The 47626-nt window shown below is 64.7% G+C and carries 49 protein-coding genes and 1 pseudogene (1 of these 50 running past the window's edge); 27 read left to right on the forward strand and 23 right to left on the reverse strand.

Annotation, left to right across the window (positions count from 1 at the left end; genetic code table 11):
- On the reverse strand, window positions 1-385 hold the 5' portion of the coding sequence (locus IVA98_RS02170; RefSeq protein ID WP_247299356.1) for an ABC transporter ATP-binding protein/permease. It extends 1370 nt beyond the left edge of the window; the window shows 385 of its 1755 coding nt (coding positions 1-385); the start codon lies at window positions 383-385; its stop codon lies beyond the left edge, outside the window.
- A gap of 313 nt (window positions 386-698) precedes the next feature.
- Here IVA98_RS02170 and IVA98_RS02175 point away from each other — a divergent pair, with 313 nt between their 5' ends.
- Both IVA98_RS02175 and IVA98_RS02180 read left to right on the forward strand, forming a co-directional pair.
- Window positions 699-2363, forward strand: a complete 1665-nt coding sequence (locus tag IVA98_RS02175) for an L-lactate permease (protein WP_247299357.1) — start codon at window positions 699-701, stop codon at window positions 2361-2363.
- Window positions 2364-2503: 140 nt separating this feature from the next.
- On the forward strand, window positions 2504-2902 hold the full coding sequence (locus IVA98_RS02180) for an META domain-containing protein (RefSeq protein WP_247299358.1): 399 nt from the start codon (window positions 2504-2506) through the stop codon (window positions 2900-2902).
- 111 nt (window positions 2903-3013) lie between these two features.
- Here IVA98_RS02180 and IVA98_RS02185 read toward each other — a convergent pair whose 3' ends face one another.
- The 3 genes from IVA98_RS02185 to IVA98_RS02195 all read right to left on the reverse strand — a co-directional run bounded on the left by IVA98_RS02185 (window position 3014) and on the right by IVA98_RS02195 (window position 6456).
- On the reverse strand, window positions 3014-4225 hold the full coding sequence (locus tag IVA98_RS02185) for a hypothetical protein (RefSeq protein ID WP_247299359.1): 1212 nt from the start codon (window positions 4223-4225) through the stop codon (window positions 3014-3016).
- 143 nt (window positions 4226-4368) lie between these two features.
- On the reverse strand, window positions 4369-6000 hold the full coding sequence (gene groL / locus IVA98_RS02190) for a chaperonin GroEL (RefSeq protein WP_247299360.1): 1632 nt from the start codon (window positions 5998-6000) through the stop codon (window positions 4369-4371).
- Window positions 6001-6159: 159 nt separating this feature from the next.
- The gene (locus IVA98_RS02195; RefSeq protein WP_247299361.1) at window positions 6160-6456 is read right to left on the reverse strand and encodes a co-chaperone GroES; all 297 of its coding nucleotides are present in this window, start codon (window positions 6454-6456) and stop codon (window positions 6160-6162) included.
- Between the two features lie 316 nt (window positions 6457-6772).
- Between IVA98_RS02195 and IVA98_RS02200 the strand changes: the two genes are divergently transcribed.
- Complete coding sequence (locus IVA98_RS02200) at window positions 6773-7294, forward strand: hypothetical protein (RefSeq protein ID WP_247299362.1); 522 nt, start codon at window positions 6773-6775, stop codon at window positions 7292-7294.
- A gap of 243 nt (window positions 7295-7537) precedes the next feature.
- Here the strand turns inward: IVA98_RS02200 and IVA98_RS02205 are convergent, their stop codons facing one another.
- The gene (locus IVA98_RS02205) at window positions 7538-8317 is read right to left on the reverse strand and encodes a protein phosphatase CheZ (protein ID WP_247277606.1); all 780 of its coding nucleotides are present in this window, start codon (window positions 8315-8317) and stop codon (window positions 7538-7540) included.
- 311 nt (window positions 8318-8628) lie between these two features.
- On the opposite strand from IVA98_RS02205, the gene IVA98_RS02210 reads away from it, so the two are divergent.
- A complete protein-coding gene (locus tag IVA98_RS02210) occupies window positions 8629-9441 on the forward strand; it encodes a L,D-transpeptidase (RefSeq protein ID WP_247299364.1) in 813 nt (270 codons plus the stop codon).
- 650 nt (window positions 9442-10091) lie between these two features.
- Here the strand turns inward: IVA98_RS02210 and IVA98_RS02215 are convergent.
- From IVA98_RS02215 to IVA98_RS02240, 6 genes are all read right to left on the reverse strand, one after another.
- Complete coding sequence (locus tag IVA98_RS02215) at window positions 10092-10904, reverse strand: DUF2076 domain-containing protein (RefSeq protein WP_247299366.1); 813 nt, start codon at window positions 10902-10904, stop codon at window positions 10092-10094.
- A gap of 125 nt (window positions 10905-11029) precedes the next feature.
- Entirely contained in the window at window positions 11030-11875 is an 846-nt protein-coding gene (locus IVA98_RS02220) for a ChbG/HpnK family deacetylase (protein ID WP_247299367.1), read from the reverse strand.
- Entirely contained in the window at window positions 11872-12918 is a 1047-nt protein-coding gene (locus IVA98_RS02225) for a glycosyltransferase family 2 protein (protein ID WP_247354245.1), read from the reverse strand. Before IVA98_RS02225 ends, IVA98_RS02220 begins: the two co-directional genes overlap by 4 nt.
- A gap of 85 nt (window positions 12919-13003) precedes the next feature.
- Window positions 13004-13981 carry an ATP phosphoribosyltransferase gene (gene hisG, locus IVA98_RS02230; protein ID WP_247336851.1) on the reverse strand — a complete coding sequence of 326 codons (978 nt, stop codon included), beginning with the start codon at window positions 13979-13981 and terminating at the stop codon, window positions 13004-13006.
- A gap of 3 nt (window positions 13982-13984) precedes the next feature.
- Entirely contained in the window at window positions 13985-15136 is a 1152-nt protein-coding gene (locus IVA98_RS02235) for an ATP phosphoribosyltransferase regulatory subunit (RefSeq protein ID WP_247299370.1), read from the reverse strand.
- A 133-nt stretch (window positions 15137-15269) separates the two neighbouring features.
- Window positions 15270-16022, reverse strand: coding sequence for a 16S rRNA (uracil(1498)-N(3))-methyltransferase (locus IVA98_RS02240; RefSeq protein WP_247299372.1), 753 nt, complete (start codon window positions 16020-16022; stop codon window positions 15270-15272).
- A gap of 210 nt (window positions 16023-16232) precedes the next feature.
- Here IVA98_RS02240 and IVA98_RS02245 point away from each other — a divergent pair, with 210 nt between their 5' ends.
- The gene (locus IVA98_RS02245; protein WP_247299374.1) at window positions 16233-16895 is read left to right on the forward strand and encodes a hypothetical protein; all 663 of its coding nucleotides are present in this window, start codon (window positions 16233-16235) and stop codon (window positions 16893-16895) included.
- Window positions 16892-17824: a 4-hydroxybenzoate octaprenyltransferase gene (ubiA, locus tag IVA98_RS02250; protein WP_247299376.1), complete on the forward strand. Its 933-nt coding sequence runs from the start codon at window positions 16892-16894 to the stop codon at window positions 17822-17824. The genes IVA98_RS02245 and ubiA overlap by 4 nt, the downstream gene beginning before the upstream one ends.
- Before the next feature lie 7 nt (window positions 17825-17831).
- Here ubiA and IVA98_RS02255 read toward each other — a convergent pair whose 3' ends face one another.
- On the reverse strand, window positions 17832-18350 hold the full coding sequence (locus IVA98_RS02255; RefSeq protein WP_247299378.1) for a DUF6101 family protein: 519 nt from the start codon (window positions 18348-18350) through the stop codon (window positions 17832-17834).
- A 305-nt stretch (window positions 18351-18655) separates the two neighbouring features.
- Here IVA98_RS02255 and IVA98_RS02260 point away from each other — a divergent pair, with 305 nt between their 5' ends.
- Genes IVA98_RS02260 through lpxK form a run of 6 tightly spaced genes read left to right on the forward strand, consistent with a single transcriptional unit; the run spans window position 18656 to window position 24146 of the window.
- The gene (locus tag IVA98_RS02260) at window positions 18656-20023 is read left to right on the forward strand and encodes a TldD/PmbA family protein (RefSeq protein ID WP_247299510.1); all 1368 of its coding nucleotides are present in this window, start codon (window positions 18656-18658) and stop codon (window positions 20021-20023) included.
- The gene (locus IVA98_RS02265) at window positions 20010-20828 is read left to right on the forward strand and encodes a 3'(2'),5'-bisphosphate nucleotidase CysQ (protein ID WP_247299380.1); all 819 of its coding nucleotides are present in this window, start codon (window positions 20010-20012) and stop codon (window positions 20826-20828) included. Before IVA98_RS02260 ends, IVA98_RS02265 begins: the two co-directional genes overlap by 14 nt.
- Before the next feature lie 59 nt (window positions 20829-20887).
- Window positions 20888-21130: a DUF4170 domain-containing protein gene (locus IVA98_RS02270; protein WP_027575891.1), complete on the forward strand. Its 243-nt coding sequence runs from the start codon at window positions 20888-20890 to the stop codon at window positions 21128-21130.
- Window positions 21127-21840 (forward strand): lysophospholipid acyltransferase family protein, encoded by a 714-nt coding sequence (locus IVA98_RS02275; RefSeq protein WP_247277594.1) that lies wholly within the window; start codon window positions 21127-21129, stop codon window positions 21838-21840. The genes IVA98_RS02270 and IVA98_RS02275 overlap by 4 nt, the downstream gene beginning before the upstream one ends.
- Window positions 21803-23137: a 3-deoxy-D-manno-octulosonic acid transferase gene (locus tag IVA98_RS02280; RefSeq protein WP_524536340.1), complete on the forward strand. Its 1335-nt coding sequence runs from the start codon at window positions 21803-21805 to the stop codon at window positions 23135-23137. The genes IVA98_RS02275 and IVA98_RS02280 overlap by 38 nt, the downstream gene beginning before the upstream one ends.
- Entirely contained in the window at window positions 23130-24146 is a 1017-nt protein-coding gene (lpxK, locus tag IVA98_RS02285; RefSeq protein ID WP_247336854.1) for a tetraacyldisaccharide 4'-kinase, read from the forward strand. The genes IVA98_RS02280 and lpxK overlap by 8 nt, the downstream gene beginning before the upstream one ends.
- Window positions 24147-24366: 220 nt before the next feature.
- Here the strand turns inward: lpxK and IVA98_RS02290 are convergent, their stop codons facing one another.
- From IVA98_RS02290 to IVA98_RS02305, 4 genes are all read right to left on the reverse strand, one after another.
- A complete protein-coding gene (locus IVA98_RS02290; protein WP_247299386.1) occupies window positions 24367-24552 on the reverse strand; it encodes a hypothetical protein in 186 nt (61 codons plus the stop codon).
- Window positions 24553-24996: 444 nt separating this feature from the next.
- Window positions 24997-25374, reverse strand: coding sequence for a TadE/TadG family type IV pilus assembly protein (locus IVA98_RS02295; protein ID WP_247299388.1), 378 nt, complete (start codon window positions 25372-25374; stop codon window positions 24997-24999).
- The gene (locus IVA98_RS02300; RefSeq protein WP_247354246.1) at window positions 25371-25811 is read right to left on the reverse strand and encodes a TadE/TadG family type IV pilus assembly protein; all 441 of its coding nucleotides are present in this window, start codon (window positions 25809-25811) and stop codon (window positions 25371-25373) included. Before IVA98_RS02300 ends, IVA98_RS02295 begins: the two co-directional genes overlap by 4 nt.
- A 74-nt stretch (window positions 25812-25885) precedes the next feature.
- Entirely contained in the window at window positions 25886-27259 is a 1374-nt protein-coding gene (locus IVA98_RS02305) for a TadE/TadG family type IV pilus assembly protein (RefSeq protein ID WP_247354247.1), read from the reverse strand.
- A 121-nt stretch (window positions 27260-27380) separates the two neighbouring features.
- Between IVA98_RS02305 and IVA98_RS37445 the strand changes: the two are divergent.
- Window positions 27381-27704 (forward strand): annotated as a pseudogene (locus IVA98_RS37445) (hypothetical protein).
- A gap of 16 nt (window positions 27705-27720) precedes the next feature.
- On the opposite strand, the gene IVA98_RS02310 reads toward IVA98_RS37445, so the two are convergent.
- Complete coding sequence (locus IVA98_RS02310) at window positions 27721-27948, reverse strand: DUF2093 domain-containing protein (protein WP_247299395.1); 228 nt, start codon at window positions 27946-27948, stop codon at window positions 27721-27723.
- A gap of 176 nt (window positions 27949-28124) precedes the next feature.
- Between IVA98_RS02310 and IVA98_RS02315 the strand changes: the two genes are divergently transcribed.
- The 3 genes from IVA98_RS02315 to IVA98_RS02325 are packed head-to-tail and all read left to right on the forward strand — an operon-like array spanning window position 28125 to window position 29374.
- Window positions 28125-28949 carry a dienelactone hydrolase family protein gene (locus tag IVA98_RS02315; RefSeq protein WP_247336862.1) on the forward strand — a complete coding sequence of 275 codons (825 nt, stop codon included), beginning with the start codon at window positions 28125-28127 and terminating at the stop codon, window positions 28947-28949.
- A 44-nt stretch (window positions 28950-28993) separates the two neighbouring features.
- Window positions 28994-29212, forward strand: a complete 219-nt coding sequence (locus IVA98_RS02320; protein WP_247299399.1) for a hypothetical protein — start codon at window positions 28994-28996, stop codon at window positions 29210-29212.
- Window positions 29213-29224: 12 nt separating this feature from the next.
- Window positions 29225-29374 carry a hypothetical protein gene (locus IVA98_RS02325; RefSeq protein ID WP_247354248.1) on the forward strand — a complete coding sequence of 50 codons (150 nt, stop codon included), beginning with the start codon at window positions 29225-29227 and terminating at the stop codon, window positions 29372-29374.
- 226 nt (window positions 29375-29600) lie between these two features.
- Here IVA98_RS02325 and xseA read toward each other — a convergent pair whose 3' ends face one another.
- Window positions 29601-31223 (reverse strand): exodeoxyribonuclease VII large subunit, encoded by a 1623-nt coding sequence (gene xseA, locus IVA98_RS02330; protein ID WP_247299403.1) that lies wholly within the window; start codon window positions 31221-31223, stop codon window positions 29601-29603.
- A 138-nt stretch (window positions 31224-31361) separates the two neighbouring features.
- Between xseA and IVA98_RS02335 the strand changes: the two genes are divergently transcribed.
- From IVA98_RS02335 to IVA98_RS02370, 8 genes are all read left to right on the forward strand, one after another.
- A complete protein-coding gene (locus IVA98_RS02335) occupies window positions 31362-32372 on the forward strand; it encodes an alpha/beta hydrolase (RefSeq protein ID WP_247299405.1) in 1011 nt (336 codons plus the stop codon).
- Window positions 32369-32923 (forward strand): Asp23/Gls24 family envelope stress response protein, encoded by a 555-nt coding sequence (locus IVA98_RS02340; RefSeq protein ID WP_247299407.1) that lies wholly within the window; start codon window positions 32369-32371, stop codon window positions 32921-32923. The genes IVA98_RS02335 and IVA98_RS02340 overlap by 4 nt, the downstream gene beginning before the upstream one ends.
- A gap of 2 nt (window positions 32924-32925) precedes the next feature.
- Entirely contained in the window at window positions 32926-33225 is a 300-nt protein-coding gene (locus IVA98_RS02345) for a winged helix-turn-helix domain-containing protein (RefSeq protein WP_247299409.1), read from the forward strand.
- A 124-nt stretch (window positions 33226-33349) separates the two neighbouring features.
- A complete protein-coding gene (locus IVA98_RS02350; protein ID WP_247354249.1) occupies window positions 33350-35392 on the forward strand; it encodes an ATP-binding protein in 2043 nt (680 codons plus the stop codon).
- Window positions 35389-35895, forward strand: a complete 507-nt coding sequence (locus IVA98_RS02355; protein ID WP_247299415.1) for a hypothetical protein — start codon at window positions 35389-35391, stop codon at window positions 35893-35895. Before IVA98_RS02350 ends, IVA98_RS02355 begins: the two co-directional genes overlap by 4 nt.
- Window positions 35896-35942: 47 nt before the next feature.
- Complete coding sequence (locus tag IVA98_RS02360) at window positions 35943-36410, forward strand: hypothetical protein (protein ID WP_247354250.1); 468 nt, start codon at window positions 35943-35945, stop codon at window positions 36408-36410.
- A gap of 313 nt (window positions 36411-36723) precedes the next feature.
- Complete coding sequence (gene purD / locus IVA98_RS02365) at window positions 36724-38007, forward strand: phosphoribosylamine--glycine ligase (RefSeq protein WP_247299419.1); 1284 nt, start codon at window positions 36724-36726, stop codon at window positions 38005-38007.
- 222 nt (window positions 38008-38229) lie between these two features.
- The gene (locus IVA98_RS02370; protein ID WP_247336868.1) at window positions 38230-39135 is read left to right on the forward strand and encodes an alpha/beta fold hydrolase; all 906 of its coding nucleotides are present in this window, start codon (window positions 38230-38232) and stop codon (window positions 39133-39135) included.
- Here IVA98_RS02370 and IVA98_RS02375 read toward each other — a convergent pair.
- The gene (locus tag IVA98_RS02375) at window positions 39132-39590 is read right to left on the reverse strand and encodes a nucleoside deaminase (protein WP_247299423.1); all 459 of its coding nucleotides are present in this window, start codon (window positions 39588-39590) and stop codon (window positions 39132-39134) included. The two genes, IVA98_RS02370 and IVA98_RS02375, sit on opposite strands and share 4 nt — an antisense overlap.
- A gap of 118 nt (window positions 39591-39708) precedes the next feature.
- On the opposite strand from IVA98_RS02375, the gene IVA98_RS02380 reads away from it, so the two are divergent.
- Window positions 39709-41754, forward strand: coding sequence for a pseudouridine synthase (locus IVA98_RS02380; protein ID WP_247299425.1), 2046 nt, complete (start codon window positions 39709-39711; stop codon window positions 41752-41754).
- Window positions 41755-42312 (forward strand): 16S rRNA (guanine(966)-N(2))-methyltransferase RsmD, encoded by a 558-nt coding sequence (rsmD, locus tag IVA98_RS02385; RefSeq protein ID WP_247299427.1) that lies wholly within the window; start codon window positions 41755-41757, stop codon window positions 42310-42312. It begins immediately after the preceding gene.
- Between the two features lies 1 nt (window position 42313).
- Here rsmD and mutL read toward each other — a convergent pair whose 3' ends face one another.
- Window positions 42314-44125: a DNA mismatch repair endonuclease MutL gene (gene mutL, locus IVA98_RS02390; RefSeq protein WP_247336875.1), complete on the reverse strand. Its 1812-nt coding sequence runs from the start codon at window positions 44123-44125 to the stop codon at window positions 42314-42316.
- Window positions 44126-44441: 316 nt separating this feature from the next.
- Between mutL and IVA98_RS02395 the strand changes: the two genes are divergently transcribed.
- Window positions 44442-44750 carry a hypothetical protein gene (locus IVA98_RS02395; RefSeq protein WP_247299431.1) on the forward strand — a complete coding sequence of 103 codons (309 nt, stop codon included), beginning with the start codon at window positions 44442-44444 and terminating at the stop codon, window positions 44748-44750.
- Window positions 44751-44913: 163 nt separating this feature from the next.
- Here the strand turns inward: IVA98_RS02395 and arfB are convergent, their stop codons facing one another.
- The 3 genes from arfB to IVA98_RS02410 all read right to left on the reverse strand — a co-directional run.
- Window positions 44914-45330 carry an alternative ribosome rescue aminoacyl-tRNA hydrolase ArfB gene (gene arfB, locus IVA98_RS02400; RefSeq protein ID WP_247277573.1) on the reverse strand — a complete coding sequence of 139 codons (417 nt, stop codon included), beginning with the start codon at window positions 45328-45330 and terminating at the stop codon, window positions 44914-44916.
- Between the two features lie 119 nt (window positions 45331-45449).
- Window positions 45450-46808 carry a M16 family metallopeptidase gene (locus IVA98_RS02405; RefSeq protein ID WP_524536341.1) on the reverse strand — a complete coding sequence of 453 codons (1359 nt, stop codon included), beginning with the start codon at window positions 46806-46808 and terminating at the stop codon, window positions 45450-45452.
- A 29-nt stretch (window positions 46809-46837) separates the two neighbouring features.
- On the reverse strand, window positions 46838-47626 hold a 789-nt coding region (locus IVA98_RS02410; RefSeq protein WP_247354251.1), incomplete at its 5' end, for a M16 family metallopeptidase.

Genomic DNA, 47626 nt, shown 5'->3' on the forward strand with positions numbered 1-47626 from the left:
TGTCGGCGGGGTCGCCCTTGAGCTGGATGCGGTAATGCGTCGAGCCGCTCAGCCATTCGCCGAGATAATGCTGCGTCAGCCACCGTCGCCAGCGAATCTGGAGCCACTGGTTCAGGTAGAGCTTGTAGACCGCCAGTGCGACGAAGGTGAAAGCAAGGCCGAGAAAGATCCAAATCTCTCTGACGAACCGGTCCAATTCATATCCCTGGACCGCACTGAAGAATCGGTTCTGCCACTGACTGACGAGAACATTGATCGCCACCAGCGCCAGCTCCATGGCGATGACGGCGGCGAGCAGGCCGCGGCCGGCCCATTTGTCCTCCGATCGGAAATAGGGGCCGGCGATTCGCCAGACGATCGCGAGCGTGGCGCGGATGTTATTCACAGAGCGGGGTCTCCTAGAGGGGATGTGCATAACGGCCCGGAGCCAAATGGCTGAGGCAATGGCGGAAACGGGCGCGCTTAGACTAAAGTCGCAAGATCTGCAATTTGCGTTGGCTTGTCGCAGCTTGCAACCCTAGCATGGGGCTCGACGGCGCAGGGCGGGGTGAACAGGGTTTCGCGAGCTTGTGAGCGGACGGGAACCGCCGCATTCGCGAGGAATTCGCGTCCAGCTCGGGGGTTATCGCTTCCAGCGTCAAGCAGGATCGGCTCTCCACGCGAGTCGCCTGCCGCAACATGCGTGGGGGAGGAAGACCATGTGGAATCAAATCTATGATCCGCTGCACAGCCCGGTGCTGTCGACGATCGCGGCAGCGGTGCCCGTCGTCACGCTGCTGGTCCTGATCGCGAGCGGGCGCGTCCAGGCCCACATCGCCGCAATCATCGCCGTGATCGTGACCAACCTGATCACGATTTTCGTCTTTACCATGCCCGCGAACATGTCGATCCGCGCCTCCGTGCTGGGCATCGTCACAGGGTTCTTCCCCATCGGCTGGATCGTCCTCAACGTCATCTTCCTCTACCAGGTGACGGTGACCACCGGGCGCTTCGAGCTCTTGAAGCGCGCGGTCGGCGGCGTCACCGAAGATCGGCGGCTGCAATTGTTGCTGATCGCGTTCTCGTTCGGCGCATTCTTCGAGGGCGCTTCGGGCTTCGGCACGCCGGTCGCGATCACGGGTGCGGTGCTGATCGGCCTCGGCTTCTCGCCGCTCGCGGCTTCCGGCCTGTCGCTGATCGCCAACACCGCACCGGTCGCCTATGGCGCGCTGGGCACGCCGATCCAGGGCCTTGCCTCCGTCACCGGGCTCGATCCCTATACCTTGGGTGCGATGGTCGGCCGGCAATTGCCGTTCTTCTCCCTGATCGTGCCGTTCTGGGTGGTGTGGGCGTTCGCGGGCTGGAGGGGCATGAAGGACGTCTGGCCGGCGATCCTCGTCACGGGCGTGTCGTTCGCGATCCCGCAATTCGTCATCTCCAATTACATCAATCCCTGGATCGTCGACATCGGGGCCTCGCTGATCTCGATGGGCGCGCTGATCCTGTTCCTGAAGGTGTGGCAGCCGAAGCAGCTCTGGTTATCGCCGGCGCTGCGCGGCCGCGACGAATCGGCCTCGACGATGGCGGCGGCAAAGCCGCTCGACAAGACGCCACTCACGCAGGGCGAGCTGTTTAATGCGTTGCTGCCGTGGATCATCGTCTGCATCGTGATGCTGGTCTGGGGCAGCGGCGCCTTCAAGGGCTGGGCGAACTCGATCTTCACCTGGAACTATCCCGTGCCCGAGCTGCACCAGATGATCAACAAGATGCCGCCGGTCGCGCCAGGGCCGACCAAGGAAAGCGCGGTGTTCGCCTTCACCTACCTGTCCTTCACCGGCACGGGCATGCTGATCGCGGCGATCATCTCCGGCTTCCTGATGGGCGTCGGTCCCGGCCGGCTCCTGACCGAATACGGCCGCACCATCCGGCTGTGCGCGATCTCGCTGATCACGATCTCGGCGATGCTCGCGATCGGGACGCTGACCCGGCTATCCGGTGTCGACGCGACGCTCGGTCTCGCCTTCGCGGCAACCGGCGTGCTCTATCCCTTCTTCGGCACGCTGCTCGGCTGGCTGGGCGTCGCACTGACGGGATCGGACACCGCCTCCAACGTGCTGTTCGGAAACCTGCAGAAGATCACCTCCGAGCAGCTCGGCCTGTCGCCGGTCCTGATGGCCGCGGCGAACTCCTCCGGCGGCGTGATGGGCAAGATGATCGACGCGCAGTCCATCGTGGTCGCCTCCACTGCGACCAACTGGTACGGCCACGAGGGCACCATCCTGCGCTTCGTGTTCTGGCACTCGATCGTGCTCGCCTGCCTCGTCGGTGTGCTCGTGACGTTGCAGGCCTATGTCTGGCCGTTCACGGCCCTGGTGCTGAAGTAGCCATCGGCGCCAGGCTGCGACGCAAATCCCCGCGCGGTTCGCCTCGCGGGGATTTTTGCATCTACATCCGCCTGCGCGAACTTCTCAAGGGCGTCGCCGTCTTATAGAAGGTGCGGCAAGTCAGGTGGTCGAGAGGTCTCATGGTTTCGCTCAAACGATTGACGTGTGCGGCAGTGGCAATGTTCGCGATGTCCACGCTTGCGCGTGCCGAGGAGGGGTTCCCGTTCGGCACCGAGATGACGCTGGAAGCGCTGCCGCAGCCCGGGTCGAAGCGGATACCGAACATCGAGATCGGCGACAATGGCGAGGTCGTGCTGGAGCTCTGGTGCAAGGGCGGCAAGGGCCAGTTCTCGGTCGCCGGCAACACCGTGATCTTCGTCCCCGGCCAGATCCAGGACCGGTCCTGTCCGCCTGCGAAGGCGCAGGCCGACGACGATCTCGTGGCCGCGCTCGGCAGCGTCGAGACTTGGAAGCGCCAGGGCGAGGTGCTCACGCTGGTCGGTCCCAAGCCGCTGCGCTTTCGCGTCAACGGGAATTGAGCGTGAGGCGCGCGAAACGTGAACCCGGAATCTGCAGATTGTGGCGCGAGATTCAGGGGCGCGATTGCGCACCATGGTTCGACGCTGGTGCGTCGCCCCGGAATGACTTCGTCACTTCCACACCGACTTGTCGGCGTCCCAGCGCTGACCCTTCAGCTCCCTGGCAAGCGCCTCGATCGAGCCGTTGTCGTCGGGCAGATCGCCTTCTTCGTCGGGGCTCGCGTCGTCGGACAGATTGAGCCTGGCGCCGGCGCTCTCATCGGCCGTGGTCGTCGCGGGGCTGCCGATCCAGAGCATCAGCTTGTCGGTCGTGCCGGGCTTGTCGGGCGAAACGAGCCCTGCGACCTCGATCGTGTCGGTGAGCTCTAGCGCCGGGTGATCCTGGTTCGGCCGCTTGAACACCAGCTTGAGCTTGCCGGTGGCGGGGTTGAAGCTCTGTGAGACCGGCTTTGCCGCGAGCGTCCTGCTCAGCACGCCCGCAACCGCGGTCGCGAGCTTGTCGCGGTTGATCTTGTCGCCGTCGCGCCAGTCGGCGGCGGGGAAGCGGATGGTGCGGTCCATCTCGGTCATGCCCGCGGTCCACCCGGCGGCGGTGACGCCGGGCATCGTCTTGAACTTTGCCAGCAGTGCGCCCGCGCGCTCCGGATCGACGGACATGTTGATGGTCTGCTCACCGGCGCGCAGGGCGTCGCAGCTGACATTGAGGCTGGCCAGCGTCACCTCGACCTCCTGGCCCTTCAGGCTCTTCAGGAAGTCGGTCGCGGCATCGAGCTTGACCTTGACCGCGATCGCCTCCGGCGAGACGTCGGTGAAATCCTTCGGCTGCGGCGTGATGCCGTCATCGGAGGTCTGGTTGTCCAGGAATTCCTTCTCGCTGAGATCGGAATTGTCGGACGAGGTGACCTCGGTCACGACCTGTCCGATCGTGATCTGACCGCGGAATTCGAACATGTCCCCGACCTGCTTGCGCAGCAGCTTGACACTGACGGGTGCCTTCGCGCCGAGGCTCTGCGTCGTGCCCGTCAGGTTCTGGCCTGCAACCTGAAGATTGACGACGAAGCGGTCCTTGCGGTCGGAATTCTTCGCCATCGGATAGCAGACGTCGAGCACGGCCGCCGTGACCGTCTTACCCTGACGCGTCTCCTTCAGGATCGCGTCGGCATTACCGTCCATCAGCCCGTCGATCGACGTGAAATAGCGCGTCTCGGTTCCACCCGGCGTCGTGGCCTTCGGTGATAGCTTCATCTGGGCGGAAGCGACCTCAGGCGAAACGGCGAGCAAGGCTGCCAAAAGGGCGGTCGAACAAACCAGGAGCGCGCGCATCGACGAAATCCTCGAGCCATCAGAATCGGCGCCACCGTAGTGGGTTTTGGCCGCCGGTTGAATCGGAAAGCGGAGGGGCAGGGTCGGCAAAAAAGAAGGCCGCCCGGAGGCGGCCTTCGCAACATTGTAAGGTGAGATGGGCGTTAGAAGCCGCCCATGCCGCCGCCGGCCGGCATGGCGGGCGGCGCTTCCTTCTTCGGCGTCTCGGCGACCATGGCCTCGGTGGTCACCAGCAGGCCGGCCACGGAGGAGGCGTCCTGCAGCGCGGTGCGGACCACCTTGGCGGGATCGATGATGCCCTTCTCGACCATGTCGACATAGGCCTCGGTCTGGGCGTCGAAGCCGAAGGTCTCGGACTTGTTCTCCAGGATATTGCCGACGACGATCGAGCCTTCCACGCCCGCGTTCTCGGAGATCTGGCGGATCGGGGCTTCGAGCGCCTTCAGCACGATGTTGATGCCGGCCTGGACGTCCGCATTGGCGTTGGAGAGGCGGCCGACCGCCTTCTTGGCGCGCAGCAGCGCAACGCCACCGCCGGGCACGATGCCTTCCTGCACCGCGGCGCGGGTGGCGTTGAGCGCGTCCTCAACGCGGTCCTTCTTCTCCTTGACCTCGATCTCAGTCGCGCCGCCGACGCGGATCACCGCGACGCCGCCGGCGAGCTTGGCGAGGCGCTCCTGGAGCTTCTCACGGTCGTAGTCCGAGGTGGTCTCCTCGATCTGAGCCTTGATCTGGCCGACGCGGGCCTCGATGTCGGGCTTCTTGCCGGCGCCGTTGACGATCGTGGTGTTCTCCTTGTCGATCACCACCTTCTTGGCGCGGCCGAGCATCTTCACCGTGACGTTTTCGAGCTTGATGCCGAGCTCCTCGGAGATCAGCTGGCCGCCGGTGAGGATCGCGATGTCCTCGAGCATGGCCTTGCGGCGGTCGCCGAAGCCCGGCGCCTTGACGGCTGCGACCTTGAGGCCGCCGCGCAGGCGGTTCACGACCAGGGTGGCCAATGCCTCGCCCTCGACGTCCTCGGCGATGATGACGAGCGGCTTGCCGGACTGCACCACGGCTTCGAGCACCGGCAGCATGGCCTGCAGGCCCGAGAGCTTCTTCTCGTGCAGGAGGATGTAGGCGTCCTCGAGCTCGGCGGTCATCTTCTCGGCATTGGTGACGAAGTAGGGGCTGAGATAGCCGCGGTCGAACTTCATGCCCTCGACGATGTCGACTTCGGTGTCGAGCGACTTGTTCTCCTCGACGGTGATGACGCCCTCGTTGCCGACCTTCTGCATCGCCTGGGCGATCATCTTGCCGATGGCGGCATCGCCGTTGGCCGAGATGGTGCCGACCTGGGCAACCTCGGAGGAGGCGGCGACCGGCTTGGCGCGCTTTTCGATGTCCTTGACTACCGCGGCAACCGCGATGTCGATGCCGCGCTTGAGGTCCATCGGGTTCATGCCGGCGGCAACCGCCTTGGCGCCTTCGCGCACGATGGCCTGGGCCAGCACGGTTGCGGTGGTGGTGCCGTCACCGGCGAGGTCGTTGGTCTTGGAGGCGACCTCACGCACCATCTGGGCGCCCATGTTCTCGAACTTGTCCTCGAGCTCGATCTCCTTGGCGACGGTGACGCCGTCCTTGGTGATGCGGGGTGCGCCAAAACTCTTCTCGATGACGACGTTGCGGCCCTTCGGGCCGAGCGTCACCTTGACGGCGTTGGCGAGAATGTCGACGCCGCGCAGCATGCGATCGCGCGCGTCTCCGGAAAACTTGACGTCTTTGGCAGCCATATCTGCAGTCTCTCGTGTTTGGTGTTGTGTCTGCCGCGCTTCCCTTCGTCATTACCGGGCTCGACCCGGCAATCCATCTTCAAGCGAAGAATGATGGATGCCCGGGTCAGGCCCGGGCATGACAGTAGGGATATTCAGCGGCCGTTCAGGCGGTTGGTCTTAGGCCAGCACGCCCATGATGTCCGACTCCTTCATGATCAGGAGCTCTTCGTTCTCGATCTTGACCTCGGTGCCCGACCACTTGCCGAACAGCACGCGGTCGCCGACCTTGAGGTCGATCGGGATCAGCTTGCCGGTCTCGTCGCGGCCGCCGGGTCCGACGGCGACGATTTCGCCCTGGGAGGGCTTTTCCTTGGCAGTGTCGGGAATGATGATGCCGCCCTTGGTCTTTTCCTCGGCGTCGATACGTTTAACCACGACACGGTCATGCAGCGGACGAAATTTGGATTTAGCCATGACGTTTCCCTTTGGAGGCTCGCTTCGGAAGTAGTGGAAGTGGGTTGGGGCGGCGCTTCCGCCCACCCTCTTGCCGAGGAGCGGACGGCGCGCTTAGCAATCGGGCTTTCCGAGTGCTAATAGTGCGCCCGGAAATATGGCTTGGCCGCGATCCTGTCAAGCAAAGGTGGTTAAGCGATTGGTGAGGCGGATATAGGATGGTGGCATTGGAAACTCGTTCGGGGCGCCGGCGTATCAAACGACGGCATTGCTCCGGCAGCGGTTTTGCGCTTGGCTGCGGCAGGGGTGCGGCCATGGTCTTGTTCGGGGGAATGCCATGATCAATTCAGCTCGCGCGCGCACGGTTGCCAATCTGGCCGCCGCGACTTGCCTGGCGCTATTGCTGGGCGCCTGCGGCGGCGGCATGAGCCTGCCGTCCTTCTCGTCGTCTTCGCCGCCGCCCGAGGCTGAGCCCGGCACCGGTCCGGAGATGCCCGCAACGATCCGTCCCGACGAGATCGTCGGCCGCTGGGGCCTCGCCTCGTTCCAGAATCCGGCCGACCGGGCCCGCACCGAGGCGGCCGCCCGGGCCCAGTGCAAGAATCCTTATGTGATCACCGCCGGCTCTTCCGGCGGCGTGATCATGCATCTGGCCGACCAGGCGACCCCGCAGGAGCTGCGGCTGAAGGGCTCCCCGAGCGGCAAGAATTACATCGGGCCGGCCGGCCCGACGCCGGGCGAGCAGGACCGCGAGATCATCTCCTTCGACGGCCGCGTGCTGATCACCCGTTTCATCGACAAGGACGCTGCCACCCGCTACGGCAACATGGTCTACGTCCGCTGCGCGCCGAGAGCGTGATTGACTTTTCCCCTTTCCCCTTGTGGGAGAGGTTGGCTCGCCGCGACAGCGGCGAGACGGGTGAGGGGTCTCTCTCCCCGAAATTCAACTTCATTTGAGTTCGCGGATACAGACCCCTCATCCGGCGCTTCGCGCCACCTTCTCCCACAAGGGGAGAAGGGAAGAAGGGCGCGCGATCGACGTCTCCAAAAACAAGAACGCCGGCCCCCAAGGCCGACGTCTCGTTCTTATCCTCGCGTCCGCTCAGTCGAACAGCGCGTCGATGTCGTCCTGCGAGGCGTGGCCGACGTCGCCGGCGAGCTTCGGGCCGTTGAGGAGCTTCTCGTCCTCGCTGCGGTTGTCGACATGCGCGGGCACATGGGCTTTGATCGCGTCGACGCCGCCCCAGATCTCCATCATCGCATTGATGTGCTGCTCGATGAACTTCATCGTGGTCATGACCTTGCTGATGCGCTGGCCGGTCAGGTCCTGGAAGTTGCAGGCTTCGAAGATCGAGATGACGCGTTCCTGGATGTCGTCGGCGAGCCGCTTCTGCTGATCGGCCGATTGCACCTTGGACATCGCGCTGGCCGCCTGGTCGATCGACTCGGCGGCTTCGAGGATTTGCTGGGTCGCCTGCTCGGTGCCGCCGACGACCGCGCCAAGCTCGCCATTGACCTTGGCCATTTCGCCGCCGTCGAAGCTCTTACCGTGCAGCGTCGCGATCTCGCGCTTGGTGCGGTCGATGGCGTCGTGGATGAGGTCGAGCTCGACCTTCAGCTTCTCGCACTGCTCGATCTGGGCCCGGTAGGTCTCGAGCATGGTGCGGGCCTCGGAGAGCTCGTGGGTGGTGGAGGCATCGATCGCCGCCATGGCGGCGCTGCCGGACAGCGGAATAGTGCCCTTCGCCATCTGTGCGCGGATCGCTCGCAACTCGGCCATGATCTCGCTGTGCATCGGGATTGCCTCTTCGGTTTCGTCAAGAATCGGCATCTCGCCACCGACGATGTCTTCGACACGGAAACGTTTGCGGTGAACAGCCATCACGATACTCCCCCACCTCACTCACGCGTCTTTGTAGGCAGAAGCGATTTAACACGAAGTTCACAGCAGGAACTGATGCGCGGCGTCGCGCCGCCGCGCAAGGACGCGATTAACCATGGCCTTGCTGCATTCACCGAAAATAAACGCTGATCGCCAAATTGCCCCGCGCTTGACGACGTGGTGAATCCAAACGCTGCTTCCGTTTACCAAACAAAACGGCTTTTGCTTTTTATTGACCACGCCGAGGGACGCGGATCAGCCGCCAGCTCTCCACGGCATGCGATCTAGACGAAACAGTACAGAGTACGTCGATGTTCAAGAAGATGTCCGTCGCGCTGCTCGGCAGCGCTTGCACCGTCATTGCGGGCGCAAACAGCGCCAGCGCCTTCGACAACAGGATGCCGAACGATCCGCCCGCAGTGCTCTATGCGCCGCAGATACCGCAGGCGCCAGTGCGCGTCGCCTCCAATTCAAACATGGGCGGCGGCTTCATCGAGTTTCTATTCGGTGACGGTCCCGGTCGTGGTCCGGCCTACGCGCCCGAGCGGCCGGTGTATCAGCAGCAGCCGGCCTATTACGACCAGCGCCGTCTGCCGCCGATGGGCGAGCCGCAGATGCAAGGCGCGCTTCCGCAAGGTGCGGTCCAGCAGGACGCGGTCGATCCGCGGCAGCGTCCGTTCGATCCGAAATTCGAGAAGCAACTCGTCGACTATAGCGGCAAGGAAAGTCCCGGCACGATCGTGGTCGATACGCCGAACAAGTTCCTCTATCTGGTCGAGGGCAATGGCAGGGCAATGCGTTACGGCATCGGTGTGGGTCGTCCCGGCTTCACCTGGTCGGGCGTGAAGTCGATCACGGCCAAGCGCGAATGGCCAGACTGGACGCCGCCGGCGGAAATGCTCGCGCGCCGCCCCGATCTGCCCCGGCACATGGAAGGCGGCCCGGAAAATCCGCTCGGCGCCCGCGCGATGTATCTGGGCTCTACGCTCTATCGCATTCACGGCTCCAACGAGCCCTGGACCATCGGCACCAACGTCTCCTCCGGCTGCATCCGCATGCGCAACGAGGACGTCATCGACCTCTATAGCCGCGTCAATGTCGGCACCAAGGTCGTGGTGATGTGAAGCGTCATGCGCTCGATGTGAGCCGACTACTCCGCGTGTCGCGCCAGCTCGCGATGCCCGGCATCGAAGGCGTTGCGTGCCGCCGGCGTACGCCTTCAGCTAGCGTCTATGCTCGCTGGCGGTGACGCGTCGACCCGAGACGATGGGCAAGCGAGCGGCGACGACGAGTTGACGAATGGGAATGCGGTGTGCGAGCGGAGCGGTTCAACCGCCGCGCCGACCGCTCCGCCTTCCTGACACGCTCGTGCAGTCCCTCCAACTCGTACAATTCGGTGATGAGATGTGTTGTCATGTCGGACAAGGTTGCAATGCGCTGCTGAAGTGGACTCATTTCTAAAACCCCAACTATAACCAGAGAGGCAGCCACGTCGGTGTGTGTGGCATGAGCAACGTGTTCTTCAAGTTGAACACCCATGTCCAAATTTGGAAATCCGGGAGTCTACGGCCGCGCGTGTCAGAAGGCGATTTCGTGTTTCATGGTGAACTCGGCGCGTCCGGCCGGTCAGCTCCGTGCAATGCAACAAGAGGCGCATTAGTCATATGTATCGATCGGATTCTCTGCGCGACCTGGCAGCGAGGGCGCTTGAGTTATCCGGCAAAAGAAAACGGCCGCCTAAAGGCGGCCGCTGCGCATCTATCGGGCGAATTGCTCACGCGTAATCGCTGCCGCCGTCGTCGCCGCCGTCGAAATCGCTGTCGTCGGCCAGATCCATGTTGTCGTCGCGATCGTCGTCGTAGCTCTGATCGCTGTTGTTGTCCCGGTCGTTCGACGCCTGGTCGAAGAAGCCCTGGCGGGAGTCGCGATTCGAGCCGATGTCATTGAGGCCCGCGTCGCGCGCGAGCGAGCCGCCCGACTGATCGCTGCCGCCCCAGGGGCTGCGGTCGCCCAAGGCGTTGGTGTCGCCAAAAGCCTGCTGATGCGGTCCGCCCATCATGCCGCGGATGCTGGAGAGCAGCAGCGAGCCGCCGACGACGCCGGCTGCAGCCGCCGCCGCCGTGCCGAGGAACGAGCCACCACCACCGCCGATAGGAGGCGCGCCATAGCCCTGACCCGGACCTTGGCCATAGGCTTGTCCGTAAGGCGGCTGACCATAACCCGGCTGGCCTTGCTGCATCGCCTGGCCGCTGTTCCAGACCGGCCGCGAATCGCGCGGCGGCACGTTCGGCACAGAACCGCGCGACGAGCCGCCGCCGAATAGCGTGTCACGCATGGTATCTAGGAAGCCGCCGGACTGCGCCTGCTCGGGCGCCTGCCCCGCTTCCAGCTCCTGGATGCGGCTGTGGGCGCGCTTCAGCGCTTCGTCCTGCAACAGCACGGTCTGGACCAGCGCGTAGATCGCACCGGGTGCCTTGCGCAAGCCGTCGGAGATCGCGGCGATCGCGTCGGGATCGCGCGGTGCATTTTCCAGTTTGGTAAGCCGGTCGAAAAGCTCGTCGACGAGCTGGCGTTCCTGCGGCGTCATGATCTGTCTCCTTCGCGCAAAACCAAGCGCGAGGCAGATGTAGGGTTCCATTGTGGCCCCAACAGTGCCGGCCGGATTAAATTTCGGTATGCGACAAGCTGCCTCGCACCGCCGTTTCGGCGATTTCACCCCAGCGTGACGCCACTGTCCGCTAGCAGACGTGGGAATGCGTCGCTGGCGAGATAAGCGTGCTCGCGTTCGCGCACATCCGTCATCGGGTCGAGGCCAACAAGGACTTCATCGACGAATCCGGGATGACACATCACGAGACCACCGTCGGGGAGGCCTTCCAGGAACTGCCGCATCAATGCGCCGAAATCGGCCGCCCGCGTGAAGTCGTAAGCGCCGGCGAAGCCTGGATTGAAGCTGAGGCCGGCGCTGCCGGCGCGGCGGCGGAATTGGGCACTGAGGATATCGAGCACCATGGCCTTTGGTGAGGCCAGCCGCCGCGCCAGCGGCAGGTTGCGGCCGCCCTGGCGTACCCAAGCGTTCGGTGCGGTCTCGCTAACGGCATCGACAAAGCCGTCGCGCACCTGCGGATAGAGCTGGACGTGCTGGTGGCCGTCGACGAAGTCGGGCGCACGCCCGAATGCTTCCATGAAAGCTGCGAGCTGCGCCTTCACCTCGTTGCGAAAGAATTCGCGGTCGAGCCGTCGCATCAGTGCGGCGCGCAGCAGCTTCGGAAAGGCCAAGAACATGTCGCCGTCGAGTGGACGGAAATGCATGGTGAGCGGCCGGAACGGTGCCGACAGCGTCACGTGGAGGCCGATCGCGCAATGCGGGCTCGATTTGGCTGCCGCCTCCAGCGCTTCGATCTCGCTGCGCGCGATCGCAGGTCCCACCATCATCACCGACGTGGCGTTGAGGCGGCCGCGTTCGATCAGGTCGCGGATGGCGCGATTGACGCCCGCGCTGATACCGTAATCGTCGGCGCAGAGCCAGATTCGCCGCAGACTCGCGGCCGCGCTCATTCGGCCGCCGTCCGCTTCGAAGCGTCGTCGGCGTTGTCGGTCTCGAAGCGCTTTTCGCTGTGCTCGGCGACGAAGTAGATCGGGCGCGCCTTTAGCTCGGAGAGGATCTTGCCGATATATTCGCCGACGATGCCGATCATGATGAGCTGCACGCCGCCGATGGTCATCAGGCCGACCACGAGCGAGGGATAGCCGGGCACCTGCTTGCCAGTCGTGAACACCTCCCAGAGGATCGAGAGGCCGAACAGGAAGGCGATCCCGGCGAGCACCACGCCGAGCAGGCTGGCGAAGCGCAAGGGAGCGACCGAGAATGAGGTCAGGCCCTCGATCGACAGGCCGAGCAGGCGTGCGGCGTTGAAGGTGGTGGTGCCATGGGCGCGCGGCGCCGGTTCGTAGTCGACGCGGATCTGGCGAAAGCCGATCCAGCTGGCCAGTCCCTTGAAGAAGCGGTTACGCTCCGGCAGCTGTCTCAGCGCTGCGACCGCCCGCGGCGAGAGCAGGCGGAAATCGCCGGCGTCCTCGGGAATCTTCTGCCGCGCGCCCCAATTGATCAGGGCGTAGAAGCCGTGCACGGCGAGCCGGCGCAGGAAGCTTTCGTTGTCGCGATGCGCCTTGGCGGTATAGACGACGTCGTAGCCGTCATCGATCCAGTGCCGCACCAGCTGCTCGACCAGGGCCGGCGGATGCTGGCCGTCGCCGTCCATGAACATGACGGCGCCGAGCCGGGCATGGTCGAGGCCGGCCATCAGCGCCGCCTCCTTGCCGAAATTGCGCGACAGCGAGACCACCTGGACGCCGATTGCGTCAGCCGGCAGGCTGCGGGCGATCGACAGCGTCGCATCCGCGCTGCCGTCGTCGACATAGACGACCTCGCAGGCCAGGCGATAGCGCTGCCGCAAGGTCTTCGCGAGTTCGCAGATCCGCTGGTGCAGGGCGGCGAGGCCCGCCGCCTCATTGTAGACGGGGACGACAATCGACAGTCCCTTCGCGGCGGCGCTGGCCGCGGTGGTCGTCATGCCGGAAACGTCAGAGCCCAGCGTCATCGTTCAAGGTTCCAAGGCGTTTAGGTCTTATCAACAGCATATGGTAGCTGCGGTTTGCTGTCGCTACGCTGAACGAAACTGAGGCTCACCGCCCCAGGAAGGCCTCGAGCTTGGCGAACAGCGGATTCTCCCGGTCGAACACGTAGTCGAGCGAAACCACCGAGACGGTCTCGGCGCCATGCTCGCGCAGGAAGCTCGCCAGCGCATAGAGCTGGCCCGGGGGACAGTGCAGCGTCAGCATGCCTGACGAGGTCGGTCCGCCAAACGGGGCCGCGACGCCGAACCGGCTGTGGGCCTCGCCGAGCAGGGCGGCGTCGCACTGCCGAAAGCGGGTGCGGACCTCGCGGTACTTGTTGGCGCGGGCTCGCGCCGCAATGTGATCGAGGATGACGCGCGCAGTCTCGCGTGCCTGCGACGACCAGTCGGCCTCTTTGGAGGCGACCAGATTGGCCTGGCTGCGCAGGATCACTCCATCGTCGAGCACCCGCAAGCCATTGGCGGCGAGCGTCGCACCGGTCGTCGTGATGTCGACGATCAGCTCGGCACTGCCCGCCGCGGGCGCGCCTTCGGTCGCGCCGGCGCTTTCGACGATGCGGTAGTCCGTGATGCCGTGGCTCTGGAAAAAGGCGCGGGTCAGATTGATGAACTTGGTCGCGACCCGCATCCGCATGTGATGTTGCTCGCGGAAGCCGGTGGTGACGTCGTCGAGGTCGGCCATGGTGCGGACGTCGATCCAGGCCTGCGGCACCGCGACGACGACATCGGCATAGCCGAAGCCGAGCCCCTCGATCAGCGACACGCGCTTGTCGGCGTCCGCGATGTTCTCGCGCACCAGATCTTCCCCGGTGACGCCGAGATGCGCAAAACCGCGGGAGAGTTGCGAGGCGATCTCGCTCGCCGAGAGATAGGCGACCTCGACATTGTCGAGACCCGCGATGGCGCCGCGATAGTCGCGGGCGCCGCCGGCCTTCGACAGCTTGAGCCCGGCGCGGGCGAAAAAGGCTTCGGTGTTTTCCTGAAGGCGGCCCTTGGAGGGAACGGCCAGAACGAATGGCGCGCTCATGACTTAAGCTCCCACCTTGCGGCCGATCTTGGCCAGCGCGTCTACCCAGACCGAGAAGCCGACCGCGGGAATTGGCTGCACGGAGCCGAGCTGGGTCATCAGCCCGTCATAGCGGCCGCCGGCGACCAGCGGCTCGGCGCCATTACCCCTGTGATGCAATTCGAACTCGAAACCGGTGTAATAGTCGAGCCCGCGGCCGAACGCGGTCGAGAAACGCGTCAGCTTCACGTCGATGCCGCGCGCAGCCATGAAGCCGACCCGGCTCTCGAACTGGTCGATCGCAGATGTGAGATCGAGCTTGGCATCCGCAGTCAGTGCACGCAGCTTTGCGACGGCATCGTCGGGATTGCCTGCGATCGACAGGAAGCGTTTGAGCACGGTGATCGCCTCGCGCGGCAATGCGCCACCCTTGAGGGTCGATTGCTCGAGGAAGCGGTCGGCAATCTCGGCCGTGGTACGGCCGCCGACATTGGTGGTGCCGGCGATCGACATCAAATCGGTGACGAAGGCGAGCGCCGCCTTGCGGTCCGAGCCGGCCAGCGCAGCGAGCACGCCCTCATATTCGCTGCGGGTCGCGGTGGCCGCGGCCGCCAGCCGCTCCAGATCCTGCTCCAGGCTGATCTTGCGGTTGAAATCCTTGACCAGGCGGCGGCGCCAGACCGGATAGAGATCGAGCGCGTCGAGCAGGGCATTGAACAGCGCGACGTCACCGGTGCGGATCTCGACGTCGCCGACACCGAAGGCGGCAGTTGCCTCCAGGGCCAGCGCCAGCATCTCGGCATCCGCCGCAGCGCGGTCCTGACGGCCGAAGGACTCAATGCCGGCCTGGAGAAACTCGCTGGTCTGGCCGCTGCGGTATCGAAACACCGGGCCGAGATAGCTGAACCCGGCCGCTTGGCCGGCACGGCCAGAGGCAAGGTAATCGCGCGCCACCGGAATGGTCAGGTCCGGGCGCAGACAGAGCTCCTCGCCCGAAAGGTCCGTGGTCAGGTACAGGCTCTTGCGGATGTCTTCGCCCGAGAGGTCGAGGAACGGCTCGGCCGGTTGCAGGATGGCGGGCTCGGCCCTGACATAGCCCGCCTGCGCGAACGACAACAGCAGCGTATCCGCCCAGGCGGCGGAGCCGGCAGCATTTGAGGTGGCGGTCGCGGTCATAATAGGGGTCCATCGTCCCGGTGGAACCGGGCAGGCAAGGGAAGGGACGGGAATTGCCGCAGCCCTTAGCATGGCCCGAAAGCGGTTTCGACCTCCAAAGGATCAATCGCTTAACGGGTGGGCAATTCCCGGCTCAAGTGGACTTGCCCCAATCGCCCAGCACCGCCTGCACCAGCGTCAGCGCAGCCACCGCGGCGGTGTCGGCCCGCATGATCCGCGGGCCGAGCGCCAACCGCAGGATTCTCGGCTGCCGCAGCAGCAGCGCCCGTTCCTCCTCGGCAAAGCCCCCTTCCGGGCCGATCAGCACGTCGATACCTTTGCCGGCCTCGCGCGCGTTCTGCAGGCTCTGAACGGGGTTTGCGACCGCGGCCGCCTCATCGCAGAAGATCAGCAACCGGCCTGCGGCGCGCTGGCTGAGATACCGCTCCAGCGGCACCGGCTCGGCCACCGAGGCGATGCTGAGGATACCGCATTGCTCGGCCGCCTCGACGACGTTGGCGCGCATTCGCTCGGTGTTGACCCGGGAGGCCTGGGTGAACCGGGTCAGGACCGGCTGAAGCGTGGCGGCGCCCATCTCGATGGCCTTCTGGACCATGTAATCCAGCCGGGCATGCTTGAGCGGGGCGAACACGTAGGCCACGTCAGGCAGCCCGTCCTGGGGCCGGGTCTGCTGAAGGATCACGAGGCCATCCGGGCGTTTGCGGCCTTCGATGGCAGCCTGCCACTCGCCGTCCCGGCCGTTGAACGCCAAAACCTCGGCCCCGGCGGCCAGCCGGAGCACGTTGCCCAGATAATTGCTCTGGTCGCGGTCGAGCGGCACCCTGGCGTCTTGGGCGAGGGGGGCGTCCACGAACAGGCGAGGGGCGCGAAAATCGTGGGAAGGCATAGTTCAAAGATCCAATTTGCCGCTGTTCTTAACCGAAGCCAGTATTTTTGGGGGTAAATATCGCCGAATTGGTGCGTCTCCGCGCCGCGCTCTTGCCCTATTCAGCGGGTTGTTAAGCGCCGGCGGGAATCGTAAAAACGCGAACACGCTGGTTGCGCTTCGATTGGAAGAAGCCGAACCCCGTAAGCTCCTGCCGGAGAGACTGCCTTCATGATCCGTCATCTGATGGTTCCGATCACTGCCGCCATGGTCGCCATGGGTGCTGCGGGCGCTAATGCGCAAAGCGCGTTCCCGGCACCGCTGCCAAACCAGGCCGCCACCAGCTCCGCCTTTCCGCCCGTGAACGGCTCGGCACCCGTTGCCTCCGTCGGCACGGCGCCGCAGTCATCCTTTCCCGTGAACGGCGCCGCGCCGATCGGCGGTGCCGGCGCTTTCAGCGCAGCTCCGCCGACGCAAGGCGGTCCGGGCGAGGACTGCATGAAGGCCTTCATTCCGCTCCGCGAGGAGGCCGAGAAGCGCGGCAAGCTGATCAAGGCCGCGAGCGACCGTCATGCGCCGCCGGACGAGGCCTGCAAGCTGATCGGCAATTTCAGCCAGGCTGAGCTGAAGATGATCAAGTACATCGAGTCCCACGCTGCGAAATGCGGAATCCCGCCGCAGATCGGCGAGCAGATGAAGACCGGCCACAAGAACACCGAGGCCATGCAGAAGAAGGTCTGCATGGTCGCGCAGCAGATGCAGCAGCAGCAGGCGCGCCCGGCCGGCCCATCGCTGAGCGAGGTGCTCGGTTCGGGCTCGGCGCCCGAAGCCAATGCCGGCAAGAAGGGCGGCAGCACCTTCGATACGCTCAACGGCAACGTCCTGACCCGATGAGCGATACATCCGCCCGCGTTGCCGACTCTACAGGCAACTGGGTCGATACGCTCGCGCCGCGATGGACGCGGCCTTATTTGCGCTTGTCCCGCTTCGACCGTCCGATCGGCTCCTGGCTGCTGTTGATGCCGTGCTGGTGGTCGGCGGCGCTCGCCGCCGGCATGGCGCACGAGATCCGCGGCCTGCCGCTCACCATCGTGCTGTTCTTCATCGGCGCCTTCGTGATGCGCGGAGCCGGCTGCACCTGGAACGACATCACCGACCGCGACCTCGATGAAAAGGTCGAGCGCACCCGCTCGCGGCCATTGCCGTCAGGGCAGGTGACCACGAAGCAGGCGCTGGTCTTCATGGTCGCACAGGCGCTGATCGGTCTCGTGGTGCTGTTGCAGTTCAACCGCTTCGCGGTCCTGACCGGCATCGCCTCGCTCTTGATCGTCGCGATCTACCCCTTCATGAAGCGCATCACCTGGTGGCCGCAGATCGTGCTCGGGCTGGCCTTCTCCTGGGGCGCGCTGATGGGATTTGCCGTCACCTTCGGACGCATCGACGTCACCGCACTCGTGCTCTATGCCGGCGCGATTTCATGGGTGATCGGCTATGACACGATCTACGCGCATCAGGACGCGGAGGACGACGCGCTGATCGGCATCAAATCCACCGCGCGCCTGTTCGGCGCGCATACGCACCAGGCGCTGATCCTGTTCTATGGCTTTGCGGTGATGCTGATCGGCGTCGCGCTGGCTTCAGGTGATGCGGGCTGGCCGGCCTGGCTCGGCCTTGCGGCCTTCGCCGTTCATCTGGCGTGGCAGATCGTGCGGCTGAGGATCCACGACCCCGAACTGTGCCTGCGCCTGTTCAAGTCGAACCGCGATGCGGGGCTGTTGCTATTTGCAGGATTACTCGCCGACGCTGCAATACGGGCGGCGTAGTTGCCACTCAATCCCTTGCAATGATCTCGCGTTCGCCCTGATGAACGGTGAGTTCGCGCGCGATGCCGGTGCGCCGGCGCATCAAGAATTTCGGGCGGCGGGCGCGGATCGCATTGGCGCGGCGGCGGCGCGGCGCGGGTTTGCGTGCGCCTTCGTCGAGCTGCGGAAGCGCGAAGATCTCGCTCCAGATCGCCCAGGCTTGCGCGATCTCGTCGGCATCGGCGCCGACCAGCAGCGGAATGGAGAGCGAGGGATCGCGATGCACGAGCACGAGGGTCTGCACCTCGTCACTGCCGCGCAGCGCGACGCCGGTGAAGTCGCTGACACGGACGTTGATGGCCATCTGCATGCCGCGAACGGCACGGCGCAGCACGACACGCTCGCGATGAAGCTCGATCTGCCGGACATGTCCGTCGGCGCGCGGATCGTGCGCATCGAAGCGGACGGGAAGGGAAAGAGGGTCGAGCCGCAAGGAGCGGCTCGACCCGGCGGGAGCGACCCCGCATGTTGCTGTTTGACGCCTCACGGCTTTAGTTCTCCCCGCCGGGATTATGTTCCCGGTCGATGCGAGGACCTTAGCGCGCGCCTTTCCGAAACCGCTTAAAAAGGCTGGTTAACCCACCGTCACTGCTGCTCATGATTGACAAGACCTTGGCGCGCATGATTGACGAGACGTTGCGCGAGAGCTGCGAATCTGAGCTTTTGGCGGGCTGAAAATGCTTGAAGTCCGCGCCATCAGGGCACATCTGTGGGTTCCGGTCCCGAGCCCGCCCCAACAGGATTTCGTTCGTGAACTCTTCACCATCCGCAAGCTCGACGCTTTCGACCCAAATGTCGTCGCAGGCCCATCGCGACCTGTTCGATCAGTCCGCGCTCTCCGATCTCGCGCAGCGGCTGGTCGAGGCCGCCAAGCGCGCCGGCGCTGATGCAGCCGATGCCGTCGCAGTGCGCGGCGTCTCGCAGGGCGTCGAGGTGCGCGACGGCCGCGTCGAGGAATCCGAGCGGTCCGAGGGCGACGATGTCGGCCTGCGCGTGCTGGTCGGCCAGCGCCAGGCGGTGGTCTCGACCAATGACGTCAGCGGCGATGCCGTGACCAAGCTCGCCGAACGCGCGGTGGCGATGGCGCGTGTTGCGCCCGACGACAAATATGTCGGCCTCGCCGATCCCGCGCTGCTCGCGCGCGACTTCCCCGATCTCGACCTGCTCGATCCCAACCTGCCCACGACATCTGAGCTCGAGCGCCGCGCTCTTGCGGCCGAAGCTGCGGCGCTCGGCGTGAAGGGGGTGACCAAATCCGGCGGCGCCTCGGCTTCCGCCGGCATCGGCGGCATGGTGCTCGTCACCTCTACCGGCTTCCACGGCTCTTACCTGCGCTCCAGCCAAGGCATTTCCGCCACCGCCATATCGGGCGAGGGCACCAGCATGGAGCGCGACTACGACTTCACCTCGGCGCCACACGGCGCCGATTTGTTGTCGCCGGAAACCGTCGGCCGGTCCGCCGGCGAGCGCACGGTGGCGCGCTACAATCCGCGCAAGGTCGAGACCTGCAAGGTGCCCGTCGTGTTCGATCCGCGCGTTGCGGGCTCCCTGGTCGGCCATCTCGTCGGCGCCATTAACGGCGCCTCGATCGCGCGCAAGACCAGCTTCTTGAAGGACAAGCTCGGCCAGCAGCTGTTCGCGAAGAACATTCGCATCGTCGACGATCCCTTGCGCAAGCGCGGCCTGCGCTCGCAGACGTTTGACGCCGAAGGCGTCGCGGTGAAGAAGATCGCGCTGGTCGACGAGGGCGTGCTGACGACCTGGCTGCTCGACTGCGCCACCGCGCGCGAGCTTGGCCTCACCACCACCGGCCACGCCCATCGCGGCGTCTCCTCCTCGCCGTCGCCCGGGCCGTACAACCTGCATCTCGAGCCCGGCACGCCGACGCCGGCCGAGCTGATCGCCGACATCAGCCAAGGCTTCTACGTCACCGACCTGATCGGCTCCGGCGTCAACGGCGTCACCGGCGATTACAGCCGCGGCGCCTCCGGCTTCTGGATCGAGAACGGCGAGATCACCTATCCCGTCAGCGAGGTGACGATCGCCGGGCATCTGTTCGAGATCTTCAAGTCGATGCAGCCGGCGAACAATCTCGAATTCCGCTACGGCATCAATGCGCCGACGGTGCGCATCGAGGGTTTGACGCTTGGCGGACGCTGACGCGCAATCCCCCGATGCGACCATCCTGACACGCGATGCGGCGCTGCTGAAGGACGCGGTGCGGGACGCAGGCGCGCTGGCGCAATCGATGTTCCGCACCGAGCTGAAGAAGTGGATCAAGGGGGCATCCTCGCCGGTGTCGGAAGCCGACATCGCGGTCAACGATCTGCTCGAAACGCGCTTGCGCGCTGCGACGCCCGACTATGGCTGGCTGTCCGAGGAAAGCGCCGACGATGCGGCACGGCTGTCGCGGCGACTGACCTGGATCGTCGATCCCATCGACGGCACGCGCAATTATCTGGGCGGTCATGACGATTGGTGCGTCAGCGTCGCGCTGGTCGAGGATGCCTCACCGGTGCTTGCCGCGGTGTTCGCTCCGGCGCGCGATGAATTCTTCTTCGCGGTCCGCGGCCAGGGTACAACGCTGAACGGCGAGCCGGTGCGGGCGACGTCCGGGTCCGAGCTCGACTTCGCGCGCGTCGCCGGCCCGAAGCCGCTGGTCGAGCGGCTCAATGCCACGGGCGGCGAGATCAAGCTGCATCCGCGAATCGGCTCGCTCGCGCTGCGTCTGTGCCGGGTCGCCGATGGCGCGCTGGATGCGGCTTTTGCGGGCGGCAACAGCCAAGATTGGGACCTTGCGGCGGCCGATTTGATCGTGCAGGAAGCGGGTGGTAAGATGAGTGACCTCTCCGGAGAACCCATCCTCTATAACCGCCGGGAAGTGGCGCACGGGGTGCTGGTGGCAGCGGGACGCGATCGTCATGCGGGCATTGTCGCGCATTTTCGAAACCGCCCCTTGCCCTGAGCGCTTCGTCGTGCTTGTCGAACACTGCTTTGCCGGGCAGCCCGTTAGGAAGAGAACCCATGCCAGATAGTGCCCCGCAACAACTGCTTCATCTCGTTATCGGTGGCGAGCTCGTCGATCTCGAGCACAACACTTTCAAGAACCTCGACGATGTCGACATCGTCGGCCTCTATCCGAACTACGCCACCGCGCACGCGGCCTGGCGAGCCAAGGCGCAGAGCACGGTCGACAACGCCCAGATGCGCTATTTCATCGTCCATCTCCACCGCCTGCTCGACCCCAATCAAGAACCGGCGCGTTGAAAAAACTGCTTCGCAATACGCTGCGAAGCAGCTTTATTCAGCGTGCCGTCGGGGTCCTGGCGGCTGAATATCTGCGTCTGGTCTGGCGAACCAACAAGTTCAGGTTCGATCCGCCTGACGTCTATGACCGCGTCGAGCCGCAGATCCCGGCGATCTTCGCCTTCTGGCACGGCCAGCATTTCCTCACCCCCTTCATCAAGAACAAGGATTGGTACCGGGCCAAGGTGCTGATCTCCCGTCATCGCGACGGCGAGTTCAATGCGATCGCCGCCGAGCGGCTCGGCATCGGCACCATCCGTGGTTCCGGCGATCACGGCGGCGCCTTCCACCGCAAGGGCGGGGTCGGCGCCTTCAAGGAAATGGTGCGGACGCTCCAGGACGGTTGTAATGTCGCGCTGACCGCCGATGTCCCCAAACGCTCGCGCGTGGCCGGGCTCGGCATCATCATGCTGGCACGGGAATCGGGGCGGCCGATCATGCCTTTCGCGATGGCGACCAGCCGCTTCATACGGCTCAAGAACTGGGACCGCACCACCATCAATTTGCCATTCGGACGAGGCGCATTGGTCGGCATCAAGGAAATCCACGTTCCACCGGATGCCGACGCCGCAACCATGGAAGCGCTTCGGCTGGAGCTGGAGGAGACGTTGAACGAGGCGACCCGCCGCGCCTATGCGCAACTCGGGCGCCCGGGACCGGAAGATGCCTGACCCGCTGCCGATGACGCTGCGAATGTATCAGCGCCTGGCCTCCGGCCTGGTGCCGCTCGCGCCCGCGCTGATCAAGCGGCGATTGAAGCAGGGCAAGGAGGATCCCGCGCGCGTCGGCGAGCGTCGGGGCTTGTCGCGGGACGTGCGGCCACATGGCCCGCTGGTCTGGATCCACGGCGCCAGCGTCGGCGAGGTTCTGGCTGCGGCAGCGCTGATCGAGCGGCTGCGCGATCTCAATCTGCGCATCCTGCTCACCTCCGGCACCGTCACCTCGGCGGCCGTGGTGGCGAAGCGCTTCCCGCCCGACGTCATCCATCAATACGTGCCGTATGATTCCCCGCGCTACGTCGCGCGCTTCCTCGATCATTGGAAGCCGTCGCTGGCGCTGTTCATCGAATCCGATTTGTGGCCCAACCTGATCCTCGCCTGCGCGGCGCGCCGGGTGCCGATGGTGCTGATCAACGGGCGGATGTCGCCGCGCTCGTTTCCGCGCTGGCGGCGCATGCACGGCACCATCTCGGCGCTGCTGTCCCGGTTCGACATTTGTCTGGCACAATCAAAGACGGATGCCGAGCGCTTTGCCGCGCTCGGCGGCCGCGACGTCCTCACCACCGGCAATCTCAAGCTCGACGTCCCGGCGCCGCCGGCCGATCCCGCCAGGCTCGAGCGGCTGATGGCGATGACGCGCGGGCGGCCGATCATCGTCGCGGCCTCGACCCATCCGGGCGAAGACGAGATGCTGATCGCGGCGCACCGCAGCCTCGCCGGCTTCTTCCCGCAGCTCCTGACCGTGATCGTGCCGCGCCATCCGGACCGCGGCTCCTCGATCGCGGGTCTGATCACCGCCTCGGGCCTCAAGCCGGCATTGCGCTCGCGCGAGGAGCTGCCGGCGGCGACGACCGACCTCTATGTCGCCGACACCATGGGCGAGCTCGGCCTGTTCTATCGCCTTTCGCCGATCGTCTTCATGGGCGGATCGCTGATCCATCATGGCGGCCAGAATCCGATCGAGGCGATCAAGCTCGGTGCCGCCATCATCCATGGTCCGCACGTCTTCAATTTCGCCGATGTCTACGAGACGCTCGACGGGCGCGGCGGGGCGCGCCAGGTCGACACGCAGGAAGCGCTGGTCAAGCAGCTCGGCCAATTGCTGGCCGATCCCACCGCGCGCGACAAGATGCAGCGCGCAGGCGAGGGCGTGGTCGAGCAGCTCGGCGGCGCGCTCGATCGCACCATGGCGGCACTCGAGCCCTACCTGTTGCAACTGCGGATCGAGATGGGAGCCGCCAATGCGTGAGCCGGCCTTCTGGTACCGGCCACGCTCCCCGCAGTCGCATGTCCTCAGTCCTCTGGGTGCGCTCTACGGCGCGGTCACTGCGCGTCGCATGGCGCGCCAGGGCTTTGATGCCGGCATTCCCGTGATCTGCGTCGGCAACTACCATGTTGGCGGTGCCGGCAAGACGCCGACCGTACTGGCGTTGACCAAGCTACTGCGCGAGCTCGGTGAGACCCCGGTGGTGCTCAGCCGCGGCTATGGCGGACGCCTGAAAGGTCCGATTATGGTCGACTGCGCGCGTCACACCGCGTCCGACGTCGGCGACGAGCCGCTGATGCTGGCGCGCGAAGTCCCCGTCGCGGTCGCGCGCGATCGCCTCGAGGGCGTCGCGCTGGCGAAGTCGCAAGGCGCCACAATGATCCTGATGGACGACGGCTTCCAGAACCCGCGTCTGCACAAGGACGCCTCGCTGATCGTGATCGACAGCGAGCGCGGCCTCGGCAACGGCAAGGTGTTTCCCGCCGGTCCCCTGCGCGCGCCACTGCAGGCGCAGCTCGCGCGCACCGATGCGCTGGTCCTGATCGGCGATGGCCGTGCCGCGAACGATGTCGCGGCCGAGCTTGCCAAGCGCGACAAGCCGGAGCTGCGCGCACGGCTGAAGCCGCATGCGGCTTCGCTCGCGCAGCTCCTTGGCAAGCGGGTTTTCGCCTTCGCCGGCATCGGCGATCCCGAGCGCTTCTTCCGCGGCTTGCGCGCCAGCGGCATCGACGTCGCACGCACGCGCCGGTTCGACGATCACCACATGTTCTCGGATGACGAGCTCGCCGCACTCGCGGTGCAGGCCCGGCGCGAGCAGCTCACGCTGGTGACCACGGAAAAGGATCTCGCGCGTCTGCGCGGCCGTGAGGGCGTGCCAGAGGGCATCGTGGCGTTCGCCGTGCAACTTGAGTTCGACGATCCGGCAAAGGCGCAGGAAGTGATCAGCGACCATCTGTACAGGGCGCGCGAGCGGCGGTTCAGCACGCGTTGATCTCGCACGTTAGGCCAGAGTCTCTGCCATAGCGCCAAAAGCGAAGTGTCGCGGCAGTCATGCTCACCACGCCCCGACGGCCATTAACCCGACAATCGTCAGGCATGAGGCGCAGGCTACCATGACAGTATAGCATTCGGGTGTATTCATTGCGTCCTCCCAAACTGTTGCCAAGGGCTTGGTCGCTGCACGCGGGAGAGATCGCCGGTCCTCGGCCGCTTCAATTCGGCGCGCCGCAACCGGTCTTGGGCTGCGCGTCCGTCCTCTCATCGTCACCCTGATCCGCAGGATGGTAGTGCGCTTCGAGCGCTTCAGAGCGTTCGGCTGAGATCAGAAGCTGCTTCCGCATTTCAGCGAGGCGGGCGCGGCAATATTCACGATAGAGCAGGTCCAATATGGTGGGCATGATTCAGCCCCATCATCTGACTTTGATTTACAGATATTCCACCGCGAATTTTCGAGGTGATCGTAGCCCGCCGGATGACTCTTCGATATGAGCCCGTTCACAGACTGCGCCAGTTCCAAAGCTCGATCGCCGCTTGGCTGACTTGATTGTCTGCGCGATAAAAGCAGCAGGGCTAATTACCTAACACGCAATATAGCAGCCTTTTGTTTCACCAAGACTTCGTCAAACAACTTAAGAGCGCCTATTTGCGACAAAGAATCCAACTACAGCGTGAAATGACGAACCACGGAGTGCAAGTAATCTTTGATGCAACGCGGATCGGAACGGCGGAAATCATTTCGGCTGCCAGAGTCGCGGTTCAGGTGCGCGTGCACATCGTCTCCATCCCAAGTCGCGCGAGAAGCTGCGCCCGTGTTGCAGGATGGCCGCGCTCTCCCAACGACCTCAACTCGGAAAGCATGCCCGGGCGGTCAGCGTCACTGGAGAGAGGTTGAGAATCTGCGGAAACGTGAATGCATAAGTCGCGCTGACCTCGTTGCCGCATGCTGACGCAGAAAAGGTGAATGTCTCCGCAGGGAGCGTGAGGCCGAACGCCTGCTGCGCAGCGTAGCTGGTGATGGCGCTGCTGCTTGGGCAGAGCGTGCTGTTGACGGTTGCGCAACGTGCCGCCATTTCGCTCCCATGCTGGATTCCCAGTTGAGTCCAGAACAGCAGCCCGCATTCGATGATCCCAAATATGAACAGGAAGAACGCCGGAGCGGTCAGCGCAAATTCCAGTGCCGATGCGCCTCGATTGTCTTGCCATAGTGCCGCGAGTTTCACTGCAGCCTCGCAGTGGATTGCGCGCTGTAAGTGTATGTGGCCGCCACGATCTGGTAGTCGATGATGGTATAGTACGTCGCTCGCGCCGAGACCGTCGCATACGTTCCAGCCTGCGCGCCGCCGGTGCAAACCGTCCCGCAGGTGACAGTGCTGACACCTGCACTCGTTGGGCATCCGCAAAATTGGACCGGCGGAGGTGAGGCAGTGATGTCCGTGGCGCTGGTGGCACTTCTTACGGCGTTCGAAATGCCGCTCGCGTCAAAGCCGCGCGCAATTGCGTATTGCGCTCCCGCTTGTGCGGCGTTTTCGACCTGCATCTTGCGATACAGTGCAAGCCCGATGTCCGTTACGGAAACGACCATCAGGGACAGCACCGGGATCAAGATGCCGAATTCGGCGGCCGCGACGCCGCGTTTGTCGCCGACAGCAGCGCGCACGTGCCCTGTTAGAGAATCAAGCAACCGACGACGGCGCCTGGATGAGACGCTCTGAATTTGCATTGACCCAAACCTCATTCGATGAGCTGTGCGGTTTGCGAACCTATCGTCGCGGTGCCGAGCGCGGTGCAATTGACCTGGAGGTTCGACGTGCCGCTGAACGTCAGCGTGTCCGCGATGATCTTGGTGCAGGATGTGCTCGTGCCGTTGCCGCCGCTGAAGCTGAGATTAGCCTTTGGCAGATAGATGGCGCCGCCGAAGTTCTGTGTGCTGCCACCGGTGAGATTGAAAGCAGTCCCGGCCGGCATATTGCGGTCGCCGTACATGACGATGCCTTTCGTGGGGCCGCTGGTCGGTGCCGTCAGGTTGATGGTCGCGTTGCTGCCGATCGAAGCTGTGCCCCAGTCGCTTCCCGAGCCCGTAAACACCAGGGTCACGCCGCTGCCCGCGATGGTGGCGTTTCCAGCGACACTCAAGTTGGCCCCGTCCAGATAATAGATGCCTGGACTTAGATTCAGGACTGCGCCGGCATTGACCGTAATGCTGCCCATGTAGCAGCCAGGGTCGAGCGAGTTTGTTTTTCCATTGGCGTTGACCGTAATCTTGGCGTTGGTGCAACTCGGCCTCGCCGGGGGAGACACGTTGGCGTAGGGATCGGCGACGGGCGATATGTGCGTCTTGATACCGTTGGTCGCCGTGATGCTGCTCGCGCCGGAGACGTCGCCAACCACTCCGACCTGATTTGCAGCGACGGAGGCGCTGCCGGCAACGTTGAGCGAGGGACTTGCACTCGAGTTGCTGTAAAGGTTGCACTTGATTAGATTGAGCTGGTTGCCGCCGCTGACGTTGACGGCGGGACTTGCGCTCGAGTTGAGCGCAAGGACGCAGCCTGTCCCGGAATTTGGCAGGGCGACGGAGCGTGCGGTTATGAGCACAGGATCCGAGCCGAACAAGGCTGATAGCAGCCGCTGTTGCGGCTGACTCACGATGACTTCGATGGCCTGCGAATTCGAAGCATGATTGCCTGTCTTCGGTGGCTGGTTCACGGTGACCGTGACGTTATTCGACCCGTTCGCGTAACCGTAGTTTGCCGTCACCGCCTTGGCTTCGGACAAGGGGTCGGTGCCCGCACTCGCCGCTGTCGCAGCGCTGACCGCGCCCGAATCAGCCGCGCTCTGCATATTCTTGTGTTTGTAGTACCACCAGCCGACTTCCGTGCCGAGGCCCGCGGTGCCGACCAGGACCGGCATCAGCAGCGCCGAAATGAGCACATAGCTGCCCGACTGATCTCGGGCGAATCGTCGAAGCAGGCTAATCGTTCGTCCGCGCCGACGAGCATGACCTGCTGGGCATAATCCTGCTGGGCATAATGGTGCATCGAACGAACGGCTGCAAAGTCTCCGAGGCTCCATGCGCTTCCTGCCCGCCTGCCACTTTTCCCGGCACAATGTGGTGCAGACCGACTTAAATGGGGCCCAACGGGAGCGAGACAATTTTAGACATCAGCTGACATTCAGCCGACATTCATGGCCGTGCGCCTATCGATATAGCTCCGATCAGGAGAATTCGATGAAATTGCGGTCCGCGATCTTTGTCGCCAGCCTCGTATGTCTGCCGGTTTTGCCCGCCCTTGCTCAGACCTCCTCGCCGCCGCCTGCCGCCGCTCCGGCAAATCCGACAAGTGCGGTGCCGGTTCCCGCGACCAAGCGCGTCACGTGCCTCGCCACGGCGCAAAACCTGAAGGGACAGGATAAACGCGATTAGATGCAGCTCTGCATGGCGCAGGCGCGGCTCGACTGCCTCAAGCAGGCCGTTGATCAGAAGATCGTCGGCGCGGCCCGCAAGACTTTCGTCAAGACGTGCGTGGGCGCGGATGGCCGGGACCAACAATAGACCTGCGGGCGGGGCCTTAGGCCTGCGGCTTCGGCACGCCGGGGAAATGCCGCTGGAGCACGGCAGCAGGCGTGGCGTAGGCTTCTTGCAGGTCCACACTCCAGTACTTCAGTTCGTCGAGCGGGATGCGTACGTCGGTGATGGCGCAACGCACATAGGTGCCCGGCGAGATCACGCGGAAATCGCCGTCGAGATATTGCACCTGCGCTTCGCCATGGCCCGAGGGGCCGAACTTGTTCAGCACGGTCGAAAGTCTCCGTGGAAGGCCCCTCCGTGGAAAACCTTGGAGGGCACAATGTGTCGGGCTGGATGTAGCATAGATAGGGTGGCTTGTCCGCCCGGTAAACCCACCGGTTTGTGATGTTTTGGCGCCGTTTCCGCGTGATAGTGCTTGGACGAAGGATCTTGACGCAGGGTCCGATGCGCCTTCGACTGACCGCCCTGTTCCTGACGCTCCTGATGTCGGCCGCGTACGCCGCGCCGGTGCCGCAGCAGGTCGACATCCCGCTGTCGTCGGGCGTCCTGCATGCGCAGCTCTACAAGCCGGAGGGCGAGGGGCCTTTTCCGGCCGTGATCGCGCTGCACGGCTGCGGCGGGCTCAGTGGCCATTCCGATTCCGTCCTGCCGCGCTATCGCGACTGGGCGGAGCGGCTGCTGCGGGCCGGCAATGCGGTGCTGCTGCCTGACAGCTACGGCTCGCGCGAGCTCGGGCCGCAATGTCGCGTCAAGGAGATGCACGTCAAGGCGCGCCGTGAACGCGTCACCGACATCGCGGCGTCACGCGCCTGGCTGATGAAGCAGAACTGGGTGGCGCGCGACCGCGTCAGCCTGATCGGCTGGGCCAACGGCGCCAGCGCGCTGCTCTGGGCGGTGCGGCCGCAGAGTGCGGCGCGCGATTTGGGCCCGGATTTCCGTGCCGCGGTCGCCTTCTATCCCGATTGCCGGATCTCCGCCGGCCTCGGCTGGAGCACGCGGGTGCCGACCCTGGTGCTGATCGGCGCCAATGACGACGTCTCGTCGCCGCCGGCCTGCCGCCAGATGGTGGATGGCGCGCGCGGCCGCAGCGCGCTTGCGCGCATCGTGGTCTATCCCGGCGCTTATCACGATTTCGACCGCGCCAACACGCCACTGCACGCAGCCGCCGGCGGCACCGACGTCGCCGCGCCCGAGCATGGCCATCTCGGCACCGATATGCAGGCCCGCGCGGAATCGCAGAAGGACGTCGCGGAATGGCTGGCGCGGTGATCGCGGCGCCGTAGCCCGAATGAGCGAAGCGACATCCGGGGAGAATGAGCGAAGCGACATCCGGGGAGGTCGGTCCCGCAAGCGCGGCGCTCATGCGGGCCACAAATCTGGAAGCGGGGCCGCCCGAGGAACAACATCAGGCGGACAGCCCCGCATCGACCACCGCCCTGCACGCCATGATGGCCGACCGGGAATCTACGGATCGCGCGCGCCGCCGGTTTTCAGCATATGCCATGCCATCATTCGACCACGATGTCGATTAAACGCGTGTCATAATGCGCAGCCGTATCGTCCTGTTCGCCTCCGCCCTGATCGTCTCCACCGTCGCGATCTTCCTGTTTGAAGCCCACGCCGGCGCGCCACAGCTCGCGCCGGAACATTGCGGCTTCTGGACCACGATCGACGCGGGATTGTCGTGTAGGTGAGAGCCGGCCACGGCGCCGTTGTCGGAGAGACACTCAGTGTTTCCCCGCCTTCGCCGGGACGACGGGGAGTGTGTGGGCAGATGCGTCACACACTCGCTGTCATCGCCCGGCTTGACCGGGCGATCCAGTACTCCGAGACGATTGTGATCTTCTGAGGATCCGCGGCGTACTGGATTCGCCGCTTTCGCGGGGAATGACAGTGTGGGTGAAGCGGCGTAGTCCCAACTCAGAATAAGCTACCCTGATCCACCGGCTTGGCCACGCGCTTCGGCGCGGGTTTTGCGTCTTGCGTAGCCGGCTTTGGCTGCGACGATACGCGCTTCGCCGCAGGCGCCGGGCGGTCCGCATCCGCGGTCGCGGCCACGCGGCCATCGGCAAATTCGATCTCGAGCCGCGCATTCGGCCCGACGCTGTCGGCCGCATGCAGGGGATGGCCGGCTTCATCGCGCACCAATGCAAAGCCGCGCGCGAGCACGCTGCGGTAGGACAGCGCGGAGAGCAGCTTGCCGCTGTTCGCGACACGCGCATCGAGCCGCTGCAGCAGGGTGACGAGCGCGCGTTGCGCGCGCTCGGACAGCCGATGCGTGCGCTCGCGCTGGCGCAGAATCGCGCTGCGTTGGGCCTGCGCGTTGGAGAGCTTTGAGGCGCGCAGGCGAACCTCGAGCCCGGCAAAGCGGTCGCGCCGCCGCCGCAGCAGCGAGCGCGCGGAGAGGCCGAGCCGCTCGCCGCAAACAGTGAGGCGGTGATCGGCCTGCGCGATCTGGCCGTGCAGCACCCGCAGCGTCAGCTTGGCGCTGGCGGCGGTAAACCTGCGGAAATGCGCGTGCGTGTTGGCCTTGAGGCTACGGGGCAGGGACGCGCCCGCCGAGTCCAGCCGCTGCCGCGGGATCGCGAGCAGGTCGCCGGCCGCCGGCAAGGCGCGCGCGGCCGCGCGCAGCTCGTTGCGGCGGTTTTCATGGCCGCGCTGCCAGCAGGCGCGGGTGCGGCGGGCGAGATCGGCGACCTCGACGAACAAGTCGCTGCGCACCGGCACCGCCATCTCGGCCGCCGCCGTCGGCGTCGGCGCGCGCTTGTCGGCGACGAAATCGATCAGCGTGATGTCGGTCTCGTGCCCGACCGCGGAGATCAGCGGAATCATGCTGTCGGCCGCCGCGCGCACCACGATCTCCTCGTTGAAGGACCAGAGATCCTCCAGCGAGCCGCCGCCGCGCGCGACGATCAGGACATCGGGTCGTGGAATCCTGCCGCCGGGGGCAATCGCGTTGAAGCCGCGGATCGCGGCCGCGACCTGCTCGGCCGAGCCTTCGCCCTGCACCTTGACGGGCCACACCAGCACGCGGCGGGGAAAGCGATCCTCCAGCCGATGCAGGATGTCGCGGATGACCGCGCCGGTCGGCGACGTCACGACGCCGATCACCTCCGGCAGCCAGGGCAGCAGCTGCTTGCGCGCCTCGTCGAACAAGCCTTCGGCGGCGAGCTTCTTCTTGCGCTCCTCCATCAGCGCCATCAGCGCGCCGATGCCGGCCGGCTCCAGCGCCTCGATGACGATCTGGTATTTGGAAGAGCCCGGATAGGTGGTGAGCTTGCCGGTGGCGATGACCTCGAGCCCTTCCTGGGGCTTGAACCGCATGCGGCTGTGCACGCCCTTCCAGATCACCGCCTCGATCTTGGCGCTCTCGTCCTTGAGCGCGAAATAGCAATGACCGGAGGAGTGCGCTCCGCGAAAGCCGGAGATTTCGCCGCGGACCCGGACATGGCCGAAGGCGTCCTCGACCGTCCGCTTCAGGGACAGCGAGAGCTCGGAGACGGTGAATTCGGGCGCGTTGAGCAGTTGTTCCGCAGGCGGCATCTAGCAAACGATTCGGCATTTTGGGGTCAGACCCGACGTTAAGGATTTTCGCGCCGCGGCGCCAATCCGGATATTGATCAGGAGAGTACTCTGTAATATAGAGTTCTCTATTAATTGATGAGTTTCGGGAGATGAGCCATGGCGATCCGGCTGCTGCGCGGCGTTTTGACCGGCCTGAAATGGACCTTGTGTGCGGTCGGCGGCGTGGCGCTGATCCTGGGCGCCATGATCGCAACGCCGCTGGAGCGGCCGCCCGAGATGCGATCGGTCTCGGATTCAGCCAAAGGCATGGACTGGTCCACGTTGCCACCGCTCGAACGCTTTCAGGCCCGCGATGGCACCTGGATCGGTTATCGCCATTATGCGCCGAAAGGCCAGGAGACGGGCCGCGGCGCGATTTTCATCCATGGCTCCTCCGGCTCCAGCGGCACCGTCAATCACGCGCTGACCCATGCGATCGCCGCGCGCGGAGTGGAGACCTGGGCGCTGGACATCCGCGGCCATGGCGGCTCTGGCACGCGCGGCGACATCGGCTATGTCGGCCAGCTCGAGGACGACCTCGTCGACTTCGTCGCTCATGTCCGCAGGAACGCGCCTGATCTGCCGCTCACCCTGATCGGCCATTCCGCCGGCGCCGGCTTTTCGCTGCGCGTTGCCGCGACACCGATCATGCAGGACATGTTCGTCCGCACCGTGCTGCTCGCGCCCTATCTCGGCTATGATGCGCCGACGAACAGGCCGAAGGCCGGCGGCTGGGCCAACATGGACCTCCCGCGCTTCCTCGGCCTGACCGCACTGCGTAGGCTCGGCATCGACTGCTGTGCGCAGCTTCCGGTGCTCGCCTTCGCGGTGCCGGCGAATTCGGCGAAGTATCTCACCTCGACCTATTCCGACCGCCTGATGCGCAATTTCGCGACGCGCGGCTATCGCATCGATCTTCCCGCGACGACGCGTCCGATCACGATCATCGGCGGCGCCGAGGACGAGATGATGATCTCGGACAAATATGCGGAAGCCGTGCAGGCCATCAAGCCGTCCGTCGACGTCAAGATCATCGACGGCGTCAACCACATGGGCATCGTCACCAATCCAAAGGCCGTCTCCGCGATCGCCGAAGATGTGGCGACGCGCGGGGCAGGGCAGTCATGATCGACAGCAAGGAGGCGTCCGCGGCGCTGGCCGATATCGACGACATCGTCCGGCGCGTGAAGCAATCGCAGCTCTATGACCTCGCGAGCATCGCTGCCGTGTGGTGGGGCGTGTTGGTCTTTGCAGGGAATGTCGTGACCTGGCTCTGGCCGGTCTACGCAGTCTATGCCTGGGTTGCCGTAGACGTCATGGGCGTCGGCGGTCTGGTTGCGCTTCGCTTGTTCAATCCACCACATCACCCGCATGGTGCCGCCTTCGGCATCAGGCTGCTGCTGGTGTTCGTGCTGTTCTTCGGCTTCGGTTATCTCTGCACCAACGTGATCGGCCATTTCGGGCCACGCCAGTTGGGTGCGTTCTGGCCGCTCTACTTCATGCTGTTCTACGCGCTCGCGGGTCTCTGGTTCGGTTACGCCTTCGTTGCGATTGGTCTCGGCATTTCGGCGCTAACGTTGATCGGCTTCTTCTACATCGGTGAGGCGTTCCCGCTCTGGATGGCGTTCGTCAACGGCGGCGGCCTGATCCTCGGCGGCCTCTGGATGCGGCGGAGCTAGAATTGGCCGAGCTCGACGACATCATCCATCAGCCGCTGCGGCTGAAGATCATGGCGGCGCTGAACGCGCTGCCGCAGTCGACCGGCCTGGAATTCACGCGGCTGAAGAAGCTCACCGGCGCCACCGACGGCAATCTCGGCGCACATATCGAGACCCTCGCCAAGGCCGGTTACGTCTCGGTGGACAAGGCCTTCGTCGGCAAGAAGCCGCAGACGACGGTAACGGCCACGGCTGCGGGGCGGGGGGCGTTTGCGCGGCATGTGGCGACACTGCAGGAGATCATCGCGGGGAAACAGGTGTAGCTTTCTGCGATGCAGATCATAGTGCCCTCTCTCTTGCGGGAGTGTCGGGCGACCCGAGTCAAGGACGAACGTACAACCCCTCGCTTTTCAGTGCTCTCCGAGGTAGTAAGAGATAGGGGGTACCATGCAGGAAGAAGTAAAGGTCGAAGTAAGGCCTGATTTTCTCGCGCGGCAGGCGAAAGCGCAGCCTATGCAGGCGCTCGCGGAGCTGATTTGGAATTCTCTCGATGCTGACGCGACATCTGTCAGCATTGAGTTCGAGTCAGACGGTATCGGCGGCATCTCTAAAATCGTTGTTGCGGACAATGGAGACGGCATTCCGCGCGATGAGGCTCCGCAGGTCTTCAAAAACCTTGGAGGATCTTGGAAGCAACTACGGCTGACCACACCCCGCCTGAATCGCATGCTCCACGGACGCGAGGGGCGCGGCCGGTTCAAAGCGTTTGCCCTCGGCGGGGTGGTCGATTGGAAGATCATTTATGCGAGAGATGGCACTCCGTTCCGCTATGATGTCGCCGTGCTGGAGCAACAGATTGAGCGGGCCCGTGTTGGGGAGGAAGCACCGGCTCCCGGCGCTGCCACGGGAGTAACGGTGGTGATATCCGAACTGAAAAGGCAGTTCAGTTCGTTACAGCCGGAAAACGCCGTTCAAGAGCTTTCTGAGATATTCGCTATCTATCTCAAGGATTATCGCAACGCTACGATCACGATCGCAGGCGAGCGAATCGACCCGGATCGGGCAATCGCAGGTACATGGAACTTCGAATTAGCGCCCATCGCGGACGATGATGGAGAACAGCACTCTGTCGATCTCGAAATAATCGAATGGCGCGGACAAACCCGCCGAACCCTTTATCTGTGCAACGAGCAGGGCTTCCCGTTATCGCAAGTAGAGACGCGCTTCCATGTAGGGGACTTCCATTTTTCTGCTTACCTGAAATCCAGCTTTATCAGCGAGCTGCATCAAGACGGACGGCTTGATCTCGCGGAAATGGTCCCGGCTCTGGTTGCCTCAATCGAGGAAGCGCGAGCAAAGGTCAAAGAGGTCTTCCGAAATCGCGGGGCTGAGCGGGCTCGGATCGTCGTTGACGAATGGAAGGAAAAGAAGGTCTATCCCTACGAAGGTGACCCGGTGACTCCCGTTGAGAAGGCCGAGCGCCAGATTTTCGACATCGTCGCCGTTACTGTTCAAGATGCCTCGCCAGAATTCTGCGAGACGGCCTCAAAGCAAACCGCCCTACACCTGAGGCTGTTGCGCCATGCCATCGAGCGCAGTCCGGCCGAGCTGCAGCTTATTCTCGATCAAGTTCTGAAATTACCCAAGCGAAAGCAGAAAGAGCTGGCTGAACTGCTTAACGAGACCACGCTCGCCGGAATCATTAGTGCGGCTACCCTTGTCGCTGATCGATTGAAGTTCCTCGAAGCCCTGCGGTTTATCCTGTTCGACTACGAGGCTCGCCAGAAGCTGCGCGAGCGTTCGCAGCTTCATAAGATCTTAGAGCAAAATACGTGGATTTTCGGAGAGGAGTATAATCTCTGGGCCAGCGACAAGGACCTTACTACGGTGCTGAAAGTGCATCGGGATAAGCTCGATTCCGATCTCGTCATCGACGACCCGGTCAAAGTGATCAACAAAGCGCGCGGCATAGTCGATCTCATGCTCTCGCGCGCACAACGCCGACATCGTGCGGACGACCTTGAACATCTGGTGATCGAGCTTAAGGCCCCAAAAGTCACTATCAATGCGGAACACCTGAATCAAATCGAGGGTTACGCCCTAGCCGTGGAGGAAGACCCTCGGTTCAACCGGGTTGAAGGGTTGCGTTGGCATTTCTGGATCATTTCTGATGCCTACAACAAGCAAGTCGAGGCCCGCATACGGGGCGGGCCCGATCCTCAGCGCCGTCTGATCCAGCGGACTGACAGGGTGAAGGTCGGCGTGAAGACTTGGGGCGAAATCCTCGAAGAGAACAACGCTCGACTTCAGTTCGTCAAAGAGAAGCTCGAACATAAGGTCGATGATGGCCAAGCGCTCGCGTTTTTGCAGGAGCGGCATCGCGAGTTGCTTGAAGGCGTGCTGATCAACGCCGACGAGCAGATAGAAACGACCGACGGTGCGGTTTTAGAGCGCCCGTCTGAGATGGACAAGCTGGACACCTCCGAATGAGCGCACCTCAGGAAGATGACGAAGCCGGTATTGAATTGTTCGTGGCTCACTTTGACGCGAGGGATCGCGCGCTAACGGTCCACGAGGCAGGCCACGCCATCGTTGCGAGTGTTCTCGGCGCACATGTCGTATTCGTGGAGATCGATTTGACGACCGGCAATGGCAGGTCGCACTCGCAAAACTTCGTCGAGCAGGTCAACAACCTTGCGGTTTGTGTTGCCGGCTGCAGAGCCGAGCATGCTTTCGACGCGAGATCGTCCCGAGGGACAAAGATCAGTGACTTCAGGAAGATGCGGAGACTGCTATTGGAGCTGCCTGAAGCCAAGAGACGCTCCGCGCGCGCGGAAGGCTACCGGCTTGCCGAGGAGATCCTAAGAGAGCACGCAGCCAAGGTGCAACGACTCGCTGCCGAACTGATGGTCCGACGATGGGAAGACGGGACGGATACGGTCCGCATCGACGGCGACGAATTGATGGCGCTGCTCGACGGTTCCGGGACTTGAGCAATGACAGATTCAGTTGGCGTGGCCGTGCTAGGTTGGGACTGTTTTTGTTAGTTGTGATGGTATTGGGTCTACTTATCGCGCGTCGAAGCCCGTCCACCCGCAAAAGTCCCCTCAAACTAGAACCGAATCCGCCCACTCCGGAAGAGATCGCGGACTCGCTCGTAGAATTCGAGCGCTTCTGTGAGGCCAGCAGGATCGAAGCTGCCGGGGTTGCCGAGAATCGACGATGGCTCCGACCGATTGGCTTCGTCACGAGGTTACTTACTTACGCCGCGCTGTTTCTTCTGCTGTATATCTGGGCACCGAAGGATATCTCGAACACGCCGCTGGCGACCCTCACGCTGTCGGATATTGCTGGGACCGTTTGTTTCGCTGCGATCGGCATCGTGCTGACCCGCGCCCTTTTCAATCCGAGCGATGACGACCAGACCAAAGACGTTTGGGGTTGGCTAGGCGTCGCGCTTTTGGGCGTCGCCGTTATCGCCGCGCTTTACGTCTTCAAGGCTCGCTGACTCGCGCCGGGCCACCATAGGCGCGTTCGGCTCCGGCTGGGCTTCGCCTAGCGACCTGCCGTTAGCGAACCGACGCGCTATTTCCCGCGAGTATCAGCGGAATCTACTATTTTCTAAACTGCCGATACGCTCCGACGTGGACCGACTGATGTTGCTGGGCTATTTCCCTTGTCGGCTCTCCCACAAGGGGGGAAGGGAAGAGGAGCTTCGCCGCGCCCCGGAATGACGTGGGGTCCGGAGCCCAGCCCCCTTGAGCCCCACCCCGATTCGTGCGACCTCCGCCCTCAGCAAAACCCCTCATTCTGAGCCTTCGATGCACATTCTCCTGCTCGGTTCCGGCGGCCGCGAACATGCTCTGGCGTGGAAGATCGCAGCCTCTCCCCTGGTGACCAAATTCTGGTGCGCGCCCGGCAATGCCGGCATCGCAAAGGAGGCGGAGTGCGTGGCGCTCGATGTCGCCGACCATGCCGCGGTGATCGACTTCTGCAAGACGAACGCGGTCGAGCTCGTGGTGATCGGCCCGGAGACGCCGCTGGCGGCCGGCATCGTCGACGATCTCAGCGCCGCCGGCATCAAGGCGTTCGGCCCGAGCAAGGCGGCGGCCCAGCTCGAAAGCTCCAAAGGGTTCACCAAGGCGCTGTGCACCGAGTTCGGCATTCCGACCGGCGCCTACAAGCGATTCACCAAGGCCGATGATGCGCGCGCCTATGTGCAGAGCCAGGGCGCGCCGATCGTGGTCAAGGCCGACGGCCTTGCCGCCGGCAAGGGCGTCGTGGTCGCCAAGACCGTGCGCGAGGCCGAGGACGCCATCGCCATGATGTTCGAGGGCGCCTTCGGCGAGGCCGGCACGGAGGTCGTGATCGAGGAGTTTTTGCCCGGCCGCGAGATCAGCTTCTTCGCGCTGTGCGACGGCGAGACGGCTATACCGCTGGCCTCGGCCCAGGACCACAAGCGCGTGTTCGACCATGACGTCGGCCCGAACACCGGCGGCATGGGTGCCTATTCGCCCACGCCGCTGGTCACGCCCGCCATCCACGACGCGATCATGGCGAAGATCATCCTGCCGACGGTCTCGGGCATGAAGCAGCGCGGCACGCCGTTCCGCGGCGTGCTCTATGCCGGCATCATGCTGACGACGCAGGGGCCCAAACTGTTCGAGTTCAACGTCCGCTTCGGCGATCCCGAGTGCCAGGTCTTGATGCTGCGCATGATGAGCGACATCGTGCCGGCCTTCCTTGCGGCCTGCGACGGACAGCTGAAGAATTTCGACCTGCGCTGGCATCCGGAATCCGCGCTCACGGTTGTGATTGCGGCGAAGGGCTATCCGGGCGACTACCAGAAGGGCACGCGCATCCGTGGGCTCGATGACGCCGCCAAAGTCGACACCGTCGAGATCTTCCACGCCGGCACCGTGGCGAAGGATGACGCGATCCTCGCCAATGGCGGCCGCGTGCTCAATGTCTGCGCGCTAGGCAAGACCGTGACCGAGGCGCAAGGCCGTGCCTATCAGGCCGTCGACCGTATCGACTGGCCGGAAGGCTTCTGCCGCCGCGACATCGGCTGGCAGGCGGTGGAAGCGGAGAAGGCCAAGAATTAGCAAGACTTAGCTCGTCGTTCCGGACGGCGCGCAAAAAGCGCCGATCGGCATCTCGAGGCTTTGGTGCCACCGCGCCGCCACATCGGCAATCCAGATATGTGTAATCAGCGGTTGGGGTTAGCTGCCCCGCCGATAATACCGCTACTGTGCATGGGGTTGTTTTCGACATTTTACGTTGTCGGCGCCCCCCCCCCCGGGACTGACCAATAAGGATGCAAGAAGATGTCCGATCTCGCCGATCTCTATCCGGGCTTTGCTGCCGAATGGGTCGATACCTCCTTCGGCCGCATCTTCGCCCGCGTCGGCGGCAGCGGGCCGCCGCTTCTGCTCCTGCATGGCTTCTCCGAGACCCATGTGATGTGGCACCGCGTCGCGCCGCAGCTGGCCGACAGGTTCACGCTGATCGTTGCCGACCTGCCGGGCTATGGCTGGTCCGACATGCCCGCCAGCGATGCACTGCATATTCCCTACAGCAAGCGCGCCATGGCTAAAGCTATGGTCGAGGTGATGGAGCGCCTCGGCCATGTCCATTTCGCGCTCGCCGGCCACGACCGCGGCGGCCGCGTCGCCTACCGCCTCGCGCTCGACCATCCCGGCCGGCTGTCGCGCCTGGCCGTGCTCGATATCCTGCCGACCTATAATTACTGGGAGCGAATGAACCGCGCCTACGCGCTGAAGATCTACCACTGGACCTTCCTGGCGCAGCCCTATCCGCTGCCCGAGACCCTGATCGCGAGCAATGGCGAGTTCTTCCTGCGCTTCAAGATGGCGAGCCAGACCAAGTCGAAGACGTTGGAGGCGATCGACGAGCGCGCGCTCGAGCACTACCTCGCCCCGTTCCGCGATCCCGCCCGGGTGCATGCGATGTGCGAAGACTATCGCGCCGGCGCCTATTTCGACTACGACCTCGACAAGGCTGATTTCGAGGCCGGCAAGAAGATCACCATTCCCATGCTGGCGCTGTGGGGCAATGCCGGCATCGCCCAGGCCGCCGCCACCCCGCTCGACACCTGGACGCAATGGGCCACGAATGTCGCGGGCATGCCGGTGGATTCCGGCCACTTCCTCACCGAGGAGAACCCGGACGCCACCGCGAGGGCGTTGCGCGAGTTCTTCCTCGCGGATTAGCGCCGCTCGCGAAAGAACTCCCGCAGCAGCCGCGCCGCCTCGCTCTCGCCGACGCCGGAATAGACGTCCGGCGCGTGATGGCAGGTCGGGGAAGCAAAGAACCGCACGCCGGACTCGACCGCGCCGCCCTTCGGGTCGGCGGCGCCGTAATAGAGCCGTCTCACCCTTGCAAAGGAGATCGCGCCCGCACACATGGTGCAGGGCTCCAGCGTCACGTAAAGGTCGCAGTCGACGAGGCGCTCGCTGCCGATCTTCTTCGCCGCCTCGCGCAGCGCAATGATCTCGGCATGGGCCGTCGGGTCATAATCGGTCAGCGTCCGATTGGCGGCGGTGGCGATGACCTCGTAATTGCGGACCACGACGCATCCGATCGGAACTTCGCCCGATTTTCCGGCATTTTCGGCCGTCTTGAGCGCCAAATCCATGAAAGAAGGGGCTTTCATGCCTCGTATCATCGCCAGAAACCTGCTACTAGCTCCGCCTTCAGCAAGAGTGGATACCGATTTTGCCTGAGCATGCGGCTCGGAACGAGCGCGCACAATGCTTTCTGGCTACCCCTGAGTGAGATTATTCATGCCTCGCGACAGCGACAAAGACAACGATTCCCGCGGCCGGCGTGATCGTGGCCCTTCCAAGGGCCGTACCGGCAAGCCCCGGGGACCGGACAAGAAATTCGCCAAGCGCGGCTTCGAGGGCAAGGGCGACCGCGACAGCCGTCCGCCTCGCGAGGGGCGTGAGGGCCGCCCGCTTCGCCGCCGCGAGGAGGGCGATGCGCCGCGCCGCGATTTCAGCGACCGTCCGCGCTTCAAGCGCGACGACCGCGGCACAGAGGGCCGCGGCGAGCGCAGCTTCAAGCCGCGTGGCGACCGTCCGTTTTCCGATCGCCCCTCGCGCGATGGCGAGAAGCGGTCGTCTGGGCCGCGCGGTGATCGCCCGTCCTATGGACGTGACGACCGTCCGCCGCGCGGCCGTGATCGCGACGATTCCCGCCCGGCCGGCCGGACCGGCGAGAAGAAATTTGGAGACAAGCGCCCCTACGCACCGCGCGGCGATCGTCCGGAACGCAAGTTCGAGGGCGAGCGGAAGTTTTCGCGGGGCGGACCCGAGCGCGACCGCGGCGATCGCGGCGATTCAAAGCCGTGGCAGAAGCGCGACGATCGTCCGCACGGCGATCGCCCGCGCAAGGATTTCGGCAAAAACTTCGGCGGCCGCGATCGCGGCGAAGAGAAGCCGTGGCAGAAGCGTGACGACCGCCGCGAAGGCGGCCGCGGGGATGACCGTCCGCGGTTCTCGCGATCGCGTGACGATCGTGCATCGGGCGGCGATCGTCCATTTCGTGAGCGGCCCAAATTCGACCGGCCACGCGAGGATCGCGCAAAGTTCGACCGGCCCCGCCGTGAGAGCGAGGGCGAACGTGGCGGGCGCGGTGGTGACCGCCAGAAATTCGCTCGTCCGCGCGAGCGCTCCGAGGGCCGCTCCGACTGGCACGAGCACCCGCGCAATGAAGGTCATTCCCGTGATCGTCCGCGCCGCGCGAACGAGGACGACAGCAGGATCTTTGAGAAGCGCCCCGCCTTTGGCGGCCGCGGTGCCTATCGCGAGCGCGATCGCGACTTCGAGGGGCGGCCGCGCCGTGAAGACGCGCCGAAGCCGAAGAAGGCCGGCGAGCGCATCGCAAAAGTGCTGGCGCGCGCGGGCCTCGCTTCGCGCCGCGACGCCGAGGAGATGGTCACGCAGGGCCGCGTCACGGTCAACGGGCGGGTGATCAATTCGCCCGCGCTCGACGTGACGCAGAACGACGTGGTCGCGGTCGACGGCAAGCCGTTGCCACCGCGCGAGCGGACGCGGCTGTTCCTCTACCACAAGCCGCGCGGGTTGATGACGACGCACGACGACCCCGAGGGGCGCCCGACCGTGTTCGACAATTTGCCCGAAGGTCTGCCGCGCCTGATCAGCGTCGGCCGGCTCGACTTCAATACCGAGGGCCTGTTGCTGCTGACCAATGACGGTGGCCTCGCGCGTACGCTTGAGCTGCCCGACACCGGCTGGCTGCGCCGCTACCGTGTCCGCGCCCATGGCGACGTCACCCAGGCCCAGCTCGACGAGCTCAAGCACGGTATCGAGATCGAGGGCGTCAAATACGGTCCGATCGAAGCGACGTTGGAGCGCGACCAAGGCGCCAATGTCTGGCTGGTGTTCGCGATCCGCGAGGGCAAGAACCGCGAGGTGCGCAACGTCTGCGCCCATCTCGGCCTCGAGGTGAACCGGCTGATCCGCGTCTCCTACGGCCCATTCCAGCTCGGCGAGATTCCCGAGGGCCAAGTCGAGGAGATCAAGTCGCGCGTGCTGCGCGACCAGCTCGGCGACAAGGTGATCGAGAAGTCGGGCGCCGAGTTCGACGTGCCCGCGAAATCCGCTACGCGCGACGACGACGCCCCGAAGAAGCCGATGAACCGCGCCGTGATCAACGACCGCAAGGGCCGCCGCGTGCTGGTGCAGCGTACTGGCAGCGAGGAGGCGCGCGAGCGCAACGAGTTGGAAGCAAGCGGCTATGGCCCGCCGCGCCGTCCCAAGCGCGGCTATCACGGCAAGCGCGATTTGAAGCCGCAGGAGGACTAGTTGCGCGTCGTCGGCGGTCGCTTGAAGGGGCGCAATCTCGCCTCACCGTCCTCGCGCGACATCCGCCCCACGGCGGACCGCCTGCGCGAGTCCGTGTTCAACATCCTCGTGCACGCCTATGACGATCCGATTGAGGACGCGCGTGTGCTCGATCTCTTCGCCGGCACTGGCGCGCTCGGCATCGAGGCGTCGTCGCGCGGCGCGAAGTTCACGCTGTTCGTCGACACTGGCGCCGAGGCCCGCGCGCTGCTCCGTAATAACGTCGAAGCGCTCGGCCTGGGTGGCGTGACAAAAGTCTATCGCCGCGATGCGACCGATCTGGGTCCCGCGCATCCCGTCGAGCCCTTCTCGCTGGTGTTCCTCGATCCACCCTATGGCAAGGGTTTTGCGGAGAAAGCGCTGGCGAGCTTGCGCGATGGCGGCTGGCTCACGCCGGGCGCGCTGCTCGTGGTGGAGGAGGCGAAGGCCGCGCAGTTCGTGACGCCTGAGGGTTACGAAGAATTGGAGCGGCGCGCGTACGACGACACGGAGTTCGTGTTTTTGAAGCGCAAGACGTAGGTCACCTTCGCCCGAACAGCTTCTCGACATCCGACAGCTTCAGCTCGACATAGGTCGGACGGCCGTGATTGCACTGACCGGAGTTCGGGGTGTCCTCCATCTCGCGGAGTAGGGCGTTCATCTCCTCCGGCCGCAGCCGGCGGCCGGCGCGGACCGAGCCGTGGCAGGCCATGGTGGCGGCGACATGCATCAGGCGACGCTCCAGCGGCAATGCCTCGTCCCACTCGGCCATGTGCTCGGCGAGATCGCGGAGCAGCCCGCCTGCATCGGTCTTGCCCAGCAGCGACGGCGTCTCGCGCACCGCGACCGCGCCGGGGCCGAAAGATTCGATGGCGAGACCGAACGACGCCAGCTCCTCGTTCCGATCGAGCAGGCGCTCAACCGTGGCCTCATCCATCTCGACGATCTCGGGGATCAACAGGATCTGCCGCTGCACGCCATTCGCCGAAAGCGAAGCCTTCAGCCGCTCATAGACGATGCGCTCGTGCGCGGCATGCTGGTCGACGATGATGAGGCCATCGCGGGTTTGCGAGACGATGTAGGTCTCGTGGATCTGGGTGCGCGCGGCGCCGAGCGGGCGGTCGACGAGATCGCTGACGGGGTGCGCCTCGATCCGCACGTCCGCACTGGGTGCACCGACATCGAATGCGGCTTGCGCGCGCTCGGCGAAAGCCGAAGCCGCTGAACCTTCGAAGGACGGGATCGACGCGGCTGGAGCGGATGGCGAGGCTCGCCAGTCCCAGCTTGCCGGGCGCGGCGTGAAAGCGGGCCGGAACGAAGAGAGCGCGCTCTCGCCGCCATTGGCGGCGGTGCGCCGGCCCTCCCGCGCAAGCCCTTCCTTCAACCCATGCACGATCAGTGCGCGCACCAGCCCGGCGTTACGGAAGCGGACCTCGGTCTTGGCTGGATGCACGTTGGCGTCGACCTCTCGCGGATCGAGCGTGACGAACAGCGCCACTACGGGATGGCGGTCGCGGGGCAGGTAGTCGGAATAGGCCGCGCGCACCGCGCCGAGGATCAGCTTGTCGCGAACCGGACGGCCGTTGACGAACAGATATTGCCCGAGCGCGTTGGCTTTCGTCAGTGCGGGCGCCGCGGCATAGCCGGCGACGACGACGTCCTCGCGCTCGGCATGAACCTCGACGGCATGGCTGCGAAACTCCGCGCCCAGAATATCGCCGAGCCGCGTCAATCGTCCCGCCGCGCCGGGCAGCGCCGCTGCCCAGGTCACCGGCGCGCGCTCCTCGCCCGCGAGCGTGAAGGCGATATCGGGCCGGGCCATCGCCAGCCGCCGCACCACCTCGCGAATCGCCTCGGCCTCGGTGCGGTCGGTCTTCAGGAATTTCAGCCGTGCTGGCGTCGCATAAAAGAGATCGTCGACCTCGACCCGCGTGCCATGCGCGAGCGCCGCCGGCATGATCTCGGACTTCTCGCCGCCCTCGACGGTGAGCGCCCAGGCGTGCGGCTCGCTGGCGTGCCGGGTGGTGATGGAAAGACGCGCGACCGACCCGATCGAGGGCAGCGCCTCGCCGCGGAACCCCAGCGTGCGGATCTGCAGCAGATCCTCGTCGTCGAGCTTGGAGGTGGCGTGGCGCTCGACTGCGAGGGCGAGATCCTTTGCGGTCATGCCGCCGCCGTCGTCGGTGATGCCGATCCGCCGCCGCCCGCCGCCGTCAGTGAAAACGTCGATGCGGCTGGCGCCGGCATCGATCGCGTTCTCGACGAGCTCCTTGACCACGCTCGCCGGGCGCTCGACCACCTCGCCGGCGGCGATGCGGTTAACGATCTGTTCGGGAAGTTGGCGGACGGGCATGGGTTCACTCGGCGAATGTCCCAGTCTAACGCCGCCTCGCAACAAATGCATGGGGAAGGTCGCGCTTCCCACATACCAGATGTGGGAAATCCAGCGCTTCTGGCAGTCCCGATGAATGCGGCGTGCGTGCACGAGCCGCCGCATATGAGGAGCACAATTCCGCGAAACCGCCGCGAAATCCCTAAACGATCAACACACCACGCGGCTTGCATCACGACCGCGCCGTTCGAACTCTCTTCGCGATGAACCGGTTCGGTGCAGGCGAGCGGCGCAGGAAGCAGCCGAACCGTCATCGCGAAAAATCCAGGAGAAATGGATGAAATTGGTGAAGACCTCCGTGATCGCATGCGCTCTCTCGGCCCTGATTGCGACGCCCGTTCTTGCGCAAGGTACGTCATCTGGCGCCAGGCCGGGCGGCACCGTGCAAAGCAAACCCATGCAGGGCGGCGCGTCAGGAAGCGAGGATGAGGACCTCGGCGCACAGCAGGGAGCCGCGGGCGAGAAGGTCGGCATGAAGTCGACCAAAGGCACCAAGGGCGCCGCCGGAACCACGGGCAGCGCGACGCACAAGGGCACGGCCGACGATTCCGTTTCGGGCGGTGCCGCGACCGGCAAGCGCTACTGACGCTAGCGCATGATCAGCAAAAGTGTGCAGCGGGTTTCCGCAAAGATCATGCTCAAACAATGACCTAAAGCGCGATGACGATTCACCCTGATCTCATCGCGATTTGGTCTGCGAAACGGCAAACCTTCGGTCGCTTGGCGGCCGGAGGTTTTTCGACAATCAGTCAATCGTCGAAACCGCGCCCGCGCTTCGCCTTAACGTCGCTGCGGCGCTTCTTGCCCTCGAGCCGGCGCTGCTTGGACGCGAAGGTCGGCCGTGTCGCCCGCCGCGGGATCGGGCGGACCATCGCCTCGCGCAGCATCTCGGTGAGCCGGTCGATGGCATCCTGCCGGTTGCGCTCTTGGGTGCGGAAGCGCTGGGCGTGGATCACGATCACGCCGTCCTTGGTCATGCGCTGTCCGGCGATGCGGGCAAGCCGGATGGCGGCATCCTCCGGCAGGGTCAGTTTGCGCGTGTCGAAGCGCAGTTGCGCCGAGGTCGCGACCTTGTTGACGTTCTGCCCGCCGGGCCCGGAGGCGCGGACAAAGCCGATCTCGATGTCGTCCTCGTCGATGACGAGATCGCGGGATATCCGCAGCATGATGGCACCATTCGTAATGTCCGGACATATCGCGGACGTCCAGGTTCGGCAATGGTGCATCTGGAAACGCAAATGGCCGGGACGAGCCCGGCCCATTCAGGAGACTTTTTACCCGACCGTCAGTTCGACTTGGTCGCAGGTGCTGCCGCCGGTTGTGCGGCAGCCTGCGGCGCGCGGCCGACGACGACGGTCAGAAGCCCCTGGCCCCACAGGCGCTTGGCGGCCGCCTTGGCGTCGTCCAGCGTCACGGCATCGACGATGGCGTTGCGCTTCTCGATATAGTCGATCGGCAGCTTGTCCTGCTGATACTGCAACAGCGCTTGCGCCAGCTTGGAGGACGTGTCGAGTGCCAGCATCTGCGAGCCCTTGAGGTAGGACTTGGCTTCGTCGAGCTCCTTCTGCGTCGGGCCCTCGTCGGCGATGCGGCGGACTTCCTTCTCGATGGCGTCGATGGTGTCGCCCGCGCGGTCGGCGCGCGTGCCGGTATTGCCGATGAAGAGCGCCGAATGCTCCATCCAGAGCAGCGATTCGTACACGGAATAGGCCAGCCCGCGCTTCTCGCGGACCTCGCGATAGAGCCGGGAGGACAATCCACCACCGCCGAGGATGTGGTTGACGACATAGGCTGCCATGAAGTTGGGATCGCTGCGCTTCAGCCCGGGGCCGCCGAAGGTGATCACGGTCTGCGGCACGTCGAGGGTCACGAAAGCGCGCTGCGGCGGCTTTGCGGCCTCGACGTCCGCGACCGGCGTGAGGTTGGCCTTGGCGGGGAGGGCGCCAAAGGTGTGGTCGAGCAGCTTGCCGAGCGTGGCCGGATCGACGTCGCCGACGACCGCGATCTTCAACCCATCCTTGGCAAGCACGCGGCCGACATAATCCTTCATGTCGGCGACCGTGATGGTCGGCAAGCTGTCGAGGTTGCCGTTGCTCTGCCGGCCGTAGGGATGGCCGCCGAAGGCGACCTCCAGGAACTTGCGGCTCGCCAGCGATGTCGGATTGGTGGTCTCGCGGCGCAGCCCCGAGACGACCTGCGAGCGGATGCGCTCGACGTCGGCCGCATCGAAATGCGGCGAGGTCAGTGCCATCCTGAGCAGGTCGAAAGCCTCATCCTTGTTGTCGCGCAGCATGCGCAGACTACCACGGAGGGTATCCCGGGTGGCGTTGAACGAGAGCTCGATGGCGCGGCGGTCGAGCCGTTCATGGAACGTCTTGGAGTCGAGATCGCCGGAGCCTTCGTCGAGGAGGTCGCCAACCATGTTGGCGACGCCCGACTTGTCTGGGGGGTCCTGGGCCGAGCCGCCGGCGAAGGAATATTCCATGGCGATCAGCGGCACGGTTGCGTCCTGCACGAACCAGGCTTCGATGCCGCCCGGAGAGATCAGGTGCTGGATCTTTGCGGCTGCATAGGACGGCGAGACCGCAGCCAGTGCGAGGGCCGCGCCGGTAACGAAGGACAGCGCGAAATGTCTTGTTCGCAGGAAGCGCCTTGCGCGAAGAAGGGAATAGGTCACGAACGCTTCTCCTCGCGCTTGGCGGTGGCGGTGTCCTTGATCAGATAGCCCGTCACCGAGCGCTTCTTCTCGAGCCATTTCTGCGCAACGGCGCGAACCTGCTCGGCCGTGACCGCGCGGATGCGGTCGGGCCAGCTCCTGATGTCCTCGATCGACAGGCCCGTGGTCAGCGCGCCGCCATACCAGCGCGCCAGCACCGCCTGGTTGTCCTGGGCGTAGATCGCTTCCGCGATAAGCTGGGTCTTGACCCGCTCCAGATCCTCGGCGCGGATCGGGTTCTGCGCGACATTAGCGATGACGCCATCGACCGCCTGCTCGACCTCGGCGAAGCTGACACCGGGTTTCGGCGCGGCCGAGATCGCGAACTGGGTCGGGTCGAGCGAGATGCTCGAATAGCTGGCGTTGGCGGAGACCGCGAGCGGCTTGTCGACGACGAGGGCGCGGTAGAGATAGGAATTGCTGCCGCTGCCCATCAGCTGCGCGAGCACGTCGAGGGCCGCGCTCTCGCCGGCCGCAGCGGTCGTCGCCGAGGGCACCAGGTAATAGCGCCGCATATTCGGCTGCTCGACGCGCGGGTCGGCCAGCGTGACGGTGCGCGGGGCGGCCGGCTCCGGCTCCTGCGGACGAACGCGCCGCGCCGGGATGGCGGCCTGGGCCGGGATGGAGCCGAAATTGCGCTCGACCAACGGGCGGACATCGGCGGCATCGACGTCGCCGGCGATCACCAGGATGGCGTTGTTTGGCGCGTAGAAGCGGCGGTAGAAGGCGAGCGCATCCTCGCGATC

Source organism: Bradyrhizobium sp. 160 (assembly GCF_023073735.1).
Taxonomy (GTDB): Bacteria; Pseudomonadota; Alphaproteobacteria; order Rhizobiales; family Xanthobacteraceae; genus Bradyrhizobium.

Coding starts and splice junctions, on each gene's coding strand:
- IVA98_RS02175 (WP_247299357.1), top strand. CDS start 699: ATGTGGAATCAAATCTATGATCCGCTGCACAGCCCGGTGCTGTCGACG.
- IVA98_RS02180 (WP_247299358.1), top strand. CDS start 2,504: ATGGTTTCGCTCAAACGATTGACGTGTGCGGCAGTGGCAATGTTCGCG.
- IVA98_RS02185 (WP_247299359.1), bottom strand. CDS start 4,225: ATGCGCGCGCTCCTGGTTTGTTCGACCGCCCTTTTGGCAGCCTTGCTC.
- groL (WP_247299360.1), bottom strand. CDS start 6,000: ATGGCTGCCAAAGACGTCAAGTTTTCCGGAGACGCGCGCGATCGCATG.
- IVA98_RS02195 (WP_247299361.1), bottom strand. CDS start 6,456: ATGGCTAAATCCAAATTTCGTCCGCTGCATGACCGTGTCGTGGTTAAA.
- IVA98_RS02200 (WP_247299362.1), top strand. CDS start 6,773: ATGATCAATTCAGCTCGCGCGCGCACGGTTGCCAATCTGGCCGCCGCG.
- IVA98_RS02205 (WP_247277606.1), bottom strand. CDS start 8,317: ATGGCTGTTCACCGCAAACGTTTCCGTGTCGAAGACATCGTCGGTGGC.
- IVA98_RS02210 (WP_247299364.1), top strand. CDS start 8,629: ATGTTCAAGAAGATGTCCGTCGCGCTGCTCGGCAGCGCTTGCACCGTC.
- IVA98_RS02215 (WP_247299366.1), bottom strand. CDS start 10,904: ATGACGCCGCAGGAACGCCAGCTCGTCGACGAGCTTTTCGACCGGCTT.
- IVA98_RS02220 (WP_247299367.1), bottom strand. CDS start 11,875: ATGAGCGCGGCCGCGAGTCTGCGGCGAATCTGGCTCTGCGCCGACGAT.
- IVA98_RS02225 (WP_247354245.1), bottom strand. CDS start 12,918: ATGACGCTGGGCTCTGACGTTTCCGGCATGACGACCACCGCGGCCAGC.
- hisG (WP_247336851.1), bottom strand. CDS start 13,981: ATGAGCGCGCCATTCGTTCTGGCCGTTCCCTCCAAGGGCCGCCTTCAG.
- IVA98_RS02235 (WP_247299370.1), bottom strand. CDS start 15,136: ATGACCGCGACCGCCACCTCAAATGCTGCCGGCTCCGCCGCCTGGGCG.
- IVA98_RS02240 (WP_247299372.1), bottom strand. CDS start 16,022: ATGCCTTCCCACGATTTTCGCGCCCCTCGCCTGTTCGTGGACGCCCCC.
- IVA98_RS02245 (WP_247299374.1), top strand. CDS start 16,233: ATGATCCGTCATCTGATGGTTCCGATCACTGCCGCCATGGTCGCCATG.
- ubiA (WP_247299376.1), top strand. CDS start 16,892: ATGAGCGATACATCCGCCCGCGTTGCCGACTCTACAGGCAACTGGGTC.
- IVA98_RS02260 (WP_247299510.1), top strand. CDS start 18,656: ATGTCGTCGCAGGCCCATCGCGACCTGTTCGATCAGTCCGCGCTCTCC.
- IVA98_RS02270 (WP_027575891.1), top strand. CDS start 20,888: ATGCCAGATAGTGCCCCGCAACAACTGCTTCATCTCGTTATCGGTGGC.
- IVA98_RS02280 (WP_524536340.1), top strand. CDS start 21,803: ATGCGCAACTCGGGCGCCCGGGACCGGAAGATGCCTGACCCGCTGCCG.
- lpxK (WP_247336854.1), top strand. CDS start 23,130: ATGCGTGAGCCGGCCTTCTGGTACCGGCCACGCTCCCCGCAGTCGCAT.
- IVA98_RS02290 (WP_247299386.1), bottom strand. CDS start 24,552: ATGCCCACCATATTGGACCTGCTCTATCGTGAATATTGCCGCGCCCGC.
- IVA98_RS02315 (WP_247336862.1), top strand. CDS start 28,125: ATGCGCCTTCGACTGACCGCCCTGTTCCTGACGCTCCTGATGTCGGCC.
- IVA98_RS02320 (WP_247299399.1), top strand. CDS start 28,994: ATGAGCGAAGCGACATCCGGGGAGGTCGGTCCCGCAAGCGCGGCGCTC.
- IVA98_RS02325 (WP_247354248.1), top strand. CDS start 29,225: ATGCGCAGCCGTATCGTCCTGTTCGCCTCCGCCCTGATCGTCTCCACC.
- xseA (WP_247299403.1), bottom strand. CDS start 31,223: ATGCCGCCTGCGGAACAACTGCTCAACGCGCCCGAATTCACCGTCTCC.
- IVA98_RS02335 (WP_247299405.1), top strand. CDS start 31,362: ATGGCGATCCGGCTGCTGCGCGGCGTTTTGACCGGCCTGAAATGGACC.
- IVA98_RS02340 (WP_247299407.1), top strand. CDS start 32,369: ATGATCGACAGCAAGGAGGCGTCCGCGGCGCTGGCCGATATCGACGAC.
- IVA98_RS02350 (WP_247354249.1), top strand. CDS start 33,350: ATGCAGGAAGAAGTAAAGGTCGAAGTAAGGCCTGATTTTCTCGCGCGG.
- IVA98_RS02355 (WP_247299415.1), top strand. CDS start 35,389: ATGAGCGCACCTCAGGAAGATGACGAAGCCGGTATTGAATTGTTCGTG.
- purD (WP_247299419.1), top strand. CDS start 36,724: ATGCACATTCTCCTGCTCGGTTCCGGCGGCCGCGAACATGCTCTGGCG.
- IVA98_RS02370 (WP_247336868.1), top strand. CDS start 38,230: ATGTCCGATCTCGCCGATCTCTATCCGGGCTTTGCTGCCGAATGGGTC.
- IVA98_RS02375 (WP_247299423.1), bottom strand. CDS start 39,590: ATGATACGAGGCATGAAAGCCCCTTCTTTCATGGATTTGGCGCTCAAG.
- IVA98_RS02380 (WP_247299425.1), top strand. CDS start 39,709: ATGCCTCGCGACAGCGACAAAGACAACGATTCCCGCGGCCGGCGTGAT.
- mutL (WP_247336875.1), bottom strand. CDS start 44,125: ATGCCCGTCCGCCAACTTCCCGAACAGATCGTTAACCGCATCGCCGCC.
- IVA98_RS02395 (WP_247299431.1), top strand. CDS start 44,442: ATGAAATTGGTGAAGACCTCCGTGATCGCATGCGCTCTCTCGGCCCTG.
- arfB (WP_247277573.1), bottom strand. CDS start 45,330: ATGCTGCGGATATCCCGCGATCTCGTCATCGACGAGGACGACATCGAG.